Here is a 46,621-nt window from a genome sequence, read left to right on the forward strand (position 1 = left end):
CGCCATGGCCAGATAAATGGCCCGGCGCTCAGCGGGCGACATGCCTGGCAGTGAGCAGTCGCTAAGAACACGCCCTTCGAGTCGTTCCGTGAGATAGAACGGAGTACCGATAATGTCGCTTTCGGAATGAAACAGAACAGTCCTGGGTACCGGTACATCGGTTGCAGCGAGAGAATTGAGTATCCGGAACTCACGATCGACCGCATGTGCCGAGGGAAGAATGTCTCCCGCCGGCTTCTTGCGAAGAACCAGGCGCCGATTGGTGAACGAGACAAAGAATGTCGGATTCGACTGACCACCGCTGACGCGTTCCAGGATCATGGGCCCCTCCAACTCGGAGATTGCCTCTCGAAGAAACGCATCCAGGCGGTCTGGGTTGAACTCTAGAGCCGATTCTGCAGTGTGCATCACATCTTCCAAAGGGCAGTGGTCATGGCGTATCGTGCTTTTCAGCGCGGTGGCGCATGCCGTATATATAGTATTCCTACGTTGTGGAGGCGGGATGAAGATAGATTTCAAACCCGCCTATATCCACGAGGCAATCACCACTGACGTTCGGCGCCCCAAAGGAAGCGGCCAGCGTCTTTGCTGCTGTAATCCGGGTCGAGATAGATATGCATGCGACTGATCAAACCGTCATCGCGGAACTCAAACAAACTACAGAATCGTCCGCCGGCCGTCCGACCTCCTGACCAGGCCGTACCATCGCCGTAGATGCCCTCAGTGGTGCCTTCGACGACAACGAAATTGCTTCCTTCGAGGAATTTCATTGCCTCAATGTCGTGCGAGATCGACTTCAGCGAGCCTATCAGGCCGGTGGCAAGCTCTGTGAATTCTGCCTTGCCATGGCCAATGCCAAACTTGGGGAAATAGAACTGAAAGCCGTCGGCAAACAATTCGAACAAGTCCGGTCTGCCAGCATCGCCACGGGCGAAGTATTCCTTTGCCGTTGCGACGTTCCTCGAAACCTCTTTTGAAATTGACATATCTGGTCCGCCTTCAGAAGTTAACGTTATCGCTGCCTTTCAGCGCAAGAATTTCACGAGCCTCGGCCGGTGTGGCGATTTCCATGGAAAGTGGCTCCAGGATCGAACGGATCAAACGCACCTGTTCGGCGTTGGAGGAGGCAAGCTTCCCTTTACCGGCGTAGAGCGAATCCTCGAGACCAACCCGAACATTGGCACCGTTGATCGCACCCATGGTGATGAATGGCATCTGGTGGCGACCACTTGCCATCACCGACCAGCGATATGCGTCACCGAACAGCTTGTCAGCGATCCGTTTCGCGTGAAGCAGGTTTTCGGTGTCGGCTCCCTGGCCACCGAGAATGCCGAAGATGGACTGCACAAATAGCGGCGGCGTAACGAGCTTACGATCGAGGAAATGCGCCAGTGTATAAAGATGGCTGACGTCGTAGCATTCAAATTCGAACTTGGTACCGTGTCCTTTGCCGAGCCGTTCGACAATGGTCTCAATATCCTTGAATGTGTTCTTGAAAATCCAGTCACGCGAAGCCTCGAGATAGGCAGGCTCCCAGTCGTATCTGAATTTCTGGTATCGATCCAGCATTGGGTACATGCCGAAGTTCATCGATCCCATGTTAAGCGAGCAGAGTTCCGGGGACGCAAGCTCGGCGGCACCCAGCCGGTCTTCGAGAGACATGCCTTGACCTCCGCCGGTCGTGATATTCACAACCGCGTCCGTCGCCTCCTTGATGCGCGGCAAGAAGCGCATAAACACTTCAGGATCCGGGGTTGGCTTCCCGGTCTGTGGATCGCGGGCATGCAAGTGCAATACTGATGCGCCGGCCTGCGCCGCCTCTATTGCCTGATCCGCGATCTGATCGGGCGTCACTGGCAAATGAGGGCTCATTGTCGGGGTATGCACCGCCCCCGTGATCGCGCAACTAATAATGATCTTTGACATATGTTTATCCTTTCGCTGCCGGAAGCCGGATCAGCAGTTTTCCCTGGTTCTTGCCAGAATAGAGACGCGCAATGGCTGTCGGCGCCTGTTCCAGCCCGTCCAGAATCTCTTCCCGATAATGCAACTTTCCTTCGCTTACCCATTGGCCGAGTTGGCTGACCGCCTCGTCGTAACGGTCGGCATAGTCGAGGGCAATGAAGCCCCGCATCATCGCGCGCTTTATCAGAAGATGGCGTTCGCAGCGAGGGCCGACCGGCCATGGATTCCAGCTTGCAATAGATGCGGTTCCACACACAGCAACGCGCGCGCCAATTGCAAGGTTTGGGAGCACCGCATCGCTGATTGCACCACTGGTATTGTCAAAGTAGACGTCAATGCCGTTTGGACAGAGCTGACGGATTGCCGTATCCAGATCGGACTCGTTCTTGTAGTCGATGGCGGCGTCATAGCCGAATTCGTCAATACATTGTTGGCGCTTTTCCGGGCCGCCTGCGATACCGATAACATTACAACCGAGAATTTTGGCAATCTGACCGACGCAAGAACCGACGGAGCCAGCTGCGGTCGAAACCAGGACCGTTTCTCCCGCCTTGGGCGCACAAATCTCGCGCAATCCGAAATAGGCGGCGATACCGTTAATCCCGAGCACACCTAGATGCAGCGAAAGCGGGAAATTATGTTCACGGATGCGCAAGAGCACTTCGTCGGCACGTACCGCCGCCAGCTCCTGCCATCCGAACAGACCCATGACACAGTCTCCCGGCGCGTAATTGGAATTACGCGAGCGAATGACCTTGCCAACGGCGAATGCGCGCATGACATCGCCAACCTCGATTCGCGTGCCATAACCTTTTGTATCGCTGAGCCAACCACGCATGGCCGGATCAACGGACAGGTAGCTATTGCTGACGAGTATTTCGCCTTCGGCAAGCTCTGGCGACGGCGCAGCGTTGAGATCGAAATGCTCTGCCTGAGGTACGCCCGTTGGCCGAGCCTTCAATGTCACGCGGCGATTCGTCATGTTAGACATTGTCTGTTCTCTACTCTTCAGCAATCAGAGAATATTGGCCGCCCAGGTCAATGCCAGCATGCAGATCGTGCATGGTCAAAGACAGGGTTTCGCCAGGCTGCAGGAAATTACCAAGCTTCTTCATTTCCACCCGGATCTCGTCTCGACGGCGTGCGTCGTCAAGAAGTTGCGTCTTGAGTGTCTCAACCAGCTTTGGTGTGCCTTGTGCGATGACGCCGCCAGGCGTCCCCGTCAGTATCATGTCGCCGGCGCGAAGATCCATGATCGAAGCGATCTGTGTGAGCGTTTCAGCTGGCTTGTAAATGAGTTGAGACGTGTTCGCGTGTTGACGTTGCACGCCTTGATAGGTAAGCGAAATATCAAGATTCTCGAGCGTTGCGCCCACCTCAGACGGGGTCATCAGGTACAGTACCGGCCCTGCCGGGCAGAAAGTCCGATAGCTCTTGCCTTGGAACCACTGCAGAAAAGACGCGCTAAACATCACATCGCGAGCAGAAACGTCGTTGCAAAGCACGACACCGGCGACATAGGATCCGATGTTGCTGTTGTCGACGGATGCGCTAGTCCCCAATTTCGCCCGCAGCACGATCCCGACCTCGACTTCGTAGTCGAGCAGTTCGACGCCCGCGGGGCGGACGATATCGTCGTACGGGCCCGAGAGCGAGGAACTCGCTTTGACGAACAGGAGATTCTGCTTTCGCTCGTGATGACCGGCCTCGGCTGCGTGGTCGGCGTAGTTGAGCCCTTGGCAAACGAGCGTTGCATCACTTGTCACAGGGCTTTGCAGCGACTTTGCTTTGATCTGTTTGCTCTGTCCGTGTTCGAAGACTTCCGGATTCCGATCGAATTCGGTGATGAGTTCGCCGGTCGAGAGATTTCCGTCGATTGCGAGATCAACTACTTCAATGACGTCATCAGGCGCTGTGGGAGGCTGGGATGCGAGCCTTCCCCAACGCAGTACGCCTGCTTCATCACGGTATCGAAGAATCATTACAGCCATGATTACTTACCTCATTCTAGAACTAGTGCTTGGATAATGGACTGCGCGACATCACCGCAGCCACGGTCGGGGTGGGACCAGCAATGCCTGAATCAGAGCCTTGACTTCGGGCGGTGCATGCTCGGGGATGTCTTCGGGCGGACGCATCGAATCAGGTATGTCGTCACCCCATTCCCATAAACCACCACGCCTCAGTTTGTGATAACCGGTCGGATATTCGGCGGTCATCAAATCGCCGTCGGAGTAGTGTTCCCACTCGTCACCGACCGGATCTTTCCAATAGTCAAAGACCTGACTTCCTAGCTGGTGTCGGCCGATTCCCCAAAAATGGGTCCATCCGCGAGCGCGTAGAAACCGCTGGCCTTGACCGACCGCCTCGATGTCCAGCGTCTCTGTGGATACATGGAGCATCGTTGCGGACGGTCCAGCGAGGATCGCCAGGCTGTGATGATCTGCAGGCTCGATGCCGCGATCGAGGCGGAAGAAACCGAGAGCTGGTCGGCCGTCATCGACTGCCTGAACGTCGGTAGGAATAAACCCGAAGCGACGCATGTACCAGTCGGTTGTCGCATCAAAATTGGGTGACTGGAGGACAACGTGGCCGATGCGGAATACCGGGGCCGGTTCCACTGGCGTCCGGACAGTCGCGTTTACGCGGTGCGCCTGGAACGGGCTATTCACGGGTAGGAGTTCACCGCGCGTAGCCAGCGCAGGAGCCGGCGAAAATCCATGAATCAGGTCAACCCGTCGACCATCGGGGTCAGTGAGGCGGACCCGCATTCCCCCTCCCGGACCATCGCACGATTCAACCTGCAGTCCGTCATGCTTTGCCAGCGTCTCAAGGTCGCTCGGGTCCTTCGCTACAAGTGCGAAGCCAATGAAACCGTCTTCTGTAGAGGGAATCACCTCAACGCAGAAGGGAAGGGTGCCGTAGCCTCGGAAATAGCGTGTTTCTCCGCCAGGATTCTCAAGAGGGCGAAACCCAAAATCCTCAAGGAAGCGAGCCATGGTATCGGTATCGCGTCGCGCGAATACGACGTGAGCGACTGCGTCGGCTCGTACGATCGGTTCCGGACGTTCAATGATCTGAAAGTCGGAGTTGTTGTGTGAAGATGTGCTTTCACTCATGGTCACGCTCCTCGCACGCGGTCGATAACCGCGAGGGCGTTCGTTGGCATTGCGTTACCACGCCATGCAACGTGCTGATCCGGGCGAACTAGCACGAAGTCGCGCTCATAGACCGCGTGAACATGATTATCGTGAACGTCCAATACGGTGAGCGGGACGCCGCGCTCGCGGGCAGCTTGAATCAGCGGTTCGGCGCTAGCGTCAGTAAAGCGCACGAGCGTGAACCACGGCCCGAACAAGTCAAATATCGCGCGACCATCCTCAAGGAAGACGTGAGGTGCGCGCACACCCGGCCACGTGCTTGGTACATACTCGAGCAGTTTCCATTCGGGCTCGTTCACCTCGCCCCATATAATCGGCGATTGGCGATAGCGGGATCCAAGCTCAATTCCGAGCGCCTCGTTTTCGGCATTCCCGAGTTCTTCGATAAGGCGTGAATAAGCTTCGCGTGCCGCAACCCCATCGGTGCTGTTCTCGTGGATTTTCGGATCATATGCGTCAGCAAGCTGGAAGCGAACTTCCATGTGAGCACCGGACGCTTCGAGGTTGCGTGCACCAACGGGGCGACGTTCGGCTTCGATGCTTTGGAGGAGTCTGGGGCCTCCCCAACCTTGCACTACCGCAGCAAACTTCCAACCCAAATCCACCGCATCGCCAATGCCGGTATTCATTCCATAGCCACCAGTTGGGATGTACTGATGGACTGCGTCACCGGCCATCCAGACCCGGTCGCGTCCGTAGCCAGCCGAGAGCGCGAGATGGGGAGACCATGGATTGGCTTGCAGGACTTCGATGGGGAACTCCCCGCCTAGTGATTCAAAGACAAGCTGCTCGGGGACAACGCTGGCAGGATCTACGCCCTCGGCAAGGATGTTGTGCAGAGTGAATGTCTGGTCGTCATCCTGTGCAATCAAGGTGCCGCCAACAGGTGATTGGTAATGCCACGCAATACCAAAGCGCTGAAGCAGGTCCTTTGCGGGCGAGCGAAAGTGGACCATATAGAACGGGGCGATAGAAAAGCGACCGTCTAGCGAAAAACCCAACGATTCGCGGACCACGCTGCCACCACCATCGCAACCCGCTAGCAGCGAACAGCGCACATGGTCGATTTTGTCGGTTGCGACTTCCCGCAATGTGGCTGTGACGCCTTCGGCATCCTGAACAAAACTATCGAGGCGCCAGCCGAAGCGAAGTTCAATCAGCGGCGATTCCAGCAAGATATCGCGCAGAGCCGGTTCGAGTACGACCTGGCTTAGGCGCATATTCGGTTCTAACGGCTGCGAGCCATCATTGTTCGCGCGGATGCGATCACGCCATGCGTGCACATCAGGGTACGGAAATCGAGCTAGTTCCCACTCGTTGAGTCGAGTCACCCAGGACACATCCATGCAGTTTTCGCGGGGTACGGCGGCGTCCCGAATGCGGTCTGCGACGCCAAGCCGCCGGAAATGCTCCATGCTGCGGCCATTGGTGACGTCCATCTTGGGATGGCGCGTCGTTCCAGGGTTGCGTTCAATCACTAGCGCAGGGATGCCGCGAAACTGAAGCTCCAAGGCCGTCGCGAGGCCCACCGGGCCCGCACCAACTATAAGTACAGGTACATCCGCCAAGGTATGTCTCCTTCCAAGTATTGTGAGCGCCTGAAGCGCCACCTTCGATTCATCGTTTCCATCACACTAGCACGGCCCAAACGAAAATTCCACGATCGTGGAAGTTTTTTTGTAACAACATGACCGTCGCGGCCGCGCGAGGTTTACTCTGTATCAAGGGATGCCTTATCAGGCTTAGCGGTACGGCCGGCTCGATGGCCGCGCGTGGCTACCACTGGCAGTGGGCGCAAGCATCCACGCCAAAGGGAATGAGCCTGAGTGAGGAATGCGTGCTCGCGTGGATTCCGCGGCCTGCTTTAAGCACTACAAGCTATGGGTAGTCGTTACGAACGTCGCAGCACTATGGCAAATCTGCTCAACGAAATTGATCAACTTGGGCATCGCAACTGCTGACGCAATTCCTACACTGCGCGTAGGTCCTCTGCTCCGCGTTTTGTGAGCGCCGTTCAAGCGCGCAGCACGGAATGCGATCAGCGCAGGGTGCATGGCGAAAGAGCCGCTAGCGGTGTGCGATTTCCGTCGAGATGGGTGGCCGCTGTTTGTGGTGCGGTGCGCAAACGCCTGACGAAATGAGCGGTCCGTGTGCGGGTACGGCAGCGGTCCTATGGGGTAATCGGATTTTAAGAGAACACTTCAACAAGCTAGCAGGGTGAGAAATTGAGAAGTGATTGTTGCGATTAGGGTCTCGTTGATTTTGCGTACATGCTGTCGCAGGAGCGTGCGCAAACAGGAGTCTTGAGCCTTTCGCGCAACGGTGCGATGGGCGAACTATGTAGCTGCTAATGGGAAACCAAAGGAACCTCTGAATCATGAATGAACCAGTCATCATTGACGCGGTGCGCACTGCCTACGGCAAGCGACGTGGTGCATATCGCGACATCCGACCGGACAGTTTGCTTGCTAACACAGTAAATTCCGTGATCAGGAAGAGCGGTGTCGAGTCCGAATATATCGAGGACCTCATCGTGGGATGTGTGAGTCAAGCTGGGGAGCAGGCCGCGAACGTCGGACGCATCGCGGCGCTGCTTGCAGGTTTGCCGTCGTCGGTACCGGGCGTTTCGCTCAATCGTATGTGCGGCTCGAGTCAGCAGGCGGTTCATTTCGCCGCGCAGGCCGTAGCGTCGGGAGACGTAAGGTACGTGATCGCAGGCGGCGTCGAGAGCATGACGCGCGTACCCATGTTTCTGGATGTGACACTCGGGCAGCATGATTTCCGTGGTTTCGACGACTTGAACCCGGCACTGCTGGAACGTTATCCGCTCGTGCATCAACTGGAGAGTGCCGAGCGGATCGCCGAACACTGGCGCATTACCCGCAGTGATTGTGACGCGTTTGCAAAGGAAAGCCATCGACGTGCGCATGCGGCAGCCACGGAAGGACGTCATCGCGAAATCGTACCTACAACTGGTGTCGATGCGAGCGGACAGCCCATCACTGTGATGCTCGACGAAGGGATACGGGCATCGATCGACGATGCAAAGATGGCATCCATGTTGCCGGCTATGCGTGCTCCGGGAGCGGGAGTGGTAACTGCGGCGAATGCCAGCCAGATGTCTGACGGCGCGTCGGCAGTGTTGATTGGCGATCGCGCTGCCGCGGTTGCCGACGGGCTGTCCGTGCGCGCGAAATTTCGGGCACGGGTCGCTGTCGGATCAGACCCGGTGATGCAATTGACGGGCGTCATACCGGCCACCCACAAGGCGCTTAAGTTAGCAGGGCTTTCCCTGTCTGACATTGACTGGATCGAAATCAATGAGGCGTTCGCGTCCGTTGTGCTGGCATGGTTGCGCGAGTTTTCGGGAACAAGTCCCGAACTCGCGGCGAAGGTGAATCCATGGGGTGGCGCTATTGCGCACGGCCATCCGCTTGGTGCCAGCGGTGGCGGCTTGCTCGCCAAGATGCTGGGTGGATTGGAAGCGGTTGGCGGAAAGTTTGGTTTGCAACTTATGTGCATCGGGCACGGGATGGCGACCGCTACCGTCATCGAGCGCATTTAGTCATCTTCAGGCAGGACGTATTCCCATGAACATCAAAGACAGTGTTTTCCTGATTTCTGGTGGCGCGAGCGGGCTCGGCGCGGCTGCGGCGAAAATGATCGTCGAAAATGGTGGCAAGGTTGTGCTGGCCGATATGAATCGCGACGTCGGGACCGCGCTTGCGTCGGCGTTTGGACCCAGTGCTCTCTTCGTAGCCACCGACGTGACCGACGAAAGCGCGTGCCAGTCGGCAATAGACACGACGATCGCGCATTTTGGCGCATTGCATGGTCTCGTTTGCTGCGCCGGCGTCGCCCCGGGTGAGAAAGTATTGGGGAAAGAGGGGCCGCATGGGATTCAGTCGTTCGCCCGTGCGTTCGAGATCAACGTCGTCGGAACCTTCAATCTGATACGACTGGCTAGTGTGAGAATGAGTCAGTCGGAGCCAAACTCTGACGGAGAACGCGGCACGATTATCATGACGGCGTCAGTTGCCGCATATGACGGGCAGATTGGCCAAGCCGCTTACTCCGCATCGAAAGCGGCGGTTGTCGGTATGACGTTGCCCATTGCGCGTGAGTTGGCGCGCTATGGGATACGCGTGATGACGATAGCTCCCGGTCTCTTCGAGACACCGATGTTGCTTGGACTTCCAAGCCAGGTGCAGGAATCGCTCGGGCGCACCGTGCCGTTTCCATCGCGACTCGGAAGGCCTGCTGAGTTCGCGCTTCTCGTCAAGTCGATCTGCGAGAACTCGATGCTTAACGGAGAGGTCATCCGGTTGGACGGTGCATTGCGAATGGCCGCAAAGTAGATCGATAGGACTGGGCGGCGTTTCCAGTCAGTGACTCACGGAGCGATGTGCGCGGCAGTGCCGGTCATGATTACCTCGATTTATATAACGCAGACCCTCTGAACTCTGGATGGGGAGAGCGCCGAGTTTGCCAACGCTGACAGCGCTCTTCTCCGAGTTCTATTACGAATACCGGTAAGCGAATCCGCCACCGGTTTATCTCTCGATCAGCTCGTGCGATCGTGAGCGCCGCGCATCAATGCGCGTGCTGTGAGACTCGCGATGCGTCCACGCGATTTGAGGCGATGACAGTTCATTAATCCATTCTTTCGGCGCAACACGTCGCTACGGAATTGGCTAAGGCGAAACCTGGCGCACACCTACGAACTCCCCGTCGTGCCAGGGAATTCCCTCGACATCCAACTCAATGGTGCGTCATAGGAATCGGTATCACGCTTCTCGATTTCCAGATCAGACCGTGATACAAAAAAACTCCACGATCGACAAAATTTGTGTTGATTCGGTCGCGCGAGGTGTGTCAAGATAAGTCCATAGAAAAGTACAAGTACACCGGACAGGAGACAAACCCGGTAGGGCGGCGAGGCTGCGAAACTAATGTCGGCCTCTGAGGCATCCATCAGACGTCGGGCAGGCAGCGTCGAGCGGGAATCAGCCTGGCGGGCGGTGTGGCGGAAAGTTTGGAACAGTCATTGATGACTGAACTCACGTCAACAAAGGAGGAGCGCATGATGGACATGGAAGCCAAAGTAGCGGTCATCACAGGTGCGGCCAGCGGGCAAGGCGCCGCGGAAGCAGTGCTATTCGCTCAGCAAGGAGCGAAAGTCGTCATCACGGATATCAATGAGAGTGGCGCGGAAATCGCAGCGCGATTGGGCAGCGCCGGGCACTTTGTCCGACATGACGTTGGTGAGCAGGCGGACTGGGACGAGGTGATGCGCCAGACGCTCGAGCGCTTCGGCCGGATCGATGTCCTCGTCAACAATGCGGGCGTCTATAAGCCTGCCAGCCTGCGGGAAACCGACATGGCGCTGTGGGACCTCCACTATCGGATCAATCAGCTCAGCGTCTTTCTGGGTATGCGCGCAGCGGCCGACGCAATGGCAAAGACCGGCGGTGGATCGATCGTCAATGTTTCGTCCAACGCTGGTATGAACAATGTTCCCGGCATTTTCGCGTACGCGAGCAGCAAATGGGCGGTGCGCGGTATGACAAAGCTGGCGGCGTCAGAACTTGCGTCGCTCGGCATCCGTGTGAACTCGGTTCATCCGGGGGTTATCGACACGCCGATGCTCGGCAAAAACACGCCTGAACGGCTGAAATTCTACGAGGAGATGATTCCGATGCGGCGGCTTGGGACGCCCGACGAAGTTGCCAGCCTGGTACTGTTTCTCGCTTCGAACGCTTCCTCTTACATTACCGGCGCCGAAATAACGGTCGACGGTGGCATTGGCTGAATGGCAACCTGGAAAGGACAGATCATGACTGGACAACTAGTAGGCAAAGTGGCTCTCATCACGGGGGCGGCGCGTGGCATTGGGCGGGCAGCTGCTGAGCTCTTCGCAAGCGAAGGCGCGTTTGTTTTTGCTACGGATGTCAAACAACCTGACGCCCCATTCCTCGATCAAAACATCAGCTTCTCCATCATGGATGTGGCGAATGAGGCCGATTGGAGAGAGGTTGTTCAGGCCATTAAAACGAAACACGGTGGCGTGGACATATTGGTCAACAACGCAGCAATTGGCGGCTCCCAGTTAGCGCTGGCCGATGAGAACGTCGCCGACTGGAACCGGGCGATTGCCACAAACCTGACTGGCGTTTTTCTCGGAATGCGCGAGGTGCTGCCGAGCATGCGGGCCAACAAGTCGGGCTCAATCGTTAATGTCTCGTCGATCTGGGGTATCTCTGCCGTTGCCGGCGCAGCCGCATATCACGCAACCAAGGCGGCAGTTCGGCATCTCACCAAGCACGCCGCAGTCACCTACGCGACTGACAATGTGCGCGTGAACTCTATCCATCCCGGCATCATCGCGACGCCAATGGTGCTTGAGGACCAGGCAGAGGAAACCAGCGCGAAAGTGGTCGCCGCCACTCCGCTCGGCCGAATGGGGCAGCCAGTTGAGCTTGCCAAGGGGATGCTGTTCCTGGCCAGCAACGAGTCGAGTTTCATGACCGGAGCTGAACTTGTAATTGACGGTGGGTATCTTGCGCAATGAAAAAGTCGAACCAACTCCGCATGGCGCACGAGCCAAACACCGGGCTGGACGAATCCAGCCGGTATAACAGACTCCCCGCGATCGCAGCGATGGTCACAATGAGCAATCTCGGCGCATTGACCATGCTGATGACCCCAGCGTTTATCGCCGGGTATCTCAGTAGCGGTTGGCTTACCGGTACCCAGGCTTCCACTCTGACTTCGGTCGAACTGGCCGGTATGACGATCGCAGTCATCCTGACGTCGCTGGTGATTGCGCGTGTCGATCGCCGGGCATGTCTGGGCGTAGGTCTGCTGGTAGCAGCAGTCGGGCATCTGGCAAGCATACTCGTGGCGTCCTATCCGCTCCTGGTCATCATCCGTACCGTGGCAGGGATCGGCATTGGTATCACCTACACCGTCGCGGTCGCTGCGTTATCGGCAACCAGATCGCCTGACCGCAACTTCGGTTTCGCGATCACTTCCAACCAACTGTCAGTGACTCTGCTTTTGGCGCTCCTCTCATGGTTTGGTTTGGACCATGGGTACAGGGTGGTGATTGGCGTAGTTCTCGTGTTTACCTTGCTGATGGGGCTCGGCATCGTGTGGTTTCCGCGCGCGGCACCTGTACGATCCGCCGCCGAATCGAATGTGGGCATGCAGGTATCATCGTCAACTTTGCCCGGAGTATTGGGCCTGGCAGGCATGTTCCTTTTCCTGGTTGCAGTGGGCGAGGTATGGCCGATCGTGGGACCGATCGCACAGTCACACGGCATTGGATCGGCCGCGGTCGGCTCGGCGTTGGCTATCGCAGGATTGGCGGGCATCGCGGCTGGGCTTCTCGTATCGCTGATCGGCTCCCGGTTCGGTCGGCTAGCGCCATTGATCGTCGGCACTCTCGGCCTGGCATGCGCGATGTTGACGCTGTTGGTCGCATCAGATGGTCAATCGCTCGTACTAAGTACATCCCTTATTATGTTTTTCTGGATCTTTAGCATTCCATATTATTTAGGATCTCAGTCTGCCCTGGACCCGTCCGGACGCCTGGCCGTATTGAGCAGCGCGATGATGCCGTTTGGTCTTGCCGCGGGACAGGCCTTGGCGAATTACACGACCATTGGCGCGGGTTATTCATCGACGATTGTGAGTTCGGCGGCGACTTTTGCCCTGGCGCTAACGGCGACATTGATCGGCATACATCTCAAGCTGGCCCCGTTTGCGCAGCGAAATGCACGCGGGTAGTCCGGCGTGGTGAATACACGCGGGATTTACGTTTCGCCCTTGAATTAACAGTCACGTAAACATGCCTTTCAATTTCAAACGGGTTGAGTAGCTATGCAGCGACTTACTAGGATTCTGCTTTCGGTTCTGCCGCTGGCAATTATCGGCAGTTTGTTGTACGCGGCGTTTTTCGTCAAACCGACAGTCCGCGCAAACAACATCGAGCCACCTGCCATTCGGCGCGGCGAATTCATGTATGGCATTGCATCGCCAGATTCCCAGCTGATATGGGGCGTGGGTAGTGGCGGAAAGGCTTGGCGTGTCAGTGATATGGGTCATTCAATCTCGGCCACGCAAACGCCGACTTCGGAGAATCTTCAGGATATAGCGACGTGGAGCAATGCAGACGCTGTGGCAGTGGGCGACGCAGGTGTTGTACTGGTTACACATGACTCTGGTCGGTCCTGGACGCCGATGAAGGTAGCGCTTTCATCAGTCGCCAACAAGCTGGTGCGAGTGAGGATCTTTGGCGACGGTAGTGCGTGGGCCGTTGGCGAAATGGGCGCTGCACTCCGGTCCACCAATCGCGGCATTACGTGGGAGCGTATGACGCCAGAAGAAGATAAGGCGTGGAACGATGTCTTTGGGGGCGCAGGCAAAGTTTGGCTTGTGGGCGAATTCGGGCGCATCAGTGAGTCGATTGATGGAGGACGCAATTGGACCAACATTGCCAGTCCGGTGAAAAGTAGCCTCCTGGCGGTCGCTTTCCGCGACGAGCAGCATGGGGTTGCTGTCGGTGTGGACGGCGTCGTCATTACAACGAGCGACGCAGGCGCTACCTGGTCAGAAGCACACCACGTGACTTCAAATCATCTCTTCGATCTCACATGGGACGGTACGCGCTGGCTGGCGGTTGGGGAGATGGGTGTGCTGTTGATCGGCGATGCATCGGGAAATACCTGGCGCGTATCAAGAGTTGCGGTCGGAAATCGTGAATGGCATACCAAGATCATACGTTCCGGGCAGCAATACCTCGCGTCGGGTGGGTCACTAGATGTAGTTGACGCGCGATAAGAGTCTGGCAGAGATAGTTTATTCGCCTAACGGTGAACAGGAGACAAGGGTGAAGGACACGATTTTCAGTGCATTGGAGGGCTTCGTCGAGTTCTGCATCCGACGGCGCATATGGGTTGTGACCGCACTAGGTTGCGCAACGGCGCTTATGAGCGTGCTCGCGCTTCAGGTATCAATGAAGACGGACCTGGAAGATCTGATGCCACGTACGCATCCGTACATCGGCGTGCACGAGCGCTTCAAACAGAGTTTTGGCGGTTCGAATATTGTGAGCATCATGCTAGAGGTAAAGGAAGGGGACATTTTCAATAAGGCCACGCTGGCCAAAATCCAGAAGATTACGCGTGATCTGCAGCATGTAGACGGGGTCAATCAGTTTCAGATCGTGTCTCTTGCTTCACGGAAGATCAAAGACATTCGCGGTTCGACTGACGGTATCGAGTTTGTACCGCTGATGTGGCCTGATATTCCACAAACAGACCATGACATGACGGCTCTGCGTAATGCCGTGATGAACAATCCTCTTGTGTATGGTACGTACGTTTCGCGCGATCTGAAAGCAACGCTGATTACTGTGGACTTTTACGACCATCTGGTTGATTACGAAACGGCCTTTCGCGAGATTGGTGCGATCGCGAACAGTGTCAGGGGAGACGGCGTAGAGGTTAGGGTCACGGGTGCGCCGATACTTTTCGGATGGGTAAATCACTATCTGCCAGAAACACTGCTGATCTTCCTGCTGACCGTTGGTTTTCTGATTGTTCTGCTGTTTGTTACTGCGCGTACTTGGCGCGGTACCGTGCTGCCATTGCTGGCTGGCGTAGTTAGCGCAACGTGGGCACTTGGCGCGGCGCGCCTCGCACACTTTAACGTCGATCCGCTCGTCATTGTCGTGGCATTCCTGATTACGGCGCGCTCAATTTCGCACTCTGTGCAACTAGTGACCCGCTTCGACGACGAGATCGCCTCCGGGGCGGAAAATGCACGTGCAGCAGCGAAGGCAAGCATGTTGGCGCTGTTCAAGCCGGGCATGCTGGGCGTTATTGCGGACGCTGGATGCATGATCGTGGTATTGCTGACGCCTATTGCGTTGATGCAAAAGGTGGCGATTATCGGAACCGTGTGGGTTTTGACAATCGCTTTGAGTGCTGTTGTCCTGACGCCGGTTTTGTTGTCGTGGATCAAGCACCCTAATCGGTATGCACATCCGTTCGACGTGTCCCGTATCCTGCAGAAGATTCTCAATGTGTGTATTCACGTTGTGACTTCGAAGTGGCGCTATACGGTTCTTGGCGGTGCGGCCGCAATGTTTGTTGGCTCTGCCGTCTATGCGTTTCATTTGACAGTGGGCGATGCGAATCCGGGTTCGCCAATTCTGTGGCAACAGTCTCCCTACAATACCGATGCCAACGCTATCAATCGGGAGTTCCCAGGCGCCGACCGGATGTTTGTGGTATTTGCGGGAAAGCAGACCGGCACGCTGAAGGATCCCGCCGTGTTACGCAACATCAATGCGTTCCAGAAATATATGGGCGCGCAGCCCGAAGTTGGCGCCAGTCTATCCATCGCCGATGTCATTCCAGTCGTCAACAAGACATTGCACGAAGGAAATCCCCGCTATTTGACGTTTGGAAAAAACAAGGAAGAAAACGGAGAACTGGCGTACATGTTGCAAAGCGGCGCAGAACCCGGAGACATGGACCGCTTCGTGGATCCCCAGTTCCAGAACGGCTCGGTGACGCTTTTCTTCCGCGACCACCAAGGGCAGACGATTCGGACCGCGATTGCTCGTATCAAGGAGTTTGCCCATGCTCACAAGATCGAGCAGGGGGATTACGAACTGGCAGGTGGCATGGTCGGTGTGCTTGCTGCCGTCAATGAGGTATTGCTGTCGGGGCAGGTCGAAAGTATTGCCTTTGCGCTACTCGTGCTGGTGATGTGCTGCGCGGTGGCGTATCGATCGATGATAGCGGGGATATTTTTCATGGTGCCGGTTGTCCTGGCCAACACCCTGACATTCAGCTTCATGGCAGCGAAAGGCATCGGGATGAACATCAACACCGTTCCGGTGGCAGCGCTAGGGATTGGCCTTGGGGTGGACTATGCGTTCTATATCGTCGACGGAATCAAGGAAGAGCTCCATCATCACGGCCACAACGATCTGACGCGAGCCATCACGCGCTCGTTGAACACTGCGGGGCGCGGCGTACTCATCACGGCTTCGACCTTGATCGTGAGCGTCGTGCTGTGGAGCTTCTCTTCGCTCAGATTTCAGGCAGAAATGGCGACGCTGATGGCAATCTGGCTGGCCATCTCGGCAGGCAGCGCGTTGTTCATCATGCCCGCTATGGTCTACGTATTTCGCCCGAAATTCGTGGTCGGTACATCACACCATGAGACATCTGTGATGTCGAGCAAGGCGTACGGTCTGTAGGAGGCAGAAGCTGTGGTGGGTTTTCGGTAGCTTGTTCGACATACATTTCTATCTGATCAATATAAATAGGACTACTGGAGGAGTGATGAGGAGATTGAGGAAAGGAAAACGCAGTTCGGCGAAGGTCGCGGTGCTGGTTGCTGCATCAGGTTTATCGGGTTACGCATTTTCGGCTGATTCGGCATCCGACCCAACTACAGATATCGCATCGAATGAATACTCTTTCAAGATGGGTGGATTCGTTCGTACATGGGCATCGCTGAATCTCCAGAATCACCCGGAGACTGGAGGGGGGCAGGGCGAGCTGTCAATGTTGCGGGGATCTGTTGAACTCGACGCGAATGCGAAGACGGGGCCGTTTCAATGGACAGTTGTCGGCCGAGCAGATCGTGAAGTACTTACGCCTTACGAAAAGCAATTACAGGATCAGGTCCGCGCGACTTCTCCGGGTGGCCCCGGTAGCAGCATGCTTGGGTTTTACGACCAGACTCAACTTCGCGAATATTATGTCGACTTCGACATTGGGGAGCACGCGCATTTTCGCCTCGGGAAGCAGGAAGTGGCTTGGGGCGAGACGGATTTCTTTCACCCGACCGATCTGATTAACGGCTACGACTTTCGCTGGCGTTCGTTCCTCGAACGAGACAACGACGAACTGAGAAAGCCACTCATCATGGCGAATGGGAACTTCGACATTCCCGCGCTCCAGGGCTCTCTGCAGGTATTGATCCGACCAGGCATTGACCAACTCACAGACATTGGCAACACCTACGATCTGTCCGGTGGTCGTTGGGCGGAGCAACCGAATAAAGGCGTCGACTTCCTTGCGCCAGGTGCGTTGACGACGAACTATCGGAGTCGGTACGCCAATGCAAATGACGTCAGTGGAGGAGTGCGATGGACCGGTATCCTGGGTTCCACCAATTATGCGATTTCCTACCTGAACACTTATCACCCGGATCCGGTCGTCAACTCGGCGTTTGCGCCGTGGGGACAGAAACCCAACGGCACACTGGGGGACTTCATCTTTCCGAAGATGAACGTGTTCGGCGCCAGTATCAGCAATGAAATCCCCGCAATTGATTCGGTTGTTGCGGCTGAAGTGGCCTATCAGAACAATGTCGCCTACAACATCGGAAGCAATTTTATGAATGGGGCTTTGCCGGGGTTCGGAGGGGTGATGACAAAGGATGTGGTTGTTTCGTCTCTGCGGATCGACAAACAACTTCGCCTGATGCAGCTGCTAGGAACGAGCGAAGATACCCTCGCATCGCTCCAGTTGTTCGATACATGGATTCAGAATTTCCACGATTCTGATGATCTGGTTTACCAGGCCGGATTTGGGAAGAAGGCGAAGCAACACACTACGCTTCTAACCGGGTTTTTCACCTTGAACTACATGAATAGCCGGCTCAACCCAGGACTCGCGGCGGGCATGGACATAACCAATGGCGACGCGTTCCTCATTCCCAGCGTCGAATATAAGGTTGGTAATCATTGGCGGTTCCTCGCCGAGGCCGACATCTTTTTTCCACGGCATCAGAAGTATCCTGGCCAGGTCGAGCAATCGACAGGCCCGCTTGGCGGATTTGCGAACAACGACCAGTTATTGGTTCGTGTGACATATCAGTTTTGATTGGATTAGAAACGGAGACACATGATGAATACGCTTCACAAGGCTGCTGGTCGAATCCTGGTTTTCTCGCTGCTAACCGCGGCGACAGGTGCAATTGCGGCGGAAGTTCCCGCAGGCACTGTTATTGAAAAATCGAACATCGATACAATAAAGAGCGAAACGTTCGACGGGCATACTATCGCGAGCCTGCTTACCGAGAAGGTCGAGTGGCAGGTGCGAAACTATAATCTGAAGATTACTCTCGACCACGCGAAACCGATTCCACCAGAGCCACGCCTCGTTGAGGCGACAAAAAAATACTCGAGTCAGGTGAAATTTGATCAAAAAAGCAAGGAGGTTTCTGGTTATGTAGCGGGGGTCCCGTTCCCTGATATTCAGAGTAGCGATCCGGACGCTGCCGTGAAGGTTATGTGGAACTATTACTATGCTCCACGCGAAGGCGACATCGTCTACAACGATATTTTTGTTCTTGGCATCAACGGCAATAGCGGCCTGGAGACCAAGCAATCCTGGATCTATCAGCGCTACTATTTCAAGGGCCGGCTCCTTGACGCTCAGCCGGTTGTCGGTGACGGCGACATTGACGCGAAAACCTATGACCTCGCGCAGGATCCGCAGGATATCAAGGGTATCGGTACATTCGCGGTTCGTCTCGATTCTCCGAAGTTCGAGGAGACCTGGGCCTATCTGAAATCGGCGCGACGTGTGCGCCGGCTGTCTGGAGGTGCCTGGATGGATCCGGTCGGAGGCACCGATTCGCTTGAAGACGACACGAATGTATTTAACGCGCGTCCGAGCTGGTACAAGAATTTTAAGCTGGTTGGCAAACGTTGGGTGTTGGCTATTACCGATGGGAAAAAGGATAACCACGTTGCATCGAAGTCGGGCACACCAGACGAATTCCCCACCGTGGATCTGAAGAATGCGCCGTACTGGAATCCCATCGCCAAATGGCAGCCGCGCGAAGTGTACGTCATCGAAGCAACGCCGCCGGACGAGCATCCGTATAGCAAGCGTGTCATGTACGTGGATGCGGACACATTTCGACCGTACTACTCGGAAAATTATGACAAGAAGGGCGAGTTCTGGAAGTTTGTGATGTCCGAAATGCGCTCCGGCGTGTCTGACGGTGGTCAGAAAGTATTGCTTTACACGGGCTTCGACGTGTTCGACTTTAAGGCGCGCCACGCGACCGTCGTGCCGATTAACGGTCGCGCTGACCCGGTTGGAATCACAGAGAGTCACTGGTCAATCAACGGCCTCGAACAGTTAGCGAAGTAAGTTCAAGGTGGCACGGCGCTTCGGCGCGAGACTTCACAGAGGTGCGGGTATATTTGGGCGTTTGGCCTGCAATAACTTGATGGCCTCTGTCGTTTCACGAGCCGAAGCGCACATAGTGGATCCTGGATGCGAGCCTGTCCTCCGTCGCGTATTCGACGCCCAATGATGCAGCGAAAGTCCATCGCGGGACATTCAAAACAGGCGCATGCGATACCTCGGCAAAAACGGCTCGGTGAGTGGCAATATCGGTCAAGCAGAATGACTGAGTCGAGCATCTTCGTATCGAATCTTGGCAGCTACACTGAGAACCACGTTAGCGCAACCGCCTTAGGCCTGTGGTTCGGCGGCTTGCCCAAGGTGCATGCGCACTGCCGATGAAGGGGACAAGCGATGGAAGAGTTCTACACAGAAGAGCAACGAATGATCCGTGACGCGGCGCGCGAGTTTGCACGAGAGCAACTTGCACCCCATGCGGCGAAATGGGAGAAGGACCACTGGATCGCGGATTCGGCCGTCTCCCAGTTGGGGGAGCTGGGGTTGCTCGGAATGGTGGTCCCTGAAGAATGGGGAGGCTCGTATACGGATTACGTCGCGTATGCGATTGCCGTCGAAGAAGTCGCAGCCGGATGCGCAGCAACGGCGGCAATGATGAGCGTGCATAGCTCCGTAGGGTGTGGACCAATTCTGAAGTTCGGGAGTGAAGCCCAGAAGCAGGCGTATCTTCCAGACATGGCAAGTGGACGGAAAATTGGCTGCTTCTGCCTGACTGAACCACAGGCTGGTTCCGAAGCAAATAACCTTAGGACCCGAGCTGTTTTGAAGAAGGGTACGTGGACGCTAAATGGCAGTAAGCTCTTCGTGACAAATGCCAAACGGGCGAAGGTTGCGATCGTATTCGCCGTGACAGACCCCGAGCTTGGCAAGAAGGGAATCTCAGCGTTCATCGTTCCCACGGAGACTCAGGGCTTTATCGTCGACCGACCTGAGCACAAGCTTGGCATTCGTGCCTCTGACACCTGCGCAGTAACGTTAGAGGATTGCACGGTGGCGGAGGATCAACTTCTCGGAGAGCGTGGCAAGGGATTGGCCATTGCGCTTTCTAATCTTGAGGGCGGTCGAATTGGCATTGCGGCTCAGGCGGTCGGTATCGCGAGGGCCGCGTTCGAGGAAGCGTTGGCTTACGCTAAAGATCGGAAGCAGTTCGGTGTGGCAATCGTCGAACACCAAAGCGTTGGCAATATGCTCGCGGACATGGCGACCGGCATCAATGCCGCACGTCTGTTGATCCATCATGCAGCGCGTTTGCGCACCGTTGGAAAGTCGTGTCTCTCGGAGGCATCCCAGGCAAAACTCTTTGCCTCTGAGGTCGCGGAGTCGGTATGCTCAAAGGCGATCCAGATTCACGGCGGCTACGGTTACCTCGAGGACTATCCGGTAGAGCGGCACTACCGAGACGCACGAATCACGCAGATCTACGAAGGTACGAGCGAAATTCAACGTTTGGTGATCGCGCGTAGTCTCAAAGTCTGAGTTCGGCGCGGTGTGGTGGTTCGTTCAGCAGCGGAAAGCCGATATTAGTGGTGTGCACGGAGAGCGTTTATCTTGCGACGTCTCGGCGGGATGTCGGATAGAGATCCGGAAGACACGGGGTCAAAGGAAAAAAAGTGACACAGACAGTCCCATCGTCGAACCTGATTTGCGAGGACCTCTACGTGCCATCAGAGCCTCCCAGCGTCCAGATTCATCTCCGACACAAATGCTTATCACCGGGGGTGACCCAGGATATCCGCGAAGTAACGATCTTTGTTCATGGCGCCACGTTTTCGGGTGTATCTGCATTCGACGCTCCGCTTCGCGGCGGCTCGTGGCTAGACTTCGCGGCGACACATGGTCACGATGTATACGCCATTGATGTTCGTGGTTACGGTCTATCGTCACGCTCGCCTATCGATGTCGAAGCGGGATGGACTAATAGGCCTTACGCCCGTACGCCGGAAGCGATTCTTGATTTGAGCGCTGCAGTCGATTTTGTCCTCGCTCGAACCGGTGTGGAATACGTTAATCTTGTCGGGTGGTCTTGGGGTACGGCGATTTGTGCTGGCTACACATCAAGGAACAACGCGAAGGTGCGGCGACTGGTAATGTACGCGCCAGTGTGGACGATGCAGCCGCCGCTTGAGACTTTACTACCCCTATCTCTAGCTGCAAAAATGGGGATGGCGGCGCTGGGGCCACTATTTGCATCGGCCTTTTCCTCATATCGGAAAGTTACCCTCGATGAAATCCGTGGACGCTGGTTTCGCGGAGTAGACACAAGTACTGCGGAAGTGCTTTGTCCGGAAGGTGAACTTGAGGCGTGGTGGAATCACGTACTCGGTGCCGATCCGCTAGGGGCGTCCCGGACGCCACCTGTACTGTTTGCTCCGAACGGCGTGCTGGCGGATCTAGCCGAATACTGGGCAGCGGGTATCCCCACATACGAACCCGGCAACATTAGAGTTCCGGTTCTGACAATTCTGGGCGAATGGGATGTTGATACGCCGCCACGCATGGCGCGCGAATTGTTCGGGCGTCTGGCTGGGGCGCCTTACAAGCGCCTGGAGGTATTGGGCGAAGGAACGCATTCCATGTGTCTCGAAGTCAACCGCTTCGATCTTTATCGACGGGTCGAACATTTCCTGAGCACATCCTTGCCGTGACGCAAGCAGGTGACGTCTGGAAAGACGTCGGCCATTATTGAGGATTTTGGAAAGGCAGACATAGATCATTTGATCGAGCTATGTTTCACGCTCCGGTAGTCACTGGGACGCAGTCCAGTCCACTTCTGGAACGCCCGGTAAAACGCGCTGGGTTCGGCGAAGCCAAGCTCTTGAGCGATCAAACCGATGGGACGGTCACTTCCCTGAAGCGCCTCTATTGCAAAATCGCGTCGCAAATGGTCCTTGATAGAGAGGTATGTCTGTCCTTCTGTCCGGAGTCGCCGCCGCATCGTTGCTTCCGACAGGCGAAAATGCCTTGCTAGCGCGCTTGATGTGGGCCAGTTCATCGTTGGACTTCCTCGTAGAAGGTGTCGCACCTGCGCCGCTAATGAGCCGGGGTTGCGGTATCTGACGATAAAGTTGCCTGGAGCATCCCTTAGAAAGGCATTGACCGATCTATTGGCTTGAATAACAGATAGATCAATAAAGTCATTCATCAAATCGACATATGTGGATTCTTGTCCGAACGTGAGCTCTTCGCAAAAAAGCAGCTTGTATTCGTCAACGGCAGCCGGCTCGGAATACCGGAAGCACGCTCGCAATACAGATATACGCTTACCCACGAGCCAGCAAACGAGTCCGTAGACGAGAAGAAAGTAGGTTGCGTATGCAAACATTGTTGGCGATTGGCGTTGCTCCGGGTGCACGAATTCCAAACGCACACTTTTGCCTTTCGCGCTGACTTGCACGAAGAGATCGTCTAGCACAAGGCGCATGAATGCAACCGACCTTGCGAGTGCGCGGCCGCCTGTCTGAGCAGTGAGCGCTGCGCGCGTCATCGCGACGAAGCTGCCGCTTCTCATCGGATGAGAATCTTGTCCGAAGAACTCATCATCTAGAGCGATGGCGATCCTGTTCCACAAAGCTCCGTACTGTTCTGAGGTAATTCGGCTTAGCGGTGATTCGAGGGCAGCCGGAGAGATTCCCGCGGCATCTAGTAGTGGACTCGCATCAAGGCCGCCACATCGAGCGAGGCTCAACGTCTCCTCAACGAGGATCACCGAAACGGTTCCTTTTTCATTTTCCATGCAGGTTCAGCGAGTCTGAAGTGTCCCATACGTCTTGTATGGCATTAACGCTCAGGTCAAGTGACCGCGTCGAGCATCCCAATTTCGACAGTGCATGAATACACTGTGAACCAGTGTTTCGATCTGCGCGAGTGCTTTTCAACAGTATAGGCACTTGTAACGAAGCGTGGTGAGTAGCGGCGGAAGGTCAATACGTATTCGAATGGAGATTAGGCTATGAAGATCCTGGTTCCACCGTCAGGACGAGTACGTTGAGGATGAGGGTCATATTGAAATTCAAATGACAAATCCGGAAAAATACGTAGGAGTATGGAGTAGAAAAAAACCAGGTTCGAGTTGGGGAAGTTGGTAGTACGTGGCGAATATGCACTGACAGGCAAGAACTGCCGGCTGCGGTGCCGATCATCCTTGAAGCTCTATTCCGGGGAAAATTTTATGCGGTCGACCATCATCGGTAGCATTAATCTCGACAATTTATTCCAGACTCTTTGGCAGGCACAGCAAGAGTACCTGGCCGACGCCGTGCAGCGGTCTAACGTTATCGGTGATTTTATGTCCAGTGATGCTGCAAAAGAAGTTGGACAGTTTTTGATAAATCTATATAGCTTCAACGTTGGTAAGGTCGCCGACATCGAGGGGCAGTACCTCGAAAAGCAGTTGGCTTTATGGTCGAACATGTTGGCACAAACCACCGCCAATCCTGTCGTTGAAGCTGATAAAGGTGATCGCCGGTTCGATGCTCCGGAGTGGAAGGACTATCCTTTGTTCGATTACATCAAGCAGTCTTATTTGCTGACATCTAACGCGCTGCTGCAAGTGATTGAGTCCGGGAACCTGGACGAGAAAACCAAGGAGGAAATGGCATTTCTTGTGCGCCATTTCGTTGACGCCATGTCACCAGCCAACTATGCGCTCACCAGTCCTGAAGTGCTCAAACTGGCTATAGAAACAAAGGGGCAAAGTTTGGTAAGCGGTCTCAAGAGCCTGCATGAAGATGTCAGAAAAGGCTATATCTCGCTTTCAGACGAGGCGGCCTTCGAAGTTGGCAGAAATCTTGCAAATACGCCTGGTGCGGTGGTGTACGAAAATGAACTCATACAGTTGATCCAGTATAAGCCGATGACCGACAGGGTGCATGAAGTCCCATTGGTTATCGTGCCTTCTGTAGTTAACAAATTCTACATACTGGACCTTGCACCGGAGAGCTCATTCGTTCGCTACTACGTCTCACAAGGCTATACCGTTTTCATGGTGTCGTGGCGCAGTACATCGCCGGCATTGCAGCATCTCACTTGGGACGATTATGTCGAGAAGGGTGTGATAGCGGCGATTGAAGTGACGTCGGAAATTACGAAGCAGGAGAAGGTCAATACGCTTGGCTACTGCGTTGGCGGCTCTCTGCTGGCTTGTGCACTCGCCGTGCTTGCATCAAAACGCAGATATCCGGCGGCCAGCATGACCCAGCTGATCGCCATGCTGGATTACGCTGACCCGGGTGAAATCGGCGTTTATCTGGGTCGTGCTTTTCTCGACCACCGAATGAAAGCGCTCTCCCGAGGTGGAATTGTTTCCGGCAAAGAGCTTTCTCGGGCTTTTGCGAGCCTGCGCGCGAACGATCTGGTGTGGTCCTTCGTGATCAACAACTACTTGAAAGGCAAGATGCCGTCCGCGTTTGACCTTTTTTACTGGAACAGCGACGACAGCAACCTTCCCGGACCGATGTTCTCATCCTACGTGCGCGAGTGCTATACGGAAAACAGATTGGTACAGCCCGGTGCCATGAAGGTGTGCGGTGAGTCGGTGGATTTGCGCTTGATCGATTTGCCAACATACATTTTTAACGCTAGCGAGGATCACCTGGTTCCCTGGAAGTCCGGATACGAAAGCGTGAGACATTCAAGGGGAGAGGTCGAATTTGTATTAGGTGGAGGTGGCCACATCACGGGTCCTGTCAATCCATTTTTCAGGAACAAACGGAACTACTGGATCGGCGGTGACGTTGGCGGAGGTGCCGACGAGTGGCTTGCAAGCGCCCGCTCTATGCCGGGCAGTTGGTGGCCCCATTACGCTGCCTGGCTTAGAGGCCATTCCGGGGAAGAGATCCCGGCGCCTAAGAAACCTGGCAACGGAAAGTATGGAGAGATCGAGGCCGCACCGGGTCGCTATGTCAAAGAGCGGGTGCAGTGATGTAGACGCGACAAAGCATGAGTCCTTGCGCGATGCCCAATCTTGACGGTGGCGTTCATCTATGTAGGCGTCTTGCGTCAATGCCGCGTGTCGTGCTTTTTCAGTCATTGGAGAGCAAAAATGATCGACTATCGGAAGGAGGGCCACACTGCCGTCCTGACCATCAACAATCCACCCGCCAATACCTTCACCGCTGAAAGTTTGCTATCGCTGAAGGAACAGGTACGCGCGTTGAATGACGATCGGCAAATCTATGCCGTTGTGGTCACTGGGGAGGGCAACAAGTTCTTCAGCGCCGGTGCGGAGTTGAAGAGCTTTGCCGCGGGAGACAAAGTAGCGGCGCGGTTGATGGTGCAAAGATTCGGTGAAGCGTTCGAAGCGCTGCAGGAGGCACGCCCGGTTGTTATCGCAGCAATCAACGGCTACGCAATGGGGGGCGGACTGGAATGCGCGCTCGCTTGCGATATTCGCATTGCCGAGGAACAGTCGCAGATGGCGCTCCCCGAACCTGCAGTGGGCTTGCTTCCCTCCGGTTGTGGTACTCAGACGCTGCCTTGGCTGGTGGGGGAAGGCTGGGCCAAGCGCATGATCTTGACCAACGAGCGGGTGAATGCCAATGCTGCTTTGCACATGGGACTGGTCGAGGAGGTCGTGGGCAAAGGTCAATCCCTGGATTCGGCTCTCAAGATGGCGGAACGCGTTGCAAGCCTGAGCCCTCAAGCGGTTGCGTTCAGCAAACAACTGATCCACAGTGCCCGTCAGGGTGTCCCGCGAAGCGCCGCTCTGGCGTTGGAGCGCGAGCGCTTCATTGACCTCTTCGATTGGGACGATCAGCGCGAAGGCGTGAATGCCTTTTTGGAAAAGCGCAAGGCAGTCTGGAAGAACGGCTAAAGCTACTTCGGAAAGCGGTGGCAAGACGCAGCGGCGTCACCGTCTGTAAATGCACGAGCCAATTCCTGGCGAGGGCGGGGCAGGGCTCGTTGCTCAGGTACCCAATACACTCCAGACGTTTTTCACTAAAGCTCTATCTCCGACCGGCGGTCGCCGACGCGGCGTAGTTATGTCGCGTGGCGGCAGGTGCATGAGGGCAGAGACTGCGTTTGATTGCGCCGTGCGGGCCAGCCACCTTCGTGTGCAGTTGGAAACCCCACGGCAGGACGTGCTCATTCCTCCGCTTTGCCCAAACCACTCCATACGACCTTGATAGCCCTGCGAAATGCGTGCAATCGCGAAACATCATCGTCACACCAGCGCAGGAAAATAACCAGGCCCTGGCAACTTGACATGATCAATGCGCCGCGCAATTCGCGCTCCTCTATCGACAATTCCGGATTGATCTCGCCGACAAGCTGCGCGAAAAGCCTGCTGAACTGCTTCTGCACATCCACGACGACATCACGCGCGAACGATTCATGCAGCGCCAATCCCCAGGTTTCGACGACACCTGCTGATAATCCAGGCCCGACAAAGTCGGCGAATGCGTCGTCAACGATTGAGTCAAGCCTCGCCTGCGGGGAGCGGCTTCGGTTTTCGACAAATTTTCGAAAGCGTTCGAAGTACCGTTTTGCAATCTCCTCGATTGTGGCGCGCAATAGTGCCTCGCGGCTTGAAAAATAATGTTGCAATGTGCTCAGTCGAATGCCCGCATCGTTAGCCACGCGGTTGATTGTGTACCCGGCGTAACCTGCGGCAATCAGCACATTGATCGAAACTTCGATGATCTCGGGTACCCGACTATCCCGATTGCCGCGACGCCTCACTGGCGCTGCCGTGTGCGGATCAAATATCGCTGTGGAACTGAGGGACAGTTTTTTCACGTGCACTCCGTTCTGAGGCGCTGACGATTTCCCTGTTCAGCACACAGTTGTTCGTCCGCCAGTAGCGACGAAGTTCCGTCGCCCTATAGGACACCAATCAAGGTGGTATTTCTGCAGCCGCGGAACATCGCGTTCGCGTCTGCGCTGTGGCTAACCCGACACTTGTATGACGGAATGGGTCAGCTAACCGTATTTCATTATAGGTTGAAGAACCTATTTTTCCTAGGCATCGCACGGCAAACGTCAGACGTGTCGGCGATATGACGGGAATATGGTTTACCCTGAATACTCTAAGTTGCTCGTTGACTTATAGGTTATCCAACCTATATTTGTTGATATGGTTTTCAACAGGGCGTTGCGATGTTCTGGCCGGGAAGGCGGGCCACCGTGGCGTTGCCGTCAGAGGAGAGCGAAATGGGTTCGGGCGAGAAGTGCTTGCGAACGCTGGTGGGCAAGTGGTTTGGCCCTTCTTCGGCGGTGAAGATCCGCGTAATCGAGTTCAGTCGCACACGGGCGGATCGACGGCGCTATGTGCGTATCGTCGGGCAGCGGACGGACGGCGGTTTGACCATCGTTTTCTTCCGGCACGATGACGGTTCGTGGAATGTGTTTCCTGCAAATACGCGTAGGCCAGCGATGCACGCTTACCAACTTGCGGCATAAGCGATGAGCGATAGTCGGGCGATCGAGGAGGAGCGCCAAATACGTCCGTTCCTGCCCGATTTCCCGCTCACAGCTTCACAATAGTGGACTTCAATTCCGTGTACTTCTCGAGAGCATGCAAGGAATTATCGCGCCCGTTGCCTGATTCCTTGAACCCTCCGAATGGGAAGTTCATGTCGTCCGTTTCCTCGTAACAGTTGACCCAGACCGTGCCGGCGCGCAATCGTCTCGCGGTTTGGTGCGCCGTACTCAAGTCCGCGCTCCAGACCGCGGCAGCGAGACCGTATGGAGAACGATTGGCCACGGCGATCGCGTCATCCAGGTCATGGAATTCAAGTATCGACAGCACGGGCCCGAAAATTTCCTCGCGGACCAGCGGCATATCGTCGTGTGCACAGTCAAACACAGTCGGTTCAATGTATTGTCCGCCGGACTCGGCGAGCATGCGCCGACCGCCCGCTAGCAACCGCGCGTGCTTGCGGCCCTCATCGACATAACCTATGACGCGCTCCACCTGCGATTGGTCGATCAGGCAACCCATTCGCGTCTCCGGTGAAAGCGGGTTGGCTGGCGAATAGGCCTGCGCCGCAACCAGCACACGTTCAATGAAATCCCGCTTGATGTCCCGGTGTACGAGCAGGCGCGACCCCGCTGTACACATTTGCCCCGTGTTGTAGAACACGGCACGCGCGACGGTCTGCGCGGCGTAATCCAGGTCGGGGCAATCCGGCAGAACAAGCTGCGGGGACTTGCCACCCAGTTCGAGCCAGACACGTTTGAGGTTGGATTGCGCGGCGTAGCCCGCAATTTTTCGTCCCACTGCGGTCGATCCTGTAAACGCAATGCAATCGACGTCGACGTGGCTCGCCAGCGCCTGGCCGGTATCGCCGAATCCCGGTACTACATTCAGCGCACCGGGCGGCAGACCTGCCTCGTGCGCGAGTTGCGCAAGCCGCAGCGCGCTCAACGGCGATTTCTCCGACGGCTTGAGCACGACGCTATTGCCGCACGCCAGCGCCGGCGCGCATTTCCAGATTGCAATCAGCGCGGGGAAATTCCACGGAACGACGGCTGCTACCACGCCCAGCGGTTCTCGCGTCACCAGTCCAAGAAGTTGACGGCTCGTCGGCGCGACTTCTCCCTGCACTTTATCGATGGCCTCCGCGAACCAGCTGATGCAATACGCCGCTGACGGAATGTCGACACCTGTCGTGTCTGTTATGGGCTTTCCCGTATCGAGCGTTTCCAGCAGCGCCAGTTCCTCGCTGTGCTCACGCACGAGTTCGGCCCACCGCAGCAATACATGCTTGCGCGCTCGCGGCTCGAGATTCGCCCATGCGCCGCTTTCGAAGCATTGCCGTGCCGAACTGACAGCGTGTTCGACATCCACTGCCTGACAGCGCGCCACGTGCGCGAGGGTTCGGCCGTCGATCGGGCTGGTGCAAGGAAAGGTGCTTGCGTCGGCGGCGTGCGTAAACGCGCCGTCGATCCACGCTCGACCTTCTATCTGAAGCTGGGCAGCACGCGAGGTCCAGGCGTCGAGTGTCAGGGTCATACGTTCCTCGTTGTCGATGCGCGGCGAGCGCTCAGGTCGATGCTCGCCATGGTGGCAGGATGAGTTTCAATGAACCGGTGCGGCAGGCAACGCATGCCGGCACTCGCGCGCGATCAGACGGTGCTCGCGCTACCGCGCCGTTCTATCGACAGCAAGGTGTTGACCGTATCGTCACCGGGAGCCTGCGCATGGGCGCGATGAATCACCTCGAATCGCGCCCGCAGGTCCATCGGAAACGGCGTTGATTTGCCCGCGTTCATGTCCACGTGGACAAGTATCTGCTCCGCTGTGGCAAGCAGCGTCTTGCGATCCGCGTGATACATCGCGTGTGCGATATGCAGGCGTTTGTGGTCAAAGTCGAGTAGACGCAACGTCAGGCGCAGTGGTTCGCCCAGGCCGACTTCGCGCAGATTGCGGATGTAGGTCTCAGCCGTATAGAGCGAAAGGCCCTGCGCCCGATACGCCTCGTCGATGCCGGCATATCGGAAGAAGGCGTCGCTGCTGTCGCCGAATACAAGCAGATAGCACGACTCGCTCATGTGCTGGTTGTAGTCCACCCACTCCACCTTCACGTTGCAGCGATGCAGTTCGAGCGGTGCGGGAACCGCGGCGCGAAGATCGAAGGGGACCGACGCCTGTCCCTCCAACGGCGAGCGAAGCCGCTGTCCTGTCTCCTGACTATCGTTCTTCACCTTGGTCACGCCTCCCACTGAAGAATGGAATTGATAGGTGTTCACCCGAACCGGCAATGCGTGTCAAACGTTGTCGTCCGGTGCCGACTTCCGGATAGTAAATTTAATTGAACGAATTTTCAATACGAAGTGGTGGACAACATACGCGTCATGCAACAAGCCTTTTATTTTTATTTGCTATTGAACATTCGTTCAGTCAAACTTGGCTACGGCTTCGAGCGACCGCATGTGTCGTTGACTCTGTTGGTCATTCGTTTTGCCGCCCTAACGAGTGCATGCGTTGCGCCTTCGCTGCGCTTGCCGTGCACAAGACGAAATCCAACGACACTACTCACGGAGCGGAAGCCTTGAAGACGAATAAAAAATACATGATTGCGTGCGCGGCCGGCCTGCTGGCAAGCGCGCACGCATTGGCGGAGAACAGCGTCACGTTGTACGGCATCATCGATGCAGGGCTGACGTACGTTAGTAACGCGGGTGGCCCGCATCAGTACCTTTTCGATGACGGGATCTCCTACGGCAACCGGATCGGCTTCATGGGCACCGAGGACCTGGGCGGGGGCGCCACGGCCGTGTTCAAACTCGAAAGCGGTTTCCGGCTCGGGACCGGGCGCCTCAATCAGGGCGGCGCGTTGTTCGGGCGGCAGGCTTACGTGGGGCTCGGCAACAGCTGGGGGACGCTGACATTCGGCAACCAGTATGACTTTGCCTACGATTTCACGGCGAACTACAACGTCAGCGCGTTCGCCAACGGCTACGGCGTACACCTGGGTGACCTCGACCGGCAAAGTGGTGACCGCCTGCAGAATTCCATCAAGTTCGTGAGCAATAACTTTCACGGCATCGTGATCGGGGGCATGTATTCGTTCAGCAATACTGCCGGCAATTTCCACGATGGGAGTTCATGGAGCGTCGGCTCGACGTATTCGATCGGTAACTTCTCCGCGGGCGGTAACTACACTCGCCTGAACAAGCCGACGGGTCTCGCCGCGCTCGACCCCTACGCACAAATGGGCGTGACGAGCATGCTCGGCCAGACGGTCGCCACCGTCGATCCGGCAACGGGTGCTGTGACGGACCTGTATTCGGGCACGCCATTCCAGATCGATTCCCAGTCTATCTTTGGGATCGGTGCGTCGTATGTGTTCGACAAGCTGACCGTGAGCGGCGACTTCAGCAATACGACGTTCAAGGGCTTTGGCAATTCGTCGACCATGCGCGTCTACGAAACCGGCTTGCAATACCAGGCCATGGTGGATCTGGCGTTGATCGCCGGCTATCAATACACGACGTTCGAGGGGCACCACTGGCACGAGGTAGCATTGGGCTCGCACTACTCGCTGTCCAAACGGACTGACGTGTATGCGGGCGTCGACTGGATGCGCGCCTCGAGTGGCGTGGATGCGGTGATCGGCTATAGCTTCACGCCTTCGTTGAGCCGCAATCAGACCGCGGTTCGCGTCGGTATGCGCCACAATTTCTGATGTGCGCCCGCGTGTGCCGACAGCAACGGCGCACGCCTTCAACACGATCTGGGAACAAGTCCGCTTCGATCGGTATGACCGAAGCGGACTTCGAAAACCGCTCCTAAACTTCTAGCCGTACGAGTGCGTCCACCGCCGTAGCGCCTTGCGCGTGCACGAGCAACGGATTCACGTCCAGTTCCACCAGCGTCTGCGCATGAGCTTCGGCAAAGCGGGCCACGGCCATGATGTTGCGTACGACCGCATCCAGATCAGCGGGCTCCGTGCCTCGATAGCCGGTCAGCAGCGGACCCAGCTTGAGACGCAGCAGCGCGGAGCGTACCTCTTCTTCGCGGACCGGCAGCAACATCGTCACCGTGTCGCGGATCAACTCGACCAGCACACCACCGCTGCCGACCACCAGCGCGAGACCAAAATCCGCCTCGCGTTTCACGCCGACAATCAGTTCGAGCAACGGCGCGGACGCCATACGCTCCACCAGAATATGCTCGACCTTCACGTCGGGCGCATAACGGGCGACACTCCGCGTCATTCGCTCGACGGCGTCCGTCACGGCCTGCGGCGAATTCAGCTTGAGCGCCACCGCGCCCGCTTCGGTTTTGTGAGGCAGATGTTCGCTCACGACTTTCACACACACAGGAAAGCCGAGTCGCTGCGCGACCTCCGGCGCCAGAGCGGGTGTCGTGAGTTCTCCCGCCGGCACGCTGAGGCCGTACGGGCTCAGCATGCACTTGCTGTCCCATTCGTCGTGCAGGCGGCTACTGCCCGCGTCGCCGCCAACCTGCAAAATCGGCAACGCGGACAGGCTGTCCGTATCGAGTACGCGTTGACGCGTCGTGCCGTACCACATTGCCGCACCGAGCGCCGCGATGCCTTCGGCAAGACCCTGAAGCGGCGCGATGCCGGCAGCGACCATGCGCGCTGCGTGCTCCGGCGGCGTGAGGTCGGGAAACACCGAAATCATTGCGCCTGTCACGCCGTGGCGACGCGCCGAGTCCGCGAATGCATCGGCGGCGATATCGCACAGTGGACGCTCGCCGGTGTTTTCCTTCGGATAGTCGAGGATCATGGCCGCGGCGCCGGGCGTGGCACCAGGCGCGTCGCCGAGCAGCGCGTCGCAGCAGACTCGCATGGCCTCGGGATTGCCCCAGGGCGTTGTCGTGAAATCGAGTGGATTGGCGATGTTCGCATAGCTCGGCAGGACGCGTTGCAGCGTTTCGCGGGCGCGCGCCGTCACCGGCGGAAATTCGATGTCGTAGGCTTCGGCGAGATCGGCGACCAGACCTGCATCGCCACCCGAAGTGGCGAGCGCCGCGAGCTTGCGGTTCTTCGGCACACCGCCGATCGCCAGCAGCTTCAGTGTCTCGACCAGTCCAACCGGATCCTTGACGCGAATGATGCCGAGCCGCTCGAAGAGCGCGCCATAGAGTTCGTCCGAACCCGCGAGCGAACTCGTATGGCTCAACGCGAGCGCGGCGCCGAGCTTCGACACGCCGGTCTTGAGCGCAACAATCGGCACACCCTTCGCAAGCGCTCGCGACGCGGCTTCGCTGAACGCGCGCACATTCTTCAGCCCTTCCAGATGGACGCCGATTGCCTTGATCCTGGGGTTGTCGAGGAACGCATCGATGAGTCGCGCGACGTCGATGGCCGCCTGATTGCCGACGCTGACCAGATAGGCGAACGGAACCGCACGCGTGCTCATCGAGAGGTTGTACGCAAGGTTGCCGCTTTGCGTGATCACCGCGACACCTTGCTCCACGCGCGCTGCGCCGTGCGCGACAGGCCACATCGACGCGCCGTTCAGGCAGTCGAGCAAGCCATAACAGTTCGGGCCGAGAACGGCCATGTTGCCGGCCGCGTCGAGCAGGCGCGCCTGCAAGGCTGCGCCGTCGGAGCCGGTCTCCGAAAATCCCGAAGCGTAAACGATGCACCCACCGGCGTCACGAGCGGCAAGCTCACGCACGACATCGACTGACGCGGCGCCGGATACGGCGATAAACGCCGCATCCGGCGCATGCGGCAAGTCCGCGATGCTTCGATAGCAGGGCACGCCGTCGATGGCGCTGTGCGTCGGGTTGACCAGATAGATCTCGCCCGCAAAGCCGAACTCGCGGCAGCGCTTGACGGCGCCGGCGATACCGCGGCCGCCGACAAACGCAATATGGGAAGGATTGAGAAGACGGCGCAGATTCGCGGAAACCAGGTCGTCGCGACCGGCGGCGGAAAGAGTTGCCATGACTTGTCTCGTTGTTGAGTCAGGACGCGTATCTATCGCATCCGGTGTGTGGTTCGTATGCGCGCGGGGCCGACCCAACGGTTGCCGGGCACCCCGCGTCGACTGGCGTCTGCTGCGTACTATCAGCTGTAGCGGCGCAGGATTTCCTTCGAAAGAATGTGTCGCTGGATTTCGGACGTGCCTTCCCAGATCCGCTCGATACGCGCATCGCGCCAGAAGCGCTCGATCGGCAGTTCGTCCATCAGTCCCATGCCGCCGTAAATCTGCACCGCGTGGTCGGTCACGCGGCCCAGCGTTTCGGTGGAGAGCACCTTGGCGAGCGCGGCGTCGCCGTTGGTCATCGTGCCTTTGTCGAGTTTGTCCGCCGTGAACAGGGTGACCAGTTCGGCGGCGCGGATCTCCGTGGCCATGTCGGCCAGCTTGAACGAAGTGCCCTGGAATTCGCCGATGCGTTTGCCGAATTGTTCCCGCGTGGCGGCCCATTCCGCAGCCATTTCAAAGGCGCGCTGCGCGCGGCCGATGTTATTGGCGGCCACCATGACCCGGCCCGCGGTCAGCCACTCGCTCGCGAGTTCGAAGCCGCGATGTTCTTCTCCGAGGATCTGCCTGGCGCTGACCCGGCAGTCGGACAGAAAGATCTCCGACTGGTGGTAGCCGCGCAAGCTCGTGCAATGCGGCCCGCGCCGTATCGTCATGCCGGGTGTGCCTTTGTCGATGAGAAAGCAGGTCACCTGTTTGCGTTTGCGGCCGCGGACCTCCTCTTCGCCAGAGACGGCAAAGAGAATGATGTAGTCCGCTGTTTCCGCGTGGCTGATGAAATGCTTGCTGCCGTTGATCACGTAGTCGTCGCCGTCGCGTATCGCGCGAGTGCGGATACCCATGGCGTCTGAACCGGCGCCTGGCTCGGTCAGTGCGAAGCAGTCGACGAGTTCACCGCGCACGGTTGGCTTCAGATACCGCTCGATCTGCTCTCCCTTGCAGGCCATCAGAATCTTGCTCGGGCGGCCGACGAATACGTGCAGCGCCCAACTCGTGCGGCCCAGCTCACGTTCGACAAGCGCCTGCGTCACATAGTCGAGCCCGGCTCCGCCCACACTGTCGGGCATGTTGAAAGCGTACAGGCCGAGTTCGATCGCTTTCTTGCGAATCGACGTGGCGAGCTCGGTGGGGACTTCATCCGCGCGGTCCACGGCGAATTCGTGCGGTTGCATTTCCTTTTCCACGAAAGTGCGCACGGACGACACCAACATTTCCTGCTCATGCGTAAGCGAAAAATCCATGAATTATCTCCCTGCAAACCGTGGAGCGCGCCCTTCGACCGACGCACGCAATGCTTCCTGACCGTCTTCGCTGTGTCCGCACGCGACGCCTGCGCTCAGTTCCCGTTCTAGCTGCTCTTCAAGCGTGGCGGCAAGCGAACGCGCGAGAAGCGCCTTGGTGTGGCCAAACGCGACGCTGGGGCCGATTGCGAGCCGTTCCGCGAAAGCGGCGACATGCTGCGTTAAGTGAGCCTCATCGACGACCTCGGAGACGAGGCCCGCTGCCTGCGCGTCGTGTGCCGACCAACGTTCGTTGAGAAAGATGAAACGCTTGACGACATCTGGCCGTGCAATGCGGGGGAGAAACCATGAGCCGCCCATGTCGGGACTATAGCCCATGCCCGTATAGCCGCAACGCAGCGACGCCACCGAACTGGCGATGCGGAAATCACACGCGAACGCGATGTCGGTGCCGGCGCCGACAGCCGATCCGTTCAGCGCGGCAATCGTGGGACGAGGGAAGCTGGCAAGTTGCTTGACAAACGCATGGGCTTTATCAGTCCATCCGTAGGTGTCCAGCTCGCCGTTGGCTTCGGCCTGCGCCCATTCGTCGACGTCGGCGCCCGCGCAAAATGCCTGACCGGTACCCGTGATGACCAGACACCGGATAGAAGGGTCGGCCGAATCGGCCTGCAACGTTTCAGTCAGGAAGTCGAGATGTGGACGAGCCAGCGAGTTGCGTCGCGACGGCCTGTCCAGACGTATTGTTCTGATGCCATCGCGCTGTTCGATGCGAATGTCGCCGTTGATCATGGTGCTTGCCTCTCTCCTTTGATCGTCTCGGGTAACCGGCAGGGTCGCCGCTACTTGTGGCCCGCGTTCTGGCGTAGTATAAATTCTATTAAATGAACGTTCAACCCAAATTTGAAGACGCCCGGCCTGCGGGGCTTTGCCGGGTGAGTCGAATGCGGATTGACTGGTTGGTGCAGCAGGGGAGGAAGGCGGATACAGCGCGCGTCCCCTCATTCATTCGCCGGCACATTCGTCGGGCGAAACCATCTGTTCTGTGTTGCCCTGGAGAAATCTCGACATGAAAGTATTGATCGTACACGCGCATCCCGAACCGCAATCTTTCACGGCTTCGATGCAACGATGCGCCGCGCAGACCATGCGGGCGCTCGGACATGAAGTGATGGAGTCCGACCTCTATGCGATGAACTGGAACCCGGTGGCAAGTGCCGCGGATTTCGGCGTGCGCAATAACGAGGACTATCTGGTCTACGCACTGGAGCAGCGGCAGAACGTGGCGGCAGAGGCGATTGCGCCGGATATCGCCGATGAGCTTGAAAAGCTGCTCGCTTGCGATCTGGTGATTTTCAGCTTTCCGCTTTTCTGGTGTTCCATGCCCGCCATCATGAAAGGCTGGATCGACCGGGTGTTCGTCTCCGGCAGGATCTATGGCGGATTGCGCTTCTACGATCGCGGCGGAATGCGCGGCAAGCGCGCGTTGCTGGCCTATACCTGCGGAGGCCGCGATTTCATGTTCGACTCGAACGGTGTTCACGGCGACATGGATCTGATGATGCGACATGTGTTGCGCGGCACGCTGGGATACGCGGGCTTCGACGTGTTGCCGTCGTTCGTCGCTTATCACGTTCCGTATCTCGCACAGCGTGAGCGCGAAAAACTGCTGGAATCCTATCGCGACTATCTGACGAAGCTCGATGAGCTCGAACCGCATTCTTTCCCGTCGCTTGACGATTTCGACGCGGAAATGAATCCGCTGCCGCGCGTTCTCCAGGCCGGCTAACACGACGGGTCAATTTGATAAGGGTGGTGACATGAGTTTCAAAGTATTGGTCGCGGTGAAGCGGGTGACGGACTACAACGTGAAAGTCCGGGTCAAATCGGACGGCACGGGCGTCGACCTCGCGAACGTGAAGATGTCGATGAATCCGTTTGATGAGATCGCGGTTGAGGAGGCGGTGCGGTTAAGGGAAGCGGGCGTTGTCAGCGAGGTAGTGGCCGTTTCTTGCGGCGTTGCGCAAGCGCAGGAAACGCTGCGCACGGCGCTGGCGATCGGCGCGGATCGTGCGATTCTGATTGAGTCGACTGAAGAATTGCAGCCGCTGGCTGTCGCTAAGCTGCTGAAGGTGGTGGTTGATAAAGAGCAACCGTCTTTGGTGATTCTCGGCAAGCAGGCGATCGACGACGATTCAAATCAGACCGGTCAGATGCTGGCTGCTTTGGCCGGTCTGCCGCAAGCGACGTTCGCGTCGAAGGTTGTCGTGGCAGACGGCAAGGCTACCGTTTCGCGCGAAGTTGACGGCGGCGCGGAAACGCTGTCTTTGAAGCTCCCCGCAGTCATCACCACCGACCTGCGCCTGAACGAGCCGCGCTACGTGACGCTGCCGAACATCATGAAGGCGAAGAAAAAGCCGCTGGAAGTCGTCAAGCCTGAAGATCTGGGTGTTGACGTCACGCCGCGCCTGAAGACGCTGAAGGTTGTCGAGCCGCCCAAGCGCTCCGCCGGTGTGAAGGTGCCGGATGTGAAGACGCTGGTCGAGAAGCTGAAGACCGAAGCCAAGGTGCTGTAAGGAGACTGACGAAATGACGAATCTGGTGAATCTTGTAGTAGCAGAACACGACAACGCGTCGATCAAGGCCGCGACGCTGAACACGATCGCAGCGGCGCAAAAGATTGGTGGCGACATTCACGTGCTGGTCGCGGGTCACAACGCGCAAGCCGCAGCGGATGCAGCAGCAAAGATTGCAGGCGTTAGCAAAGTATTGCTGGCCGACGCGCCGCAACTCGAAGCGGGCCTGGCAGAAAACGTCGAAGCGACCGTGCTGAACATCGCGAGGGACTACTCGCATATCCTCGCGCCGGCCACCGCCTACGGCAAGAACATCGCCCCGCGTATCGCAGCGAAGCTGGATGTCGCGCAGATCAGCGACATCACCGCGGTGGACAGCGCCGACACGTTCGAGCGCCCGATCTACGCTGGCAACGCGATCGCGACGGTTCAATCTCAAGACCCGATCAAGGTCATCACAGTCCGCACGACCGGCTTCGACCCAGTGTCAGCCGAAGGCGGCAGCGCAACGGTCGAGAAGATCGAAGCGGCGGCGGACACCGGCCTGTCGCAGTTCGTGAGCCGTGAAGTGACGAAGCTGGATCGTCCGGAACTGACCTCGGCGAAGATCATCGTTTCGGGTGGCCGTGGTCTGGGCAACGGCGAGAACTACACCAAGGTTCTGGAACCGCTGGCCGACAAGCTGAACGCAGCGCTGGGCGCCTCACGCGCAGCAGTGGATGCGGGCTTCGTACCGAACGACTATCAGGTCGGGCAAACCGGCAAGATTGTCGCACCACAACTGTACGTGGCGGTCGGCATCTCGGGCGCGATCCAGCATCTGGCCGGCATGAAGGACAGCAAAGTGATCGTGGCGATCAATAAAGACGAAGAAGCGCCGATTTTCAGCGTCGCCGATTACGGCCTCGTGGGCGATCTGTTCGACGTCGTCCCGCAGCTCGGTGCGGAAATCGGCTGATCCACCGGCCAGCATCGGACTGATCAAGGCCGGCGCATAACAAGGAGACGCGATGAAACGCGAAGGAGTGGTGGTAATCGGAGTGCGACCAGCAATCGGCGCCTTTGGCGGCGCCCCGAAAAGCGAACCGCCGACGAAACCCGGCAACACGATCGCGCGCGAAGCATTGCGTCGTGCCGGCCTTTGAGCAAGGAGAGCCGACGCCATGACCATGTCGTCCAGTGACGTGATGGTATTCGTGATGAGTCTGCTGACGATGTTTTGCCCGCCCGTCGCCATGCCGATGTATGCCGCCGTGACTGGCCACTTTCCCGCGTCGATCCAACGCCAGATAGCGCTGCGCTTATTTGCGTGGATCGGCGCGCTGATGGTCGGCGCCGCATGGGGAGGGCAGTTCGTCTTGCGGCTCTTCGGCCTGACGCCTGGCGCTTTGACGCTGACTGGCGGCCTCGTCCTCTGCCTGTGGTCCATTCCGATGATGCATGGCGCAATCGGCGGCGGGGGGGACGGTACCGGGCTCAAGCTCGAATACGCGCAATGGCGCAACTTCATCGCCGTGCCTTTGATCTTTCCGCTATCGATCGGCAGTGCGGTCATCTCGCTTGTAATCGCGACCGCGGCGCGGTTTGATACGATTGGCGACCGATTCCTCATCAGTGCCCTGTGTGTCGCGCACGCGGCGGCTATCGGGCTCGCGTATGCGTTGTCCGGTCTCTGGTGCAACCGGCTCGGTGTGGCGAGCAAGGTGTTGGTGGAGCGGCTGTCGGGCATCGTGTTGACAGCCATCGCGTTTCAGATGCTCGCGCAAGGCGTGCGTGAGCTTCTCCCCGGTCTCGCATCGTGATGATCGAGCGATGCTTACAGGTCGCGCCGGCTGGCGTGACGCATTGAATGAATCTCCACACTGACGGATGAAATGATATGAAAACAGTGGGTATGTACCTCGTCGAGCTCCTCGCGGCCTACGGCGTGGACACCGTCTTCGGCATTCCCGGCGTCCACACCATCGACCTGTATCGCGGGTTGGCGGGAAGCCGGATACGCCATATCACGGCGCGCCATGAGCAGGGGCTGGGATTCATGGCCGACGGCTACGCGCGCGCGAGCGGGCGGCCAGGTGTGTGCTTCGTGATCACGGGACCGGGCATGACCAATATCGCCACGGCGATGGCGCAGGCTTATGCCGATTCGATTCCCATGCTGGTGATCTCGAGCGTCAACGCACTGGGCAAACTCGGTTCCGGCAACGGCCACTTGCACGAGATGCCTGATCAGCGGACGTTCACGAGTGGTGTCGCCGAATTCAGTCACACGATTACGCGCGCGGAAGAGCTGTCGCAAGTTATCGCGCGCGCGTTCGCGGTTTTTTCGAGTGGGCGTCCGCGGCCGGTGCATATCGAGTTGCCGCTGGACGTGATCAATGCCGACGCGCTCGATCTGCCGGCTATTCCGCCAGCGCCGCCTCGCGCGAAGGCGGGGCCGGCGGCGTCGCAAGCAATCGAAGACGCGCGCATCGCGTTGGAAAAGTCGCGCTTGCCGGTGATTTTTGCGGGTGGCGGCGCGCTGGGTGCTGCTGCCGAAGTGCAATGGCTCGCCGAAATGCTCGATGCGCCCGTCGTCATGACGATCAACGGACGCGGCATCTTGCCCGCCGGCCACCCGCTCGCGATCTCACTGTCCGCATCCAGCGCCGCGGTACGCGCAATGATGCGCGAGAGCGATCTGGTGATCGCGCTCGGCACGGAGCTCGGCCCGACCGATTACGATCTCTACGCGGATGGCAGCTTCGAAAAGCCGGCCAACCTGCTGCGAATCGACATCGACGCTCAACAACTGTTTCGCAACGCGATGCCGACGTTGCCGTTAGCCGGCGATGTCGGCGAAACGCTGCGAGCGCTGCGGCGAGACGGGCTCGCCGGCCTGCGTGCCAATGCAGGCGCAAGCCGGGCGGCGGCATGTCGCGCCGCGGGCATGAGCGAACTGGATGCAATCACCTCGAGCGATCTGCGCATGCTGGCGGAAGTGAGCCAGGTGCTGCCGCAAGCGCTGATCGTGGGCGATTCCACGCGCCTCGTGTACTCGGGCAACCTCGGGTATGAAGCGCCGCGACCGCGCGCCTGGTTCAATGCGTCGGTCGGTTTCGGCTCATTGGGCTACGGGTTGCCGGCGGCTATTGGCGCGAGCCTCGCGGAACCCGCGCGAAAGGTGGTGTGTCTCGCCGGCGACGGCGGCTTTCAGTTCACGCTGGGTGAACTGGGTACCGCGTACCAGCATGGCGCGAACCTGATCGTGCTGCTGCTGAACAACGGCGGTTACGGCGAAATCAAAAGCGCAATGCTGGGTCGCGGTGTCGAGCCGATCGGCGTCGATCTGCACACGCCGGACTTTGTTGCCATTGCTGAGGCTTATGGCTGGTCAGCGGAGCGTATCGACGCTGGTGCGCCGCTCGCGCAGACATTGGCCGCCGCCGCGCAGCGCGGCACACCTCACCTGATTGAATTAATGGTTCGGTAAGGCGTGAAGTGGGTCAAGCGGAGGCGTGAACCGGTGCGCCCCGCTTTTTATCCGCCTTGGACGGTGACAGAAAGCTGTTGACGACCTGCATGCATCCGCTTAGCGCTTCATCGGCCGTGAACGACGCGGGGTCGCGCGCCAGTTCGAGCCAGAATCCGTCGATGACCGCCGTCAATGTCAGCGCGGCAAGTTCACTATCAATAGGCGTCTTCTGCGTCTCGCCAATCTGGTCGAACAATCGGGTCAACGCAAGACGGTAGCTCGCGTACAACTCCTTGTGCGCTTTGCGAATCACCGGATCACTGTGCGCGACGCTCCAGAATCCGAGCCACACCTTGACGTTTTTCGGCGCGAAGACGGGCGCCGCAAAACAGACCCGTATGATCGCATCGAGCTTGTCCGCCGGCGTGGACGCTTTCGCTGCTGCCGCTCTCGACACGTCCAGCAGATCGGCGGCGAGCCGCTTGTAGGTTTGCGCCATCAGTTCGTCTTTCGACTGGAAGTGATGGTTGATGAGTCCTCGCGATACTTTCGCCTCGGAACAGATACGGTCGATCGTGGTTTCCGAATAGCTATAACGCGCGATGCAGCGCATGGTGGCGTCGATGATCGATTGCTGACGGACGGCCGGGTTTTCACGGATCCCACGGCCGCGTGTGGGGACGGATTCGTTGCCGATGGTCTTTTTCACGTGATTGCCTTCAAGGGTCGTCGATTGATCGATTATATGTGAGCGTAGAACGATCGTTCAATTAGAAACTATTGTCTGCACGGGTATCGTCGAGGCGGCGTTGGAAGCCGCACGCGCAAGCTTTCGTGACGGCTTGCGCGATCTCCGCCAGGGTCCCTCCCATCAGGGCAAAAACTGATCTCGATTATTTATGAAAACTGTTGAACCGTTGTTCAACAAGCCATATACTCAGCCTCACATGAAGGGGAGTTGTCCGCCAGATAACTCATCACGGTTCCGTCGGCGCGAGACGCTTGCGAAGGAGACAGAATGCTGGCCTCGGTAAATGGCAGTAGTCGAATAACGGTGGCGGCACAGGAGCGGGTGCGTATCGAGAATCTCCACAAGAGTTTCGGGGAGTTGGAAGTTCTCAAAGGCGTGTCGCTCACCGCGCGGGAAGGCGAAGTGATTTCGCTGATCGGCGCGAGCGGTTCTGGAAAAAGTACCTTGCTTCGCTGCATTAATCTTCTTGAAGTGCCTTCGCAGGGAACGATAACGGTTGACGGCGAGCAGATCCAGCTCGGCGTCGATCGCAAGGGCCGGCCGGTCGCAAGGGACCCGCGCCAGGTCGAACGGATTCGTACGCGACTCGGCATGGTCTTTCAGAATTTCAATCTCTGGGCGCACCGCACCGTGCTCGAAAACGTGATCGAGATGCCCATCCATGTACTGGGCGAAGCGCGCGCGGAAGTGGTGGGCCGCGCCGAGCAACTGCTCGAACGCGTGGGGCTCATCGACAAGCGCGACGTTTATCCCGCGTTTCTCTCCGGTGGACAACAGCAGCGCGTGGCGATTGCGCGTGCGCTGGCCATGCGCCCGAAAGTCATGTTATTCGACGAACCCACCTCCGCGCTCGACCCCGAACGCGTGGGCGAAGTCCTGAAGGTGATCCGCGATCTCGCGTGCGAAGGCCGCACGATGATCCTCGTCACACATGAAATGGAATTTGCGCGCGACGTGTCCAGCAAAATCATGTTTCTTCATCAAGGCCGCGTGGAAGAGAGCGGCGCGCCCAGCGAGATTTTCGACACGCCGAGCAGCGAGCGTTGCCGTCAATTCGTCACGGCCCATAAACAGCGTCATTGAATGCCGTACCCGAGGGCGCAACGAAGATGTCTTTGGCTATACGCCCGCGATTGAAACTTCCTCTTTGCAACCACCCTTCCTCAGGAAAGGATCGACCATGAAACGAATGCTTCGCCATCTGGCTTTGCTGACCTCCCTCGGCGTGACGTTGTGTTCCTTTGCGGCGCCCGCCGCCGCAGCTCAGGACACGCTGCGTTTCGGCGTTGCCGCGGAGCCTTATCCGCCGTTTCTGGTCAAGACGCCCTCCGGGCAGTTCACCGGCTTCGAGCCCGATCTGATCCGGGCGCTCTGCGCGCAGATGAACGCCAAGTGCGAGATCAAGGAAGTGGCGTGGGATGGCATCATCCCCGCCTTGCTGGACAACAAGTTCGACGTGATCTTCAACTCGATGGGGATCAGCCCGGAACGTCAGAAGGTCATCGCCTTCTCGCGCCCGTACTATGAGACGACGGGGATTTTCGTCGCGCCGAAGAATGTGAAACTGACGCTGACGCCCGCCGGTCTGGCAGGCAAGTCCATCGGCGTGCAGGGTTCCACGACCAATGCGGAATTCGTCCAGTCGGCTTACGGCAAAACGTCCACCATCCGTGTCTACAACACGCAGGATGATTGCAATGCCGATCTGCTTGCCGGCCGCATCGACGTCATGTTCATGGACAAGGTCGGCGACATCGATTTTCTGAAGTCGAAAGACGGGGCGACGCTCGAAGAGAAAGGGACCGGCAGCATCAAAATGGACCCGCTGAAGTATGGCCTGGGTGTGGGCGCCGGCTTGCGTAAAAATGACACGGCACTGAGAACGCGCATCGACCAGGCGCTCACGCAGTTGCACGATTCGGGCAAATACACCCAGATCTCGGAGAAGTACTTCCCGGTCGATCTCTGGCCACATTGATATCAAAACAGTAGAGACAAGCAGGGGGATGCGTTGAACTTCGACACATGGGTAGCGTATCTGGGCATGGACCCTGACGGCTGGGGCGTGGCGATGCTGCAAGGCGCGGTCGTCACGCTGGAAATTTCGTTCGGGGCATTTCTGGTGGGTATCGTGTTGGGCCTGCTCGGCGCGTTTGCGAAGCTCTCCGGCATTCAGCCGCTCGTGCGGATCGCGCAGGCTTACACCACGTTGTGCCGGGCGGTGCCGGAATTGCTGCTGATTCTCCTGCTCTACTTCGCGGGTACCGACGCCGTCAATCTGCTGATCTCGGCGGTCGGTGTCGGACCTGTCAGCGTCAACGGCTTCGCGGCAGCGGTGATCGTGCTCGGCATCGTGCAGGGCGCGTACGCGTCGGAAATCATTCGCGGTGCGATTCTTGCCATTCCCTATGGACAGATCGAGGCCGGCCGGGTATTTGGCGCGCGGCCGGGCCTCGTGCTGCGCCGTGTGATCCTGCCCGCGATGGCACCCTACGCGCTGGCCGGCTTCGCGAACCTGTGGCTCATTCTCGTCAAGGACAGCGCGCTCATCAGCGTGGTGGGCTACAACGAACTGCTGAGCACGGCCAAGCAGGCGGCGGGCTCGACGCGGGAATATCTGCGCTATTACCTGTTGGTGGCGGCCGTGTATTTCATCATTACGTCGCTATCCAACATCCTGTTTCGCGAGATCGAGCGCCGCTTTGGTCGCTGGATGCCGAGTTCCTGATTGCCGAATTCCTGATTGCCGCTGGTCGAACTTTTGCCGGGTACCTGCTATGGAATGGAGTGTGTTGTCGTCGTATGGGTCGATGCTGTTGCTGGGTGTGGTCACCACACTCAAGCTGCTCATCATTTCAGGCGTGCTGGGATTTCTGCTGGCGATCGCTGTCGCGTTCGCGCGAATCTCGCAAAACCGGCTGCTCGCGTACCTGAGCAAAGGCTTCACTGAAGTCATCCGCGGCACGCCGCTGCTCGTGCAGATCTACGTTTTCTACTACGGACTCGGGTCGCTGTTTTCCGGCTGGCCCTGGCTGCGCGAGACCTTCCTCTGGCCGTTTCTGCGCGACGGCTTCTGGTATGTCGCGTTGGCTCTCGTGATCAGCGTGGGCGCCTATGTCGGTGAAGTGCTGCGCGCAGGACTGCGAGCCGTGCCGAAAGGCGAGATCGAAGCGGCCCGCGCCATGGGCATGCGTCCACGCGTGATTGTGCGCCGTGTCTGGCTGCCGCGCGCCATTCAGATTCTGCTGCCGACGCTGGCGGGCGAGACGGTCATGCTGCTGAAGTCGACCGCACTCGCATCCACGGTCGCCGTCATGGATGTGCTGGGCGCGGCGAACTACATTCGCGGTCAAACCTTGCGCACCTACGAGCCGCTGCTCGCCATCGCCGTGATTTACGTGGTGCTTGCCATCGTGATCGAAAGAGCGTTCGGCTATCTGGAGCATCGTGTGCCGGTTCGCTCCGCACGTTGATTTGCACGAGACGTATTACGACCCAAGGAGGCGGGGATGGAGTATTCGAAGCTGGTGGAACGCTTGCAAGGCAAGCGGACGTCGGCGTGGGAGATTCACTACGCGGCGCAGAAAGCGCAGGCTAATGGCGAGGATGTGATTCTGCTGAGCGTTGGCGATCCGGATTTCGCCACGCCGGCGGTGATCGTCGAACGCGCGGTGAAGGCGTTGCGCGACGGCGATACGCACTACACGGAAGTGGCGGGCCGCCCCGCGCTGCGGGCGGCGATCGCGCGGGAGTGCGCGCGAACCACTGGCCAATCCGTCTCGGCGGAGAATGTCATTGTCGTGGCCGGCGCGCAGAACGGTCTGTTTGCCGCTTCGATGTGCCTGTGCGAAGCGGGCGACGAAGTCATCGTGCCCGAGCCGATGTATCTCACCTACGAGGCGAGCGTGCGTGCGTCGGGCGCGACGCTGGTGCCTGTGCCGGTCGATCCCGCTCGCCAGTTTCACCTCGATTGCGATGCGCTCGAAGCCGCGATCACGCCGCGCACCAAAGCCATTTTCTTCGCCACACCCTGCAACCCCACCGGCGTCGTGATGCCGCGCGCGGATCTCGAACGCATCGCGAAACTGGCTTGCGAGCACGACCTGTGGGTGCTGTCCGACGAAGTCTACGCGGATCTCACGTTTGACCACGAGCACGTGAGCATCGCGGCGCTGCCCGGCATGGCGGAACGTACGCTCACATTGGGTAGTCTGTCGAAGTCGCACGCGATGCCTGGCTGGCGCGCGGGTTGGGCTTGCGGGCCTGCGGCACTGATCGGTCATCTGGAACGCCTCGCGCTGTGTATGCTCTACGGCCTGCCGGGGTTCATCCAGGAGGCGGCGCTCACCGCGCTTGAGAACAAGCCGCAGATCGTCGCCGACATGCGCGCCATCTACCGGCGCCGCCGCGACGTGGTCTACGAAGGCTTGCGGCGCGTGCCGGGCTTGCGCTGTCTGTTGCCGGAAGCGGGCATGTTCATGATGGTCGACGTCACGGGCACCGGCCTGAACGCGTACGATTTCACGTGGCAACTGTTTCGCAGCCAGGGCGTCGCATTGCTGGACGCAAGTGCGTTCGGCGAGACGGCGAATGGCTTTGTGCGCTTCGGATTTGTCGTCGATGAGGCACGGCTCGACGATGCCTGCCAACGCGTCGCGGCGTTCGTGCAAAGCCTGAATCGAAGTCACTGACTATATCCCTCATCCGCAAGCAGAACGCGGGTGGTAGCGCATTGCGCTACCACCCGCGTTTGCTTTTCCGGTACGACGTTTCTTCTCATCCGATTATGCCCGGCTCGCCAGCGCGTTCAGACGC

General features: G+C 58.0%; 41 protein-coding genes (1 of these 41 running past the window's edge). 26 read left to right on the top strand and 15 right to left on the bottom strand.

All coding sequences use genetic code 11. From position 1 onward, the window contains the following. The 7 genes from PQR27_RS35595 to PQR27_RS35625 form a co-directional block, all read right to left on the bottom strand. A protein-coding gene (locus PQR27_RS35595) for a phosphotransferase family protein (protein WP_408528213.1) crosses the window boundary here: on the bottom strand, nucleotides 1-321 show its 5' end (the start). The gene continues 630 nt to the left of window position 1, outside the view; the window shows 321 of its 951 coding nt (coding positions 1-321); its start codon is at nucleotides 319-321; its stop codon lies off the left edge, out of view. Between the two features lie 221 nt (nucleotides 322-542). Then, complete coding sequence (locus PQR27_RS35600; protein WP_408528214.1) at nucleotides 543-986, bottom strand: nuclear transport factor 2 family protein; 444 nt, start codon at nucleotides 984-986, stop codon at nucleotides 543-545. A 13-nt stretch (nucleotides 987-999) separates the two neighbouring features. Beyond that, a complete protein-coding gene (gene kce / locus PQR27_RS35605) occupies nucleotides 1,000-1,926 on the bottom strand; it encodes a 3,5-dioxohexanoate:acetyl-CoA acetone transferase (protein WP_408528215.1) in 927 nt (308 codons plus the stop codon). Nucleotides 1,927-1,930: 4 nt separating this feature from the next. After that, a complete protein-coding gene (locus PQR27_RS35610; protein ID WP_408528216.1) occupies nucleotides 1,931-2,956 on the bottom strand; it encodes an NADP-dependent oxidoreductase in 1,026 nt (341 codons plus the stop codon). Between the two features lie 10 nt (nucleotides 2,957-2,966). Continuing rightward, nucleotides 2,967-3,956 carry a fumarylacetoacetate hydrolase family protein gene (locus tag PQR27_RS35615; RefSeq protein WP_408528217.1) on the bottom strand — a complete coding sequence of 330 codons (990 nt, stop codon included), beginning with the start codon at nucleotides 3,954-3,956 and terminating at the stop codon, nucleotides 2,967-2,969. A gap of 51 nt (nucleotides 3,957-4,007) precedes the next feature. Next, the gene (locus PQR27_RS35620) at nucleotides 4,008-5,084 is read right to left on the bottom strand and encodes a VOC family protein (protein ID WP_408528218.1); all 1,077 of its coding nucleotides are present in this window, start codon (nucleotides 5,082-5,084) and stop codon (nucleotides 4,008-4,010) included. A gap of 2 nt (nucleotides 5,085-5,086) precedes the next feature. Further along, entirely contained in the window at nucleotides 5,087-6,736 is a 1,650-nt protein-coding gene (locus PQR27_RS35625) for an FAD-dependent monooxygenase (RefSeq protein WP_408528219.1), read from the bottom strand. Between the two features lie 767 nt (nucleotides 6,737-7,503). Here PQR27_RS35625 and PQR27_RS35630 point away from each other — a divergent pair. The 11 genes from PQR27_RS35630 to PQR27_RS35680 all read left to right on the top strand — a co-directional run bounded on the left by PQR27_RS35630 (nucleotide 7,504) and on the right by PQR27_RS35680 (nucleotide 22,020). Further along, nucleotides 7,504-8,691, top strand: coding sequence for a thiolase family protein (locus PQR27_RS35630; protein ID WP_408528220.1), 1,188 nt, complete (start codon nucleotides 7,504-7,506; stop codon nucleotides 8,689-8,691). Nucleotides 8,692-8,716: 25 nt separating this feature from the next. Continuing rightward, the gene (locus PQR27_RS35635) at nucleotides 8,717-9,484 is read left to right on the top strand and encodes an SDR family NAD(P)-dependent oxidoreductase (RefSeq protein ID WP_408528221.1); all 768 of its coding nucleotides are present in this window, start codon (nucleotides 8,717-8,719) and stop codon (nucleotides 9,482-9,484) included. 692 nt (nucleotides 9,485-10,176) lie between these two features. Then, a complete protein-coding gene (locus PQR27_RS35640; RefSeq protein WP_408528222.1) occupies nucleotides 10,177-10,938 on the top strand; it encodes an SDR family NAD(P)-dependent oxidoreductase in 762 nt (253 codons plus the stop codon). After that, entirely contained in the window at nucleotides 10,939-11,697 is a 759-nt protein-coding gene (locus PQR27_RS35645) for an SDR family oxidoreductase (RefSeq protein WP_408528223.1), read from the top strand. Beyond that, nucleotides 11,694-12,917, top strand: a complete 1,224-nt coding sequence (locus PQR27_RS35650; RefSeq protein ID WP_408528224.1) for an MFS transporter — start codon at nucleotides 11,694-11,696, stop codon at nucleotides 12,915-12,917. The genes PQR27_RS35645 and PQR27_RS35650 overlap by 4 nt, the downstream gene beginning before the upstream one ends. 93 nt (nucleotides 12,918-13,010) lie before the next feature. Next, on the top strand, nucleotides 13,011-13,970 hold the full coding sequence (locus PQR27_RS35655; RefSeq protein ID WP_408528225.1) for a WD40/YVTN/BNR-like repeat-containing protein: 960 nt from the start codon (nucleotides 13,011-13,013) through the stop codon (nucleotides 13,968-13,970). Between the two features lie 49 nt (nucleotides 13,971-14,019). Further along, a complete protein-coding gene (locus PQR27_RS35660; protein ID WP_408528226.1) occupies nucleotides 14,020-16,404 on the top strand; it encodes an efflux RND transporter permease subunit in 2,385 nt (794 codons plus the stop codon). 85 nt (nucleotides 16,405-16,489) lie between these two features. Then, nucleotides 16,490-18,040 carry a DUF1302 family protein gene (locus PQR27_RS35665; protein WP_408528227.1) on the top strand — a complete coding sequence of 517 codons (1,551 nt, stop codon included), beginning with the start codon at nucleotides 16,490-16,492 and terminating at the stop codon, nucleotides 18,038-18,040. A 21-nt stretch (nucleotides 18,041-18,061) separates the two neighbouring features. Next, nucleotides 18,062-19,321: a DUF1329 domain-containing protein gene (locus PQR27_RS35670; RefSeq protein ID WP_408528228.1), complete on the top strand. Its 1,260-nt coding sequence runs from the start codon at nucleotides 18,062-18,064 to the stop codon at nucleotides 19,319-19,321. 390 nt (nucleotides 19,322-19,711) lie between these two features. Then, nucleotides 19,712-20,851: an acyl-CoA dehydrogenase family protein gene (locus tag PQR27_RS35675; protein WP_408528229.1), complete on the top strand. Its 1,140-nt coding sequence runs from the start codon at nucleotides 19,712-19,714 to the stop codon at nucleotides 20,849-20,851. A gap of 242 nt (nucleotides 20,852-21,093) precedes the next feature. Beyond that, nucleotides 21,094-22,020, top strand: coding sequence for an alpha/beta hydrolase (locus PQR27_RS35680; RefSeq protein WP_408528230.1), 927 nt, complete (start codon nucleotides 21,094-21,096; stop codon nucleotides 22,018-22,020). Nucleotides 22,021-22,085: 65 nt separating this feature from the next. Here the strand turns inward: PQR27_RS35680 and PQR27_RS35685 are convergent, their stop codons facing one another. Beyond that, the gene (locus tag PQR27_RS35685) at nucleotides 22,086-23,108 is read right to left on the bottom strand and encodes an AraC family transcriptional regulator (RefSeq protein WP_408528231.1); all 1,023 of its coding nucleotides are present in this window, start codon (nucleotides 23,106-23,108) and stop codon (nucleotides 22,086-22,088) included. Between the two features lie 435 nt (nucleotides 23,109-23,543). On the opposite strand from PQR27_RS35685, the gene PQR27_RS35690 reads away from it, so the two are divergent. Beyond that, on the top strand, nucleotides 23,544-25,295 hold the full coding sequence (locus PQR27_RS35690) for a PHA/PHB synthase family protein (RefSeq protein ID WP_408528232.1): 1,752 nt from the start codon (nucleotides 23,544-23,546) through the stop codon (nucleotides 25,293-25,295). A 120-nt stretch (nucleotides 25,296-25,415) separates the two neighbouring features. Beyond that, nucleotides 25,416-26,186, top strand: a complete 771-nt coding sequence (locus PQR27_RS35695) for an enoyl-CoA hydratase (RefSeq protein ID WP_408528233.1) — start codon at nucleotides 25,416-25,418, stop codon at nucleotides 26,184-26,186. A gap of 272 nt (nucleotides 26,187-26,458) precedes the next feature. On the opposite strand, the gene PQR27_RS35700 is transcribed toward PQR27_RS35695, so the two are convergent. Next, a complete protein-coding gene (locus PQR27_RS35700; RefSeq protein WP_408528234.1) occupies nucleotides 26,459-27,112 on the bottom strand; it encodes a TetR/AcrR family transcriptional regulator in 654 nt (217 codons plus the stop codon). Between the two features lie 414 nt (nucleotides 27,113-27,526). Here PQR27_RS35700 and PQR27_RS35705 point away from each other — a divergent pair, with 414 nt between their 5' ends. Further along, complete coding sequence (locus PQR27_RS35705) at nucleotides 27,527-27,775, top strand: hypothetical protein (protein ID WP_408528235.1); 249 nt, start codon at nucleotides 27,527-27,529, stop codon at nucleotides 27,773-27,775. A 67-nt stretch (nucleotides 27,776-27,842) separates the two neighbouring features. Here the strand turns inward: PQR27_RS35705 and PQR27_RS35710 are convergent, their stop codons facing one another. Then, nucleotides 27,843-29,330, bottom strand: coding sequence for an aldehyde dehydrogenase (locus tag PQR27_RS35710; RefSeq protein ID WP_408528236.1), 1,488 nt, complete (start codon nucleotides 29,328-29,330; stop codon nucleotides 27,843-27,845). 113 nt (nucleotides 29,331-29,443) lie between these two features. After that, the gene (locus PQR27_RS35715; RefSeq protein ID WP_408528237.1) at nucleotides 29,444-30,022 is read right to left on the bottom strand and encodes a thioesterase family protein; all 579 of its coding nucleotides are present in this window, start codon (nucleotides 30,020-30,022) and stop codon (nucleotides 29,444-29,446) included. Nucleotides 30,023-30,390: 368 nt separating this feature from the next. Between PQR27_RS35715 and PQR27_RS35720 the strand changes: the two genes are divergently transcribed. Then, nucleotides 30,391-31,506 (top strand): porin, encoded by a 1,116-nt coding sequence (locus PQR27_RS35720; protein ID WP_408528411.1) that lies wholly within the window; start codon nucleotides 30,391-30,393, stop codon nucleotides 31,504-31,506. Nucleotides 31,507-31,609: 103 nt separating this feature from the next. Here the strand turns inward: PQR27_RS35720 and PQR27_RS35725 are convergent, their stop codons facing one another. The 3 genes from PQR27_RS35725 to PQR27_RS35735 form a co-directional block, all read right to left on the bottom strand. After that, nucleotides 31,610-33,745, bottom strand: coding sequence for an acetate--CoA ligase family protein (locus PQR27_RS35725; protein ID WP_408528238.1), 2,136 nt, complete (start codon nucleotides 33,743-33,745; stop codon nucleotides 31,610-31,612). Between the two features lie 122 nt (nucleotides 33,746-33,867). After that, complete coding sequence (locus tag PQR27_RS35730; RefSeq protein ID WP_408528239.1) at nucleotides 33,868-35,025, bottom strand: acyl-CoA dehydrogenase family protein; 1,158 nt, start codon at nucleotides 35,023-35,025, stop codon at nucleotides 33,868-33,870. Nucleotides 35,026-35,028: 3 nt separating this feature from the next. Next, nucleotides 35,029-35,817, bottom strand: a complete 789-nt coding sequence (locus PQR27_RS35735; protein ID WP_408528240.1) for an enoyl-CoA hydratase-related protein — start codon at nucleotides 35,815-35,817, stop codon at nucleotides 35,029-35,031. A gap of 277 nt (nucleotides 35,818-36,094) precedes the next feature. Here PQR27_RS35735 and PQR27_RS35740 point away from each other — a divergent pair, with 277 nt between their 5' ends. The 6 genes from PQR27_RS35740 (at nucleotide 36,095) to PQR27_RS35765 (ending at nucleotide 41,073) form a co-directional block, all read left to right on the top strand. After that, nucleotides 36,095-36,814 carry an NAD(P)H-dependent oxidoreductase gene (locus PQR27_RS35740; RefSeq protein WP_408528241.1) on the top strand — a complete coding sequence of 240 codons (720 nt, stop codon included), beginning with the start codon at nucleotides 36,095-36,097 and terminating at the stop codon, nucleotides 36,812-36,814. Between the two features lie 31 nt (nucleotides 36,815-36,845). After that, nucleotides 36,846-37,601, top strand: coding sequence for an electron transfer flavoprotein subunit beta/FixA family protein (locus PQR27_RS35745; RefSeq protein ID WP_408528242.1), 756 nt, complete (start codon nucleotides 36,846-36,848; stop codon nucleotides 37,599-37,601). 22 nt (nucleotides 37,602-37,623) lie between these two features. Continuing rightward, complete coding sequence (locus PQR27_RS35750) at nucleotides 37,624-38,559, top strand: electron transfer flavoprotein subunit alpha/FixB family protein (protein ID WP_408528412.1); 936 nt, start codon at nucleotides 37,624-37,626, stop codon at nucleotides 38,557-38,559. 52 nt (nucleotides 38,560-38,611) lie between these two features. Next, a complete protein-coding gene (locus tag PQR27_RS35755; RefSeq protein ID WP_408528243.1) occupies nucleotides 38,612-38,746 on the top strand; it encodes a hypothetical protein in 135 nt (44 codons plus the stop codon). 18 nt (nucleotides 38,747-38,764) lie between these two features. After that, entirely contained in the window at nucleotides 38,765-39,403 is a 639-nt protein-coding gene (locus tag PQR27_RS35760; protein ID WP_408528244.1) for a MarC family protein, read from the top strand. A gap of 77 nt (nucleotides 39,404-39,480) precedes the next feature. Then, nucleotides 39,481-41,073, top strand: a complete 1,593-nt coding sequence (locus PQR27_RS35765) for a 5-guanidino-2-oxopentanoate decarboxylase (RefSeq protein ID WP_408528245.1) — start codon at nucleotides 39,481-39,483, stop codon at nucleotides 41,071-41,073. 13 nt (nucleotides 41,074-41,086) lie between these two features. Here PQR27_RS35765 and PQR27_RS35770 read toward each other — a convergent pair whose 3' ends face one another. After that, the gene (locus tag PQR27_RS35770; RefSeq protein WP_408528246.1) at nucleotides 41,087-41,764 is read right to left on the bottom strand and encodes a TetR family transcriptional regulator C-terminal domain-containing protein; all 678 of its coding nucleotides are present in this window, start codon (nucleotides 41,762-41,764) and stop codon (nucleotides 41,087-41,089) included. A 339-nt stretch (nucleotides 41,765-42,103) separates the two neighbouring features. Between PQR27_RS35770 and PQR27_RS35775 the strand changes: the two genes are divergently transcribed. The 5 genes from PQR27_RS35775 to PQR27_RS35795 all read left to right on the top strand — a co-directional run bounded on the left by PQR27_RS35775 (nucleotide 42,104) and on the right by PQR27_RS35795 (nucleotide 46,497). Next, on the top strand, nucleotides 42,104-42,889 hold the full coding sequence (locus tag PQR27_RS35775) for an ABC transporter ATP-binding protein (protein WP_408528413.1): 786 nt from the start codon (nucleotides 42,104-42,106) through the stop codon (nucleotides 42,887-42,889). Between the two features lie 97 nt (nucleotides 42,890-42,986). After that, a complete protein-coding gene (locus PQR27_RS35780; protein WP_408528247.1) occupies nucleotides 42,987-43,784 on the top strand; it encodes a transporter substrate-binding domain-containing protein in 798 nt (265 codons plus the stop codon). Between the two features lie 33 nt (nucleotides 43,785-43,817). Next, the gene (locus PQR27_RS35785; RefSeq protein WP_408528248.1) at nucleotides 43,818-44,534 is read left to right on the top strand and encodes an ABC transporter permease; all 717 of its coding nucleotides are present in this window, start codon (nucleotides 43,818-43,820) and stop codon (nucleotides 44,532-44,534) included. A gap of 49 nt (nucleotides 44,535-44,583) precedes the next feature. Further along, nucleotides 44,584-45,279: an ABC transporter permease gene (locus PQR27_RS35790; protein ID WP_408528249.1), complete on the top strand. Its 696-nt coding sequence runs from the start codon at nucleotides 44,584-44,586 to the stop codon at nucleotides 45,277-45,279. Nucleotides 45,280-45,315: 36 nt separating this feature from the next. Then, nucleotides 45,316-46,497 carry a pyridoxal phosphate-dependent aminotransferase gene (locus PQR27_RS35795; RefSeq protein WP_408528250.1) on the top strand — a complete coding sequence of 394 codons (1,182 nt, stop codon included), beginning with the start codon at nucleotides 45,316-45,318 and terminating at the stop codon, nucleotides 46,495-46,497. Nucleotides 46,498-46,621: the final 124 nt, after the last annotated feature.

Source organism: Paraburkholderia fungorum (assembly GCF_046027215.1).
GTDB classification, from domain to species: domain Bacteria; phylum Pseudomonadota; class Gammaproteobacteria; order Burkholderiales; family Burkholderiaceae; genus Paraburkholderia; species Paraburkholderia fungorum_D.

What these genes read in the sequence shown, in the direction of transcription:
- PQR27_RS35600 (WP_408528214.1), bottom strand. Translation starts at nt 986, where the DNA reads ATGTCAATTTCAAAAGAGGTTTCGAGGAACGTCGCAACGGCAAAGGAA.
- kce (WP_408528215.1), bottom strand. Translation starts at nt 1,926, where the DNA reads ATGTCAAAGATCATTATTAGTTGCGCGATCACGGGGGCGGTGCATACC.
- PQR27_RS35610 (WP_408528216.1), bottom strand. Translation starts at nt 2,956, where the DNA reads ATGTCTAACATGACGAATCGCCGCGTGACATTGAAGGCTCGGCCAACG.
- PQR27_RS35615 (WP_408528217.1), bottom strand. Translation starts at nt 3,956, where the DNA reads ATGGCTGTAATGATTCTTCGATACCGTGATGAAGCAGGCGTACTGCGT.
- PQR27_RS35620 (WP_408528218.1), bottom strand. Translation starts at nt 5,084, where the DNA reads ATGAGTGAAAGCACATCTTCACACAACAACTCCGACTTTCAGATCATT.
- PQR27_RS35630 (WP_408528220.1), top strand. Translation starts at nt 7,504, where the DNA reads ATGAATGAACCAGTCATCATTGACGCGGTGCGCACTGCCTACGGCAAG.
- PQR27_RS35635 (WP_408528221.1), top strand. Translation starts at nt 8,717, where the DNA reads ATGAACATCAAAGACAGTGTTTTCCTGATTTCTGGTGGCGCGAGCGGG.
- PQR27_RS35640 (WP_408528222.1), top strand. Translation starts at nt 10,177, where the DNA reads ATGACTGAACTCACGTCAACAAAGGAGGAGCGCATGATGGACATGGAA.
- PQR27_RS35645 (WP_408528223.1), top strand. Translation starts at nt 10,939, where the DNA reads ATGGCAACCTGGAAAGGACAGATCATGACTGGACAACTAGTAGGCAAA.
- PQR27_RS35650 (WP_408528224.1), top strand. Translation starts at nt 11,694, where the DNA reads ATGAAAAAGTCGAACCAACTCCGCATGGCGCACGAGCCAAACACCGGG.
- PQR27_RS35655 (WP_408528225.1), top strand. Translation starts at nt 13,011, where the DNA reads ATGCAGCGACTTACTAGGATTCTGCTTTCGGTTCTGCCGCTGGCAATT.
- PQR27_RS35665 (WP_408528227.1), top strand. Translation starts at nt 16,490, where the DNA reads ATGAGGAGATTGAGGAAAGGAAAACGCAGTTCGGCGAAGGTCGCGGTG.
- PQR27_RS35670 (WP_408528228.1), top strand. Translation starts at nt 18,062, where the DNA reads ATGATGAATACGCTTCACAAGGCTGCTGGTCGAATCCTGGTTTTCTCG.
- PQR27_RS35675 (WP_408528229.1), top strand. Translation starts at nt 19,712, where the DNA reads ATGGAAGAGTTCTACACAGAAGAGCAACGAATGATCCGTGACGCGGCG.
- PQR27_RS35685 (WP_408528231.1), bottom strand. Translation starts at nt 23,108, where the DNA reads ATGGAAAATGAAAAAGGAACCGTTTCGGTGATCCTCGTTGAGGAGACG.
- PQR27_RS35690 (WP_408528232.1), top strand. Translation starts at nt 23,544, where the DNA reads ATGCGGTCGACCATCATCGGTAGCATTAATCTCGACAATTTATTCCAG.
- PQR27_RS35695 (WP_408528233.1), top strand. Translation starts at nt 25,416, where the DNA reads ATGATCGACTATCGGAAGGAGGGCCACACTGCCGTCCTGACCATCAAC.
- PQR27_RS35705 (WP_408528235.1), top strand. Translation starts at nt 27,527, where the DNA reads ATGGGTTCGGGCGAGAAGTGCTTGCGAACGCTGGTGGGCAAGTGGTTT.
- PQR27_RS35710 (WP_408528236.1), bottom strand. Translation starts at nt 29,330, where the DNA reads ATGACCCTGACACTCGACGCCTGGACCTCGCGTGCTGCCCAGCTTCAG.
- PQR27_RS35720 (WP_408528411.1), top strand. Translation starts at nt 30,391, where the DNA reads ATGATTGCGTGCGCGGCCGGCCTGCTGGCAAGCGCGCACGCATTGGCG.
- PQR27_RS35725 (WP_408528238.1), bottom strand. Translation starts at nt 33,745, where the DNA reads ATGGCAACTCTTTCCGCCGCCGGTCGCGACGACCTGGTTTCCGCGAAT.
- PQR27_RS35730 (WP_408528239.1), bottom strand. Translation starts at nt 35,025, where the DNA reads ATGGATTTTTCGCTTACGCATGAGCAGGAAATGTTGGTGTCGTCCGTG.
- PQR27_RS35735 (WP_408528240.1), bottom strand. Translation starts at nt 35,817, where the DNA reads ATGATCAACGGCGACATTCGCATCGAACAGCGCGATGGCATCAGAACA.
- PQR27_RS35740 (WP_408528241.1), top strand. Translation starts at nt 36,095, where the DNA reads ATGAAAGTATTGATCGTACACGCGCATCCCGAACCGCAATCTTTCACG.
- PQR27_RS35745 (WP_408528242.1), top strand. Translation starts at nt 36,846, where the DNA reads ATGAGTTTCAAAGTATTGGTCGCGGTGAAGCGGGTGACGGACTACAAC.
- PQR27_RS35755 (WP_408528243.1), top strand. Translation starts at nt 38,612, where the DNA reads ATGAAACGCGAAGGAGTGGTGGTAATCGGAGTGCGACCAGCAATCGGC.
- PQR27_RS35760 (WP_408528244.1), top strand. Translation starts at nt 38,765, where the DNA reads ATGACCATGTCGTCCAGTGACGTGATGGTATTCGTGATGAGTCTGCTG.
- PQR27_RS35765 (WP_408528245.1), top strand. Translation starts at nt 39,481, where the DNA reads ATGAAAACAGTGGGTATGTACCTCGTCGAGCTCCTCGCGGCCTACGGC.
- PQR27_RS35780 (WP_408528247.1), top strand. Translation starts at nt 42,987, where the DNA reads ATGAAACGAATGCTTCGCCATCTGGCTTTGCTGACCTCCCTCGGCGTG.
- PQR27_RS35790 (WP_408528249.1), top strand. Translation starts at nt 44,584, where the DNA reads ATGGAATGGAGTGTGTTGTCGTCGTATGGGTCGATGCTGTTGCTGGGT.
- PQR27_RS35795 (WP_408528250.1), top strand. Translation starts at nt 45,316, where the DNA reads ATGGAGTATTCGAAGCTGGTGGAACGCTTGCAAGGCAAGCGGACGTCG.